This window comes from Promicromonospora sukumoe 327MFSha3.1, assembly GCF_000385135.1.
Classification (GTDB): domain Bacteria; phylum Actinomycetota; class Actinomycetes; order Actinomycetales; family Cellulomonadaceae; genus Promicromonospora; species Promicromonospora sukumoe_B.
On record NZ_ARQM01000011.1, the window covers coordinates 861,207 to 918,024 of the forward strand.

The 56,818-nt window shown below is 73.3% G+C and carries 49 protein-coding genes and 1 tRNA gene (2 of these 50 only partly in view); 27 read left to right on the plus strand and 23 right to left on the minus strand.

Annotation, left to right across the window (positions count from 1 at the left end):
• Nucleotides 1-117 carry the start of an alpha/beta fold hydrolase gene (locus tag H291_RS0117540; RefSeq protein WP_020016314.1) on the minus strand. The gene continues 762 nt to the left of window position 1, outside the view, so only the first 117 of its 879 coding nucleotides appear in the window; the start codon lies at nt 115-117; its stop codon lies beyond the left edge, outside the window.
• 160 nt (nt 118-277) lie between these two features.
• Here H291_RS0117540 and H291_RS0117545 point away from each other — a divergent pair, with 160 nt between their 5' ends.
• Both H291_RS0117545 and H291_RS0117550 read left to right on the plus strand, forming a co-directional pair.
• On the plus strand, nt 278-1,126 hold the full coding sequence (locus H291_RS0117545; RefSeq protein WP_020016315.1) for a PHP domain-containing protein: 849 nt from the start codon (nt 278-280) through the stop codon (nt 1,124-1,126).
• On the plus strand, nt 1,123-1,758 hold the full coding sequence (locus H291_RS0117550; RefSeq protein ID WP_020016316.1) for a MarC family protein: 636 nt from the start codon (nt 1,123-1,125) through the stop codon (nt 1,756-1,758). Before H291_RS0117545 ends, H291_RS0117550 begins: the two co-directional genes overlap by 4 nt.
• A gap of 1 nt (nt 1,759) precedes the next feature.
• On the opposite strand, the gene H291_RS0117555 is transcribed toward H291_RS0117550, so the two are convergent.
• The 3 genes from H291_RS0117555 to H291_RS0117565 form a co-directional block, all read right to left on the minus strand.
• Nucleotides 1,760-2,065, minus strand: a complete 306-nt coding sequence (locus H291_RS0117555) for a DUF1905 domain-containing protein (RefSeq protein WP_020016317.1) — start codon at nt 2,063-2,065, stop codon at nt 1,760-1,762.
• 49 nt (nt 2,066-2,114) lie between these two features.
• Nucleotides 2,115-3,773, minus strand: a complete 1,659-nt coding sequence (locus H291_RS30620; protein ID WP_084468196.1) for a DEAD/DEAH box helicase — start codon at nt 3,771-3,773, stop codon at nt 2,115-2,117.
• A 310-nt stretch (nt 3,774-4,083) separates the two neighbouring features.
• Nucleotides 4,084-4,305 carry a DUF3107 domain-containing protein gene (locus tag H291_RS0117565; RefSeq protein ID WP_020016319.1) on the minus strand — a complete coding sequence of 74 codons (222 nt, stop codon included), beginning with the start codon at nt 4,303-4,305 and terminating at the stop codon, nt 4,084-4,086.
• Between the two features lie 144 nt (nt 4,306-4,449).
• Between H291_RS0117565 and H291_RS0117570 the strand changes: the two genes are divergently transcribed.
• The 3 genes from H291_RS0117570 to H291_RS0117580 all read left to right on the plus strand — a co-directional run bounded on the left by H291_RS0117570 (nt 4,450) and on the right by H291_RS0117580 (nt 12,123).
• Nucleotides 4,450-5,361 carry a DUF3152 domain-containing protein gene (locus H291_RS0117570; RefSeq protein ID WP_198012519.1) on the plus strand — a complete coding sequence of 304 codons (912 nt, stop codon included), beginning with the start codon at nt 4,450-4,452 and terminating at the stop codon, nt 5,359-5,361.
• 163 nt (nt 5,362-5,524) lie between these two features.
• Complete coding sequence (locus H291_RS0117575; protein WP_020016320.1) at nt 5,525-8,740, plus strand: ATP-dependent helicase; 3,216 nt, start codon at nt 5,525-5,527, stop codon at nt 8,738-8,740.
• The gene (locus tag H291_RS0117580) at nt 8,737-12,123 is read left to right on the plus strand and encodes an ATP-dependent DNA helicase (RefSeq protein ID WP_020016321.1); all 3,387 of its coding nucleotides are present in this window, start codon (nt 8,737-8,739) and stop codon (nt 12,121-12,123) included. Before H291_RS0117575 ends, H291_RS0117580 begins: the two co-directional genes overlap by 4 nt.
• Nucleotides 12,124-12,158: 35 nt before the next feature.
• Here the strand turns inward: H291_RS0117580 and nudC are convergent, their stop codons facing one another.
• Nucleotides 12,159-13,052 (minus strand): NAD(+) diphosphatase, encoded by an 894-nt coding sequence (nudC, locus tag H291_RS0117585; protein ID WP_020016322.1) that lies wholly within the window; start codon nt 13,050-13,052, stop codon nt 12,159-12,161.
• A 106-nt stretch (nt 13,053-13,158) separates the two neighbouring features.
• Here nudC and H291_RS0117590 point away from each other — a divergent pair, with 106 nt between their 5' ends.
• Entirely contained in the window at nt 13,159-14,076 is a 918-nt protein-coding gene (locus tag H291_RS0117590) for a macrolide 2'-phosphotransferase (RefSeq protein ID WP_020016323.1), read from the plus strand.
• A gap of 5 nt (nt 14,077-14,081) precedes the next feature.
• Here H291_RS0117590 and H291_RS0117595 read toward each other — a convergent pair whose 3' ends face one another.
• The 3 genes from H291_RS0117595 to H291_RS0117605 form a co-directional block, all read right to left on the minus strand.
• Complete coding sequence (locus tag H291_RS0117595) at nt 14,082-14,987, minus strand: DUF1700 domain-containing protein (protein WP_020016324.1); 906 nt, start codon at nt 14,985-14,987, stop codon at nt 14,082-14,084.
• Entirely contained in the window at nt 14,984-15,316 is a 333-nt protein-coding gene (locus tag H291_RS0117600; protein ID WP_020016325.1) for a PadR family transcriptional regulator, read from the minus strand. The genes H291_RS0117595 and H291_RS0117600 overlap by 4 nt, the downstream gene beginning before the upstream one ends.
• Before the next feature lie 110 nt (nt 15,317-15,426).
• The gene (locus H291_RS0117605) at nt 15,427-15,696 is read right to left on the minus strand and encodes a mycoredoxin (RefSeq protein ID WP_020016326.1); all 270 of its coding nucleotides are present in this window, start codon (nt 15,694-15,696) and stop codon (nt 15,427-15,429) included.
• Between the two features lie 39 nt (nt 15,697-15,735).
• Between H291_RS0117605 and H291_RS0117610 the strand changes: the two genes are divergently transcribed.
• Nucleotides 15,736-17,799, plus strand: a complete 2,064-nt coding sequence (locus tag H291_RS0117610) for an ATP-dependent helicase (RefSeq protein WP_020016327.1) — start codon at nt 15,736-15,738, stop codon at nt 17,797-17,799.
• A 500-nt stretch (nt 17,800-18,299) separates the two neighbouring features.
• Entirely contained in the window at nt 18,300-18,665 is a 366-nt protein-coding gene (locus H291_RS0117615; RefSeq protein ID WP_026365865.1) for a WhiB family transcriptional regulator, read from the plus strand.
• A gap of 11 nt (nt 18,666-18,676) precedes the next feature.
• On the opposite strand, the gene H291_RS0117620 is transcribed toward H291_RS0117615, so the two are convergent.
• On the minus strand, nt 18,677-19,732 hold the full coding sequence (locus tag H291_RS0117620) for a ThiF family adenylyltransferase (RefSeq protein ID WP_020016329.1): 1,056 nt from the start codon (nt 19,730-19,732) through the stop codon (nt 18,677-18,679).
• Nucleotides 19,733-19,882: 150 nt separating this feature from the next.
• On the opposite strand from H291_RS0117620, the gene H291_RS0117625 reads away from it, so the two are divergent.
• Nucleotides 19,883-21,301: a zinc-dependent metalloprotease gene (locus H291_RS0117625; protein WP_020016330.1), complete on the plus strand. Its 1,419-nt coding sequence runs from the start codon at nt 19,883-19,885 to the stop codon at nt 21,299-21,301.
• A gap of 1 nt (nt 21,302) precedes the next feature.
• On the opposite strand, the gene H291_RS0117630 is transcribed toward H291_RS0117625, so the two are convergent.
• A complete protein-coding gene (locus tag H291_RS0117630; RefSeq protein WP_020016331.1) occupies nt 21,303-21,845 on the minus strand; it encodes a SprT-like domain-containing protein in 543 nt (180 codons plus the stop codon).
• Nucleotides 21,846-21,984: 139 nt separating this feature from the next.
• Here H291_RS0117630 and H291_RS0117635 point away from each other — a divergent pair, with 139 nt between their 5' ends.
• Nucleotides 21,985-23,085 carry a YlbL family protein gene (locus tag H291_RS0117635; protein WP_020016332.1) on the plus strand — a complete coding sequence of 367 codons (1,101 nt, stop codon included), beginning with the start codon at nt 21,985-21,987 and terminating at the stop codon, nt 23,083-23,085.
• 144 nt (nt 23,086-23,229) lie between these two features.
• Nucleotides 23,230-26,244, plus strand: a complete 3,015-nt coding sequence (locus tag H291_RS0117640; protein WP_026365866.1) for a UPF0182 family membrane protein — start codon at nt 23,230-23,232, stop codon at nt 26,242-26,244.
• 62 nt (nt 26,245-26,306) lie between these two features.
• Here H291_RS0117640 and H291_RS30625 read toward each other — a convergent pair whose 3' ends face one another.
• Nucleotides 26,307-27,125, minus strand: a complete 819-nt coding sequence (locus H291_RS30625; RefSeq protein WP_020016334.1) for a nicotianamine synthase family protein — start codon at nt 27,123-27,125, stop codon at nt 26,307-26,309.
• A gap of 111 nt (nt 27,126-27,236) precedes the next feature.
• Here H291_RS30625 and H291_RS0117650 point away from each other — a divergent pair.
• A tRNA-Met gene (locus H291_RS0117650) sits at nt 27,237-27,310 on the plus strand.
• 198 nt (nt 27,311-27,508) lie between these two features.
• A complete protein-coding gene (locus tag H291_RS0117655) occupies nt 27,509-28,246 on the plus strand; it encodes an SDR family oxidoreductase (protein ID WP_026365867.1) in 738 nt (245 codons plus the stop codon).
• A gap of 131 nt (nt 28,247-28,377) precedes the next feature.
• On the opposite strand, the gene sigJ is transcribed toward H291_RS0117655, so the two are convergent.
• Nucleotides 28,378-29,322: an RNA polymerase sigma factor SigJ gene (gene sigJ, locus H291_RS0117660; RefSeq protein ID WP_020016336.1), complete on the minus strand. Its 945-nt coding sequence runs from the start codon at nt 29,320-29,322 to the stop codon at nt 28,378-28,380.
• A gap of 229 nt (nt 29,323-29,551) precedes the next feature.
• Between sigJ and H291_RS0117665 the strand changes: the two genes are divergently transcribed.
• Entirely contained in the window at nt 29,552-30,823 is a 1,272-nt protein-coding gene (locus tag H291_RS0117665) for a hemolysin family protein (protein WP_020016337.1), read from the plus strand.
• Nucleotides 30,824-30,889: 66 nt separating this feature from the next.
• Here the strand turns inward: H291_RS0117665 and H291_RS0117670 are convergent, their stop codons facing one another.
• The 4 genes from H291_RS0117670 to H291_RS0117685 all read right to left on the minus strand — a co-directional run bounded on the left by H291_RS0117670 (nt 30,890) and on the right by H291_RS0117685 (nt 34,801).
• Complete coding sequence (locus tag H291_RS0117670) at nt 30,890-31,987, minus strand: Gfo/Idh/MocA family protein (RefSeq protein ID WP_020016338.1); 1,098 nt, start codon at nt 31,985-31,987, stop codon at nt 30,890-30,892.
• On the minus strand, nt 31,987-33,156 hold the full coding sequence (locus tag H291_RS0117675; RefSeq protein WP_020016339.1) for a Gfo/Idh/MocA family protein: 1,170 nt from the start codon (nt 33,154-33,156) through the stop codon (nt 31,987-31,989). The genes H291_RS0117670 and H291_RS0117675 overlap by 1 nt, the downstream gene beginning before the upstream one ends.
• Before the next feature lie 128 nt (nt 33,157-33,284).
• Nucleotides 33,285-34,283 carry a LacI family DNA-binding transcriptional regulator gene (locus H291_RS0117680; RefSeq protein ID WP_020016340.1) on the minus strand — a complete coding sequence of 333 codons (999 nt, stop codon included), beginning with the start codon at nt 34,281-34,283 and terminating at the stop codon, nt 33,285-33,287.
• Between the two features lie 35 nt (nt 34,284-34,318).
• Entirely contained in the window at nt 34,319-34,801 is a 483-nt protein-coding gene (locus H291_RS0117685) for an Lrp/AsnC family transcriptional regulator (protein ID WP_033326992.1), read from the minus strand.
• A gap of 137 nt (nt 34,802-34,938) precedes the next feature.
• Here H291_RS0117685 and H291_RS30630 point away from each other — a divergent pair, with 137 nt between their 5' ends.
• From H291_RS30630 to H291_RS0117700, 3 genes are read left to right on the plus strand one after another with little or no spacing between them, the layout of a single operon-like run.
• The gene (locus H291_RS30630; protein WP_332256932.1) at nt 34,939-36,054 is read left to right on the plus strand and encodes a thiamine pyrophosphate-dependent enzyme; all 1,116 of its coding nucleotides are present in this window, start codon (nt 34,939-34,941) and stop codon (nt 36,052-36,054) included.
• Nucleotides 36,054-37,055 (plus strand): alpha-ketoacid dehydrogenase subunit beta, encoded by a 1,002-nt coding sequence (locus H291_RS0117695; protein WP_020016343.1) that lies wholly within the window; start codon nt 36,054-36,056, stop codon nt 37,053-37,055. Before H291_RS30630 ends, H291_RS0117695 begins: the two co-directional genes overlap by 1 nt.
• Nucleotides 37,052-38,506, plus strand: coding sequence for a dihydrolipoamide acetyltransferase family protein (locus H291_RS0117700; RefSeq protein ID WP_020016344.1), 1,455 nt, complete (start codon nt 37,052-37,054; stop codon nt 38,504-38,506). Before H291_RS0117695 ends, H291_RS0117700 begins: the two co-directional genes overlap by 4 nt.
• A gap of 102 nt (nt 38,507-38,608) precedes the next feature.
• Here the strand turns inward: H291_RS0117700 and H291_RS0117705 are convergent, their stop codons facing one another.
• From H291_RS0117705 to paaA, 6 genes are all read right to left on the minus strand, one after another.
• Nucleotides 38,609-39,379: an enoyl-CoA hydratase/isomerase family protein gene (locus H291_RS0117705; protein ID WP_020016345.1), complete on the minus strand. Its 771-nt coding sequence runs from the start codon at nt 39,377-39,379 to the stop codon at nt 38,609-38,611.
• Nucleotides 39,376-40,515 carry a 1,2-phenylacetyl-CoA epoxidase subunit PaaE gene (gene paaE, locus H291_RS0117710; protein WP_020016346.1) on the minus strand — a complete coding sequence of 380 codons (1,140 nt, stop codon included), beginning with the start codon at nt 40,513-40,515 and terminating at the stop codon, nt 39,376-39,378. Before paaE ends, H291_RS0117705 begins: the two co-directional genes overlap by 4 nt.
• The gene (gene paaD / locus H291_RS0117715; protein WP_269637127.1) at nt 40,515-41,060 is read right to left on the minus strand and encodes a 1,2-phenylacetyl-CoA epoxidase subunit PaaD; all 546 of its coding nucleotides are present in this window, start codon (nt 41,058-41,060) and stop codon (nt 40,515-40,517) included. Before paaD ends, paaE begins: the two co-directional genes overlap by 1 nt.
• Nucleotides 41,057-41,884 (minus strand): 1,2-phenylacetyl-CoA epoxidase subunit PaaC, encoded by an 828-nt coding sequence (gene paaC, locus H291_RS0117720; RefSeq protein ID WP_020016348.1) that lies wholly within the window; start codon nt 41,882-41,884, stop codon nt 41,057-41,059. The genes paaD and paaC overlap by 4 nt, the downstream gene beginning before the upstream one ends.
• 65 nt (nt 41,885-41,949) lie before the next feature.
• Nucleotides 41,950-42,249 carry a 1,2-phenylacetyl-CoA epoxidase subunit PaaB gene (paaB, locus tag H291_RS0117725; protein ID WP_020016349.1) on the minus strand — a complete coding sequence of 100 codons (300 nt, stop codon included), beginning with the start codon at nt 42,247-42,249 and terminating at the stop codon, nt 41,950-41,952.
• Nucleotides 42,246-43,232, minus strand: coding sequence for a 1,2-phenylacetyl-CoA epoxidase subunit PaaA (gene paaA / locus H291_RS0117730; RefSeq protein WP_020016350.1), 987 nt, complete (start codon nt 43,230-43,232; stop codon nt 42,246-42,248). The genes paaB and paaA overlap by 4 nt, the downstream gene beginning before the upstream one ends.
• A 101-nt stretch (nt 43,233-43,333) precedes the next feature.
• Here paaA and H291_RS0117735 point away from each other — a divergent pair, with 101 nt between their 5' ends.
• From H291_RS0117735 to H291_RS0117760, 6 genes are all read left to right on the plus strand, one after another.
• On the plus strand, nt 43,334-43,957 hold the full coding sequence (locus H291_RS0117735; protein ID WP_020016351.1) for a TetR/AcrR family transcriptional regulator: 624 nt from the start codon (nt 43,334-43,336) through the stop codon (nt 43,955-43,957).
• Nucleotides 43,958-44,302: 345 nt separating this feature from the next.
• A complete protein-coding gene (locus tag H291_RS0117740) occupies nt 44,303-45,040 on the plus strand; it encodes an enoyl-CoA hydratase/isomerase family protein (protein WP_026365869.1) in 738 nt (245 codons plus the stop codon).
• Nucleotides 45,037-45,888 (plus strand): 3-hydroxyacyl-CoA dehydrogenase family protein, encoded by an 852-nt coding sequence (locus H291_RS0117745; protein ID WP_020016353.1) that lies wholly within the window; start codon nt 45,037-45,039, stop codon nt 45,886-45,888. Before H291_RS0117740 ends, H291_RS0117745 begins: the two co-directional genes overlap by 4 nt.
• A gap of 46 nt (nt 45,889-45,934) precedes the next feature.
• A complete protein-coding gene (paaZ, locus tag H291_RS0117750) occupies nt 45,935-48,022 on the plus strand; it encodes a phenylacetic acid degradation bifunctional protein PaaZ (RefSeq protein ID WP_020016354.1) in 2,088 nt (695 codons plus the stop codon).
• 83 nt (nt 48,023-48,105) lie between these two features.
• Nucleotides 48,106-50,589 carry a hypothetical protein gene (locus H291_RS0117755; protein ID WP_020016355.1) on the plus strand — a complete coding sequence of 828 codons (2,484 nt, stop codon included), beginning with the start codon at nt 48,106-48,108 and terminating at the stop codon, nt 50,587-50,589.
• A gap of 150 nt (nt 50,590-50,739) precedes the next feature.
• Nucleotides 50,740-52,836: a hypothetical protein gene (locus H291_RS0117760; RefSeq protein WP_020016356.1), complete on the plus strand. Its 2,097-nt coding sequence runs from the start codon at nt 50,740-50,742 to the stop codon at nt 52,834-52,836.
• A 7-nt stretch (nt 52,837-52,843) separates the two neighbouring features.
• Here H291_RS0117760 and H291_RS0117765 read toward each other — a convergent pair whose 3' ends face one another.
• A complete protein-coding gene (locus H291_RS0117765; protein WP_020016357.1) occupies nt 52,844-53,191 on the minus strand; it encodes a DUF192 domain-containing protein in 348 nt (115 codons plus the stop codon).
• A 162-nt stretch (nt 53,192-53,353) separates the two neighbouring features.
• Here H291_RS0117765 and H291_RS34240 point away from each other — a divergent pair, with 162 nt between their 5' ends.
• The 4 genes in view from H291_RS34240 to H291_RS32725 are tightly spaced (at most 2 nt apart) and all read left to right on the plus strand, a layout consistent with a single transcriptional unit that may run on beyond the window.
• Nucleotides 53,354-54,169, plus strand: coding sequence for a hypothetical protein (locus H291_RS34240; protein WP_020016358.1), 816 nt, complete (start codon nt 53,354-53,356; stop codon nt 54,167-54,169).
• On the plus strand, nt 54,166-54,870 hold the full coding sequence (cpaB, locus tag H291_RS34245; RefSeq protein WP_026365871.1) for a Flp pilus assembly protein CpaB: 705 nt from the start codon (nt 54,166-54,168) through the stop codon (nt 54,868-54,870). Before H291_RS34240 ends, cpaB begins: the two co-directional genes overlap by 4 nt.
• Before the next feature lie 2 nt (nt 54,871-54,872).
• Nucleotides 54,873-56,498 (plus strand): MinD/ParA family protein, encoded by a 1,626-nt coding sequence (locus tag H291_RS32720; protein WP_020016360.1) that lies wholly within the window; start codon nt 54,873-54,875, stop codon nt 56,496-56,498.
• Between the two features lies 1 nt (nt 56,499).
• A protein-coding gene (locus H291_RS32725) for a TadE/TadG family type IV pilus assembly protein (RefSeq protein ID WP_020016361.1) crosses the window boundary here: on the plus strand, nt 56,500-56,818 show its 5' portion. Its footprint extends 38 nt past the window's final position; only the first 319 of its 357 coding nucleotides appear in the window; its start codon is at nt 56,500-56,502; the stop codon falls past the right edge of the window.

Below are 56,818 nucleotides of genomic sequence, written 5' to 3' on the forward strand. Positions count from 1 at the left end.
GCCGGCGGCGCGCACGTGCTCGATCTGGTGCTCCCAGATCGCGCCGGAGGCGCGCATGCCGTGGACGAAGACGACGCTCGTGGGGTTGTGGGGCTGGGTCTCGCGGTTGGTGCTCATCTTGCCTTCGATGATGCGTTATCGGCGCGGGCGCGTGGCGTACGACGGCGGCGCATGGCGTGAACGTGCTGTGTGGGCTTGCCGCCGCGCCGTCGCGGGCGTGCTGCACCTCACCACGCCCCGGGCCTCCGGGGGCCCCGGGGATCTCTACCCTTGTGGAGTGATCGACCTCCACACGCACTCCACGGCGTCCGACGGCACCGACTCGCCAGCGCGCCTGGTGGAGGTCGCCGCGCGCGCCGGCATCGCCACGCTCGCCATCACGGACCACGACACGACGTCGGGCTGGGCCGAGGCCGCCGACGCCGCCGGCCGGTTCGGCGTCGGCCTGGTGCGCGGCGCCGAGATCTCCGCGATCGCCCGGACGGCGGGCTGGGGCACCGGCGTGCACCTGCTGGCCTACCTGCACGACCCGGCGCACCCCGACCTGCTCGCCGAGACCGAGCGCACGCGCGCCGACCGCGAGTCGCGGGCCCGGCGCATGGTCGACCTGCTGGCCGAGGACTTCCCGATCACCTGGGACGACCTGCTCGCCCAGACCAAGCCCGGCACCACGCTCGGCCGCCCGCACCTCGCGGACGCGCTGGTGGCGGCCGGCGTCGTCCGGGACCGGGACGAGGCGTTCGCGACCATCCTGCGCCCGGGCACCAAGTACTACGTGGGCCACTACGCGCCCGACGCCGTCGCCGCGGTCCGCGCCGTCCGCGCGGCCGGCGGCGTGCCGGTCTTCGCGCACCCGGGTGCCGACGCCCGCGGCCGGATCGTCCCGGACTCGACGATCGAGGAACTCGCGGCGGCCGGGCTCGCGGGGCTCGAGGTGGACCACCGGGACCACACGCCCGACACGCGCCGCCGGCTGCGCGAGGTCGCCGAGTCGCTGGGCCTGCTGGTCACGGGGTCGAGCGACTTCCACGGGGCGGGCAAGCAGAACCGGATCGGCGAGAACACCACCGCCCCCGGCGTGCTCGAGGCGATCGCCGCGCAGGGAGCCCTGGAGGTGCTCCGTTGAGCTGGTTCGACGTCGCGCTGTTCACCGAGGTGTTCGTGACGCTCTTCGTGATCATGGACCCGCCGGGAACGGTGCCGGTGTTCCTCGCGCTCACGTCGCGCATGACGGCGCAGGACCGCAAGCGGGCCGCGCGCACCGCGATCTTCGTGGCGTTCGGCGTGATCGTCGTCTTCGCGCTGTTCGGCCAGCTCCTGCTGGAGCACATGGGCATCTCGCTGGCGGCGCTGCAGGCGTCCGGCGGGCTGCTCCTGCTGCTGGTGGCGCTCGAGCTGCTGATGGGCAAGATGGACGCGGGCGAGACCGAGTCCGGCGGCTCCACCAAGAACGTGGCGCTGGTGCCGCTGGCCACGCCGCTGCTGGCCGGGCCGGGCACGATCGTCGCGACCATGGTGTTCGTGCAGCAGGGCGTCAGCGCGGGGGAGTCGCCCGTGGGGCACTACGCCTCGATCGGCGTCGGCATCGTGGCGGTCTGCGTGTGCACGTGGGCGGCGATGCGGTTCGCGGGGCTGGTGCACCGCGTGCTCAAGGACTCCGGCGTCACCCTGGTCACCCGCATCGCGGGTGTGCTGCTCGCCGCGATCGCCGTGCAGATGATCGCCAACGGCGTCATCGAGTTCGTGCGGACGGTCTAGCTCAGACGTCGATCGTCTCCAGGGCGACGCGCACCGGCTTCGCCGGGGCGAGGCCCTCGGCCTCCCGCACCTTCTTCTTCATCGGCAGCACGTAGCCGCCGTCGCTGTCGCTCGGGAACACGGACGTGGTCCACGTGGTCTTCCCGACCGTGACGCGCACCCGGATCGACCCGAACCCGCGCGGGGGCAGCGGGAGGTCGGCCAGCTCGTCGGACTGCTCCGGCGGCACGGTCACGAACCACCAGGAGTCGGTCCGGGCCTGCCACTGCCACAGGGGTGCGGCGAACTCGATCTGCACCGTCCCCATACTGTCAGACCCACAGGTCACCGGGGTGACCTGTGGGTCTGACACATCCTTAGGAGTCGGCCTGGGTGCCGTCCGCCGGGCGGCCGCCGCGCGTGCGGCGGCGGTTGCGGCTCCGACGACGGCGCTGGCCGTCCTCGTCGCCGGCCGACGCCGGACGGTCGGCCGCCGGGCCGCTGTCGCCCGCGGCGGCACGGGGCTCGCCGTGCGAGCCGCCCTGGCGCGGTCCGCCGGAGCGGCTGCCACCCGAACGGCCACCGCCGGAGCGGCTGCCGCCCGACCGGCCGCCGCCCGAGCGCGAGCCGCTGTTGCGCTTGCCCGTCTCGCCCAGGTCCTCGAGCTCCTCGGCGTCCAGGCCGGCCAGGTGCTGCGCGGAGCGCGGCAGACGGCCCTTGGTGCCCTCGGGGATGTTCAGGTCGCTGAACAGGTGCGGCGAGGTGGAGTAGGTCTCGACCGGCTCGGGGAAGCCGACGTCCAGCGCCTTGTCGATGAGCGACCAGCGCGGCACGTCGTCCCAGTCGACGAACGTGACGGCGGTGCCCGTGTTGCCGGCGCGGCCGGTGCGGCCCACGCGGTGCAGGTAGGTGCGCTCGTCCTCGGGGCACTGGTAGTTGACCACGTGGGTCACGTCCTCGACGTCGATGCCGCGGGCGGCGACGTCGGTGGCGACCAGCACGTCGATCTTCCCGTTGCGGAACGCGCGCAGCGCCTGCTCGCGGGCGCCCTGGCCCAGGTCGCCGTGGATGGCGCCGGCGGCGAAGCCGCGCGACTGCAGCTCCTCGGCGACCTTGGCGGCCGTGCGCTTGGTCCGCGCGAACACGATGCTGCGGCCGCGGCCCTCGGACTGGAGCAGCCGCGCCAGCACCTCGACCTTGTCCAGCGCGTGGGCGCGGTACACGACCTGCTTGATGTTCTTGACGGTCGCGCCCTCGTCGTCCGGCTCGGCGGCGCGGATGTGCGTGGGCTGCTTCATGTAGCGGCGGGCCATCGAGACGACGGCACCCGGCATGGTCGCGCTGAACAGCATGGTGTGCCGCTGCGCGGGGGTGCGGGCCAGGATCTTCTCGACGTCGGGCAGGAACCCGAGGTCGAGCATCTCGTCGGCCTCGTCGAGCACCACGGTCGCCGCGCGCAGCAGCGTGAGGTGCCCCTGGTTGAGCAGGTCGATCATGCGGCCGGGCGTGCCCACCACGACGTCGACGCCGGACTTCAGCGCCTCGATCTGCGGCTCGTAGGCGCGGCCGCCGTAGACCTGCACGATGCGGACGCTGCGCTTGGCCGACGCGGTGCCCAGGTCGTTCGCGACCTGGACCGCGAGCTCGCGGGTCGGTACCACGACGACCGCCTGCGGCTTGCCGGGGGCGACGAGCTCGTCGTAGCCCGCCTCGCCCGGGGCCACGACACGGTGCAGCAGCGGGACGCCGAAACCGAGCGTCTTGCCGGTACCGGTCTTGGCCTGGCCGATGATGTCGTGCCCGCTCATCGCGACAGGCAGCGTCATGGCCTGGATGGGGAACGGGTGGGTGATGCCCGACTCCTGCAGCGCGGCGACGATCTCGGGGCGGACGCCGAAGTCCGCGAACGTCACGTTCTGCGCCTGGATGGCGGACGGGGTGGAGTAGTCGGGCCCCGAGGCCACGGTGGGCTCGGGGTCGGTCACGGAGGCCGCGCTCGCGGCCGGGGTGTCTGTGGTAGTCACTGGCGCCTTCATCTCTAGCGGCGCGGTGGGCCCTCGTGGCCCGGCGATCGCGCCTTCGTGCGGCAGCCGATCGTGAAAATCATCGCGCGCCGGGCAGGGGGCCCAGGCTGCGCGTCCTGTCGGCGGCCTCGCAGGGAGGCCGGAGAAAGGCTCGGGGGTCGGAACGTGACGACCGGGCAACCGATGTACAGCATTGATGGTACGCGCACGATGTTTCGCGGTGGTTAGCGAAACGCGTCCTGCGCCCTGTTAGTAATGAACGCCACGTGACGGAGGGCCCTCGCGGGCGCCGTCCGCCACGTGGCGTCGGGGTGCTGCGGGCTCAGACGGCGCCGAAGCCGACCTTGCGCTGCTCCTCGGAGCCGATCTCGACGTAGCCGATGGCGCTGCCGGGGATGATCACCCGGCGGCCGCGGGCGTCGGTGAGCTCGAGGGGGCCACCGGTCAGGGCCTTCTTGACGGCCGTCGCGACGGCGTCCGCGCTCTCTTCCGTCTCGACCACGACCTCGCGCGTCAGGTTCTGCACACCGATGGTGACGTCCACGTTTACTCCAGTTCGGTCGGGGATTGCGCCGGGTGCCCGGGGGTCCGGGGACCCGGCCAGTCGATCCTAGCCACGCACCGGCGCGGTCGGCCCGCGGTTTCGCCGTGAGCCGATCCGGGTGCGGTGCGTGGCACGATGGTCGGCGTGAGCAGGTCCACGCAGAACCCGCGGCGCGCCATGGTCGTGCTCGGCGTCTGCCTGGCCGTCGGGCTCGGTGGAGGCATCGCCGCGACCATGGGCGCCGAGCCGGACGCGTCCGCCGCCGCCGTGGCCGGCGCGGTCGAGGACAGCCTGGGCGTCGAGGCGGCCGACGCCGTCCGCGACGCCTACGAGTCCGCCCGGTCGGGCAACCGGTCGGCGCCGCCCGCGCCCGCCGTCCCGCTGGAGGCCGAGGCGGCCGCGGGCGCCTCGCCCGACGCCGACGACGCGACCCGGTCGGTGCCGTCGACGGGCAAGTCGGACCCGCCGGAGCCGGCCGGCCCCGAACCCGGCTCGGGGCTGATCGGTACGCCGGTCGAGGTGGAGCCGAAGCTGTCCGGCGAGCTCGTGGTGGCGGAGGGGTCCCGCAGGGCGCCTGCCGAGGGGAAGGTCTGGCGGGTCCAGGTCGCGGTCGAGAAGGGGCTGCCGGTGGACCCGGAGGTCTTCGCCGAGGCCGTGCTGGCGACGCTGAACGATCCCCGCGGCTGGAACGCCGCGGACGGTTCGACGTTCGCCTGGACCGAGACCGACGACTACGACGCGCGCGTGGTGCTCGCGAGCCCGGGTACCACCGACCGGCTCTGCCTGCCGCTGGACACGATCGGCGAGCTGTCCTGCGGCATCCAGGAGACCGCGGTGCTCAACTTCGGGCGCTGGGCCACGGGGTCCGACGCCTGGACGGACGTCTCGCGCTACCGGCAGTACCTCGTGAACCACGAGGTGGGGCACGTGATCGGGTACCACCACGACCTCTGCAAGGGCAAGGGCGAGCGCGCGACGGTGATGGTGCAGCAGACCAGGACCACGCGCGGCTGCATCCCGGAGCCGTGGCCCGCGCCGGACGTGGGCAAGGAGTGACGTTCCCCGGCGCACCGGGGGATGAATCGGGCATTCGTGACGCACCCGCGCGGGGCGTCGGGGAGTGTCAGTGGCTCGTGGTTCGATCGTCCGCGTGACACCGACCCTCACCCTCGCACCTCGGCTGGCGCCGCCCGGGACCCGTCCCGACAGCGCCACCTCAGTGCCGCTCGACGACAGCCAGGAGGCTGCCGTCGAGTCCGCGCTCAGCCGGCCCGCGACGCTGGTCCTGGGCGCGCCCGGGTCGGGCCGGACCACGGTGACCTGTGAGGTGGCGGTCCGGGCGCTCCGGTCCGGCGTCAAGCCCGAGCGGGTGCTGGTCCTCGCGTCGTCGCGCCGCGCCGCCGCCCGCCTGCGCGACGAGGTCGCGGCCCAGGCCGGGCGCACGGTCGGCGCCCCCATGGTGCGCACGGCGTCGTCGGCCGCGTTCGCGGTGCTCCGCACCCGCGCCGCGGCGCTCGGGCAGCCCACCCCCACCCTGGTCTCCGGCCCGGAGCAGGACCTGGTGCTGGCCGAGCTGCTCGCCGGGCACGTGGCGGGCGAGGGACGGCCGCTCCGGCTGCCGCCCGGCCTGCCCGAGGAGTCGCTGGGTCTGCGCGGCCTGCGCCAGGAGCTGCGCGACCTGCTGATGCGCGCGGCCGAGCGCGGCCTCGGGCCGGTGGAGCTCGACGAGATGGGGCGGGCGAACGACCGTCCCGAGTGGATCATGGCCGCCCAGCTGTACGAGGAGTACCTCGACACCATGACGCTGCGGCTCGCCACGCCCGACGCCGGGCCGCGCTACGACCCCGCCGTCGTGATCGACGAGGCCGCCGAGTCCCTGCGTGCCTGGGAGGCCGAGGTGCCGGGCACCCCGCGCCCCACCTGGGACCTGGTCGTGGTGGACGACTACCAGGAGGCCACCGCGGCGACGGTCCGCCTCCTGCGCGTGCTGCACGACGACGGCGCGCGGCTCGTGCTGCTGTCCGACCCGGACTCGGCCGTCCAGACCTTCCGCGGCGCCGCGCCGGGCCTGACGGGGCGGGCCGCCGCACCCGCGGGCCCGGGCCGGGCCTTCGGCGCGTTCGACGCCGAGACGGTCGTGCTCAGCACGGTCTGGCGGCAGCGGCCGGAGCTGCGCGCGGTGACACGCGCCGTGACCAACCGGATCCCGGTGTCGGCGAGCGCGCTGCACCGTCGCGCCCCGGCGCGGCCGGAGGAGGAGGCCGCCGACGCCGACGCACCCCCGGCCGTCCAGGTGGCCGTGCTCTCGGGCGCCGCCCAGGAGGCGGCATGGATCGCGCGCGAGCTGCGCGCCGAGCACCTGCTGCGGGGCACCCCCTGGGACCGCATGGCGGTGATCGCGCGCAGCGGCTCGCGGTTGGGGGCGCTGCGCCGCGAGCTGGTCTCGGCGTCGGTGCCGGTGGCGCTGCTCGGCTCGGACCTGCCGCTGCGCGACGAGCCCGCCGTGGCGCCCCTGCTGGCCGCCGTGAAGACGTGCGCGGGAGCGCCGCGCGGCAGCCTGGAGGCGCTGATCGCGTCGGAGCTGGACGGCGACGAGCCCGTGCTCGACCCGGAGACGGCGGCGCTGCTGCTCATCTCGCCCATCGGCGGGCTCGACGCGGTGGCCCTGCGGCGGCTGCGCCGCGCGCTGCGGGCGGAGGAGCTGTCGGCGGGCGGCGGCCGCACCTCGGACGCGCTGCTGGTCGAGGTGCTCGCGGACCCGGCGCGCGCGGCCCTGCTGCCTACGCAGGTGCGGCGCGGGCCGCTCGCGGTGGCCCGCGTGCTCGCCGCCGGCCGCGAGGCGGCGGGGGAGCCCGGTGCCACGGCGCAGACGGTGCTCTGGGCGGCCTGGGCCGCCACGGGGCTGGCCGAGCGGTGGAGCGCCGCCGCGCTGACCGGCGGGCCCGCAGGCCTGCGTGCCGACCGGGACCTCGACGCCGTGCTGGCGCTGTTCCGCGCGGCCGAGACCTTCGTCGACCGCATGCCGGGTGCGCCCGTCGGCGCGTTCGTCGACTACCTGGCCTCCCAGGACCTCCCCGCCGACTCCCTGGCGGCCTCCGCGCAGGGCGCGGGCGCCGTCGAGGCGCTGACGCCCCCGGGCGCGGCGGGCCGGGAGTGGGACGTGGTGGTCGTGGCCGGCGTGCAGGACGGCGTGTGGCCCGACCTGCGGCTGCGCGACTCGCTGCTCGGCTCCCAGGCGCTCGTCGAGCTCATCGCCGGCCGCTCCGAGGACGGCCGGGTGGTGGGCGCCGAGGCCAGGCGCCAGGTGCTCACCGACGAGCTGCGTGCCTTCGCGGTCGCGGTCTCCCGGCCCCGGCGCCGGCTGCTCGTCACCGCCGTCGAGGACACCGAGGAGGCACCGAGCGTGTTCTGCGACCTCGTGTCCCCCCGGGACGACGGCGGCGACGGCCCGGACCCGCGGCGGGTCCCGGTGGGCCCGCCGCTCGACCTGCGCGGTGTCGTGGCCGCGGCGCGCTCGGAGCTGGTGCGGGCGTCGGCGGGCGGGGACGGGCCGGCGCCCGGCAACCAGCCCGCGGCCGCGCTGCTGGCCGACCTGGCCGCCGCCGGCGTCGCCGAGGCCGACCCGACCACCTGGTACGGCGTGGCCGGCGTCTCCAGCGAGGTGCCGCTGTGGGGGGCCACCGACACGGTGACCGTGTCGCCGTCCAAGGTCGAGACCGTGACCACGTGCGCCCTGCGCTGGGCCTTCGAGGCGGCGGGCGGCACCAAGCCGGACGCCACCCACCAGACCCTCGGCACGCTGCTGCACTCGATCGCGCAGACGCACCCGAAGGGCTCGCTCACCGACCTGAAGCAGGAGCTGGACCGCCGCTGGCCCGAGCTCGCGCTGCCCGACGGCTGGCCGTCGCTCCAGCTGCGCAAGCGCGCTGAGCGCATGGTGGAGCGGCTCGCGGACTACCTGGGCGACGCGGGCGAGCCGCTGCTCGTCGAGGCCGACTTCGACCTGCGGGTGGGCCGCGCCCGGCTGCGCGGCCAGGTGGACCGCGTCGAGGACGCGGGCGACGGCAGCGTCACCGTGGCCGACCTCAAGACCGGCAAGACCGCCGCCAGCAAGGACAAGGCGGCGGAGAACCCGCAGCTCGGCGCCTACCAGCTCGCCGTCGAGGAGGGCGCGCTCGACCTGCCCGACGGCACGGTCAGCAAGGGCGCGAGCCTGGTCTACGTCGGCACCGAGACGGTCTCGGCGAGCGTGCGCAACCAGCCCGCGCTCGCCCCCGACGAGAACGGCGGGAGCTGGGCCCGCGACACCGTCGAGGGTGCGGCCGACACGATGGCCGCCGCGAGCTTCGCGGCCAGGAACAACGACCTCTGCGAGATGTGCGTGGTGCGCCGGTCCTGCCCGCTGCAGCCCGAAGGACGGAAGGTGGTCGAGTGATCGGGCACGAGCCGGAGATCCGCCTGTCGGCCCGCGCCATCGCGCGGCTGCTCGGCCGGCACGAACCCACCGACGAGCAGGTCCGCGTCATCGAGTCGCCCCTGGAGCCCGCGCTCGTCGTCGCGGGCGCCGGGTCCGGCAAGACCGAGACCATGGCCGCGCGGGTGGTGTGGCTGATCGCCAACAAGCTGGTCCAGCCCGAGCAGGTGCTCGGCCTCACCTTCACGCGCAAGGCCGCGGGCGAGCTCACCCAGCGCGTGCAGACCCGCCTGGCGCAGCTCAACCGGGCGCTCGGCGAGGAATCCGGCGAGGCGCTGGCCGGCCTGGACCTCGACCGGCCCACAGTCGCCACCTACAACGCCTACGCCGCCTCCCTGGTGGCCGACCACGGCCTGCGCCTGGGCGTCGAGCCCAGCGCGCGGCTGCTCGGCCAGGCCGAGCAGTGGCAGCTCGCGTCGCAGGTGGTGGAGTCCTGGGACGAGGACCTCGCCACCGACCGGGCCGTCAGCACCGTGACCGGGGCGGTCGTCGCGCTGTCCGACGCGCTCGGCGAGCACCTCGTCGACCCCGCGGACGCCCGGGCCCGGCTCACCGAGATGGCCGAGCACCTCGAGTCGGTCCCGCTCGGCCCCAAGCAGCGCAAGCGCACCAAGGACGTCGACAAGCTCATCGGCTCGATCGCCGAGCGGGCCCGGTTCGTGGACCTCGTGGTCGAGTACCGGCGCCGCAAGCGGATCGCCGAGGCGCTCGACTTCGGCGACCAGGTCTCGTTCGCCGCCCAGCTCGCCCGCGAGGTCCCGATGGTGGGTGCCGCCGAGCGGGCCCGGTTCGAGGTCGTGCTGCTCGACGAGTACCAGGACACGTCCTACGCCCAGGTCGAGCTGCTGTCCGGCCTGTTCGGCGGCGGGCACCCGGTCACCGCCGTCGGCGACCCGCACCAGTCCATCTACGGCTGGCGCGGCGCCTCCGCGGCGGGCCTGGCCCGCTTCCCCGACCGCTTCCAGCGCGACGACGGCTTCCCCGCCGCCGTGCACTACCTGTCCACCTCCTGGCGCAACGACGCCGCGATCCTCACCGCCGCGAACATCGTCTCGGGCCCGCTGCGCTCGCGGTCCGGCGCGGCCACGAACGTCGAGGTGCCGCCCCTGGACCTGCGGCCCGGGGCCGGCGAGGGTCTGGTGTCGGCGCACGTCGCCGCGACCCTGGACGAGGAGGCCGAGGCCGTCGCCGAGTGGGTCGCGGAACGCTGGCGCTCCGGCGCGCACCCGGACGGCCGGTCCACGGCCGCCGTGCTCTGCCGCGCGCGGGCGCAGTTCCCCGCGATCGAGGTGGCGCTCCGCCGCCGCGGGCTCCCGGTCGAGGTGGTCGGCCTGGGCGGCCTGCTGTCCACGCCCGAGGTGGTCGACGTCGTCGCGCTGCTCCAGGCGGCGCACGACCCGTCGCGCGGCGACTCCCTGCTGCGCCTGCTCACCGGCCCGCGCCTCAACCTCGGCGCGGCCGACCTGCACGCGCTGGGCTCCTGGGCGGCGGACCTGGCCCGCCTGGACGACCCGCGCCGCGCGGCGGCCGCCGCCCCGGTCGAGGAGCTGCCCGACGACGACCTGCGCGTGGTCGAGGGCGACGTCTCCGACCACCGCTCGATCGTCGACGCGCTCGACGACCTCCCGCCGGCCGGCGAGCCGGCGCGCGACGGCCGCGTGCTGTCCCCGGACGCGCACCGCCGCCTCGGGGCGCTCGCCCGGCTGCTGCGCGACCTGCGCGGCCTCACCTATCTCTCCCTGCCCGAGCTCGTGGTCCAGGCAGAGCGGGCGCTCGGCCTGGACGTCGAGGCGGCCACGGCCCTCGCGCTGGCGGGCGCCGGGGTCGGCGGCGCCGTGAGCGACCGCGGGCGCGAGCACCTCGACGCGTTCCGGGACGTCGCGGCGTCGTTCGCGCAGTCCTCGGACACCGCGACGCTCGGCGCGTTCCTGGCCTGGCTGGGCGTCGCGGGCGAGCGGGAGCGCGGGCTCGACATGCCGGTGCACGAGCCCGACCCCGACGCCGTCCAGGTCATCACCGCGCACGCCGCGAAGGGCCTGGAGTGGGACGCCGTGGCGGTGGCCGGCCTGGCCGACGGCGCGTTCCCCACCTGGGACCGCGGCTCGCGCTCGGGGGAGTCGTCGTCGGGCTGGCTGTCCGACCTCGGCGAGCTGCCCTACCACCTGCGCGGCGACGCGGACGACCTGCCGAACTTCGACTGGGAGCACGCCTCCGACACCAAGGACCTGGTCGCGCTGCGCGACGAGTTCAAGGCCGAGTGCGGCGAGCACCGCCTCGCCGAGGAGCGGCGCCTGGCCTACGTGGCGTTCACCCGCGCCCGCCGCGAGCTCTTCCTCACCGCGTCCTGGTGGGGCACGGCGAGCCGCCCGCGCGGCGTCTCCCCGTTCCTCGCCGAGCTGGCCGAGGCCGAGCTGGTCAAGGCCGACCTGTGGGCCCCGATGCCGGAGCCCGACGCCGAGAACCCGCGCAACGCGGAGGAGATCACGGCCGTGTGGCCGGCCCCGGACGGCGGCGCGGACCAGCAGAGCCCGGCCCCGACCGCCCGCGACGTCCTGCGCGCCACGGCCGGCCTGGTGGACGCGGCCGCGGAGGAGCGGCTGGTCGCGCTCGCCGCCATGCGGCTCCCGGCCGACGCGCTGACCGCACCGCAGGGCGTTCTGGCCGACGCCGCCGGCCACGACCTGGTCGACCTCGCCCGCATGCTCCTCGCCGAGCGGAACCGGCGCACGGACCGCGAGGTCGCGTTCCCGGCGCACGTCTCGGCGTCGGGCCTGGTGCGGCTCGCCGCGGACCGCGACGCGTTCGCCCTCCAGCTGCGCCGGCCGGTCCCTGTGCAGCCCACGGTGCACGCCCGCCGCGGCACCCGGTTCCACGAGTGGGTCGAGCAGTTCTTCACGTCGGCCACGCTGCTCGACGTCGACGACCTGCCCAGCGCCGAGGACGACGACCTGCCCGAGGACACCGACCTCGACAAGCTGCGCGACACCTTCCTGGGGTCGGAGTGGTCGGCCCGGATGCCCGTGGCGGTCGAGGTCGACGTCGAGACCCCGGTGGCCGGCGTCATGCTGCGCTGCCGCATGGACGCCGTCTTCAAGGACCCGGCCACCGGCCCGGACGCCGTCGTGGTGGTCGACTGGAAGACAGGCCGCGAGCCGCTCGACGCCTCGGCGCGGGCCGCCCGCGAGGTGCAGCTCGCCGTGTACCGCCTGGCGTGGTCCCGCTGGACGGGGCTGCCGCTGGACCAGGTCAGCGCGGCCTTCTACTACGTGGGCTCGGACACGACCGTGCGCCCGGACCGGCTGCTCGACGAGGCCGAGCTGGAGGCGCTGATCACGGGCGCCTGAGCCGGGCCCGGACCGGGCTCGGACCGGGCCCCGCCTCACGCCCCGATGGGCCCGCCGAACCACTCCTCGATCAGGGAGCGCGCGATCGAGGACCGCCCGGGCAGGCCCAGGTGCCCGTCCGCGACCGCCGTGGCGACCTCGTCGCGGGTGAACCAGTCGGCCTCGGCGATCTCGTCCTCCTGCCGCGTCAGCTCCGTGGTGGTCGCCCGCGCCCGGAAGCCGAGCATGAGCGACGCCGGGAACGGCCACGACTGGCTGCCGCGGTACTCGATGGAGGCGGGGTCGAGCAGCACGCCGACCTCCTCCGACGTCTCGCGCGCCACGGCCTGCTCCAGGCCCTCCCCGGGCTCGACGAACCCGGCCAGCACCGAGCGGCGGCCCAGGTCCCACTGCGGGCCGCGGGCCAGGAGCAGGCGGTCCTCGGGGTCGGTGATCGCCATGATCACGGCGGGGTCGGTCCGCGGGAAGTGGTTGGACTCGTCCGCCGGGCAGTGCCGCACCCAGCCGGCCTGCGTCACCTCGGTCCGGGTACCGCACAGCGGGCAGTGGGTGTGCACCGTGTGCCACTGGGCCAGAGCGACGGCCTCGACCACCAGGCCGACCTCCAGGTCGGGCGCGTCGAGCGTGCGCAGCCCGGTCCACTCGACGTCGAGGTCCGGCTCGGCCTCGGCGTCGGCCAGGACCAGTCCGAGGTGGCTGACGCCGTCGGCCTCCCCGAGGAACAGCAGGGCCCGCGCCGCGAGGTGCGCCACGTCGTCGGGCGCGAGGAACGCGACCCGCCCGTCCACCGTGGCGACCCGGGTGCCGCGCACCACGAGCACCCGCGTGCCCTGCTCCTTGAGCAGGTCGTCGAGGAGGCCGGGCGTCGCGCGCCGGTGGGCGGCCCGGTCGTGGGCGGCGCGGGCGAAGGGGAGGTCGAGAAAACGCACGGGACGACGTTAGTCCTCTCGCGGGCCGGTGCCGCACCCGTGCCGTGGTCGGACACGCCACCGTCCCTGCGCCGTCGGGTGCCCGGCGCTGCTCTAGGGTGAGCACGTGTCCCGCACGCCCCTCGCTCTCGCTGCCCTCTCGACCGCCGCCGTGCCGGGTCTCGACGCCCAGTCGGTCCGCGTCGGGGACCTCGCCGGCGACTACGACGTCGCCGTCGTGACCGGTGCGGACGACCAGGAATGGGTGGTGCGCGCGCCGCGCACCACCGTGGCGGGCGCGGCCCTGGAGGCCGAGATCGAGCTGCTCGACGCGCTCCGGCTGTACATCGACACGGGCGTGCTCCCGTTCGTCGTGCCACAGGTCGCGGGCTACGCGCTCCTGCCGGAGGGCGGCCGCGCCGTCGTGCACCGCCGGATCATCGGCGACAACCTCGACGTCGAGTCCCTGGAGCAGGGCCCCGGGCTGGCCGCCGACCTGGGCCGGGCCATCGCGGCCATCCACGAGCTGCCGACCTCCGTCGTGGAGACGTGCGGCCTGCCCAGCTACACCGCGTCCGAGTACCGGGAACGGCGGCTGACCGAGGTGGACGAGGCGGCCCGGACCGGCCGCATCCCGCCCACCCTGCTGCGCCGGTGGGAGACCGCGCTGGAGGACGTCTCCCTGTGGCGGTTCAAGCCCGTCGTGACGCACGGCGACCTCGCGCCCGACCAGCTGCTCGTGGACAGGCAGCGGGTCGTGGCGGTCTCGGGCTGGTCGGAGGCCCGCGTCGCGGACCCCGCCGACGACCTCGCGTGGCTGATCGCCGCGGCCCCGATGGAGGCCGTGGACTCGATCATGGAGGCCTACCAGCTCCGCCGCACCGAGCTGAGCGACTCGCGCCTCGCGGAGCGCGCCATGCTCGTGGGCGAGCTGGCGCTCGCGCGCTGGCTCCTGCACGGCGTGCGGCACCGCCTGCCCGAGGTCGTCGAGGACGCCACGTCCATGCTCGAGGACCTGGACGAGGCGACCCTCGACGAGGGCTGAGCGCCCTACCCCCGGACCGCCTGCCCGGGCCGGGCGTGCGCGACGGCGTGGCTCACGCCGACGGTCAGCAGCACGCCGCCGGCCCACCAGATGCCGAGGGTGATCATCCCCACGTCGAGGGTGGCCACGATCAGCACCGCCACCCCGGCCACGGCGACGACGGCGCCGGCCCACGCCCGGCCCACCATGATCAGCGCGCCGACGGCGATGAAGCCGCCGGTCAAGAGCCAGCCGTCGGGATCGATCTCGTAGGACCCGACGAGGCCGCCGACGGCGAGCAGGACCGCGGGCAGGATGGCGAGCGCCCCGCCGGCGATGCGCCAGCCGGCCGCGGGGCGACCGTGCCGTGCGATGGCCGGCACGGCCAGCGCGGCCCACGCGAGCATGGCGGGCAGCGAGTAGAAGAGGGTGGCGTTGCCGGTCACGCCCAGCACCGTCAGCACGACGGCGGCCGCCACGGCGGTGACCTTCCGGGCCCGCCCGGGCACGAAGATCGGCAGCGCGGCGACCAGCGCCGGGAGCAGGTTCAGCAGCACGATCCCGAAGCCGTACTGCTCGACCTGTGAGTCCAGGCCCGGGAGGGACTCGTCGGGCCACAGGAACGACACGAACATCGCGGTGAACACCGCCGCGCCGGTCGCCAGCCACTGCAGCACGCGCCACATCCGGTCGGTCCGGCCGGCGTCGTGCCCCAGCTCTGCCCGCACACGCTCGGTGAACTGCGCCGGGTCGCCGAGGCTCTCGGCGGCCTGCTCGGGGGAGCGGCCCGCGTCGGCGGCGTCCGCGAAGTGGGCCCGGACGTCGTCGAGCACCGCGTCCCGCTGCTCGGGGGTGAGCGACCGCAGGCGCTTGCCGACGTCGCGCAGGTAGGTCTCCTCGGCGTTCGCGTTCATCGTGTCCCTCTCGGTCATCGTGATCCCTCCAGAAGGGCGTCGACCTGGGCGCCGAGCGACGTCCAGACCTTCGCGAAGGTGGTGAGCTGTTCGGTGCCGTGATCGGTGATGGCGTAGTAGCGGCGGGGGCGGCCGGTCCCGGACGAGTCCCACCGGGGCTCGACGAGCCCGTTCTCGCGCATGCGGGCCAGCAGGGGGTACAGGCTGCCCTCGCTCGCGATGAGCTCGCGCGACGTCAGGTCGTCGGCCAGCTCGAGGCCGTACTTCTCGCCGTGCGAGAGCAGCGCGAGCACGCAGTACTCGAGCACGCCCTTGCGCAGGTTCGTCGCGATGCGGTCTTCGCTCATGGCAGGAACAGTAACCTTGTATAGCAAGACTTGCAATACAAGACTTGCGTAACAAGGTTCGAGACACGAAGAAGGGGGCCGACGACGACGTCGGCCCCCCGCTGCCCGCCTCAGGCCGCCAGGGCCTGCTTCACCTGGGCGAGGCTCGGGTTGGTCGCGGCCGAGCCGTCCGGGAAGACCACGGTGGGCACGGTCTGGTTGCCGCCGTTGACCTGCTCCACGTACGCGGCGGCCTCCGGCTGCTCCTCGATGTCGATGACGGTGTAGCCGATGCCCTCGGAGTCGAGCTGCGTGCGCAGCCGCCGGCAGTACCCGCACCAGGTGGTCGAGTACATGAGGACGGTGCCGTCCTCGGGGAGCGGCGTGGTCGTCTCGGACATCTGTTCTCCTTGTCGGTGGTTGCTGCGAGAATCGCAGAGATGCTCACCCAGACCAACTCCGCCGGTGGTTCGAATCATCCTGGACCGCTGAGCCCCGACGCGATCCTGACCGCCCTCGACCCCGAGCAGCGCGAGGTCGCCCTCGCGCTCAACGGGCCCGTGGTCGTGCTGGCGGGAGCGGGGACGGGCAAGACCCGCGCCATCACGCACCGCATCGCCTACGGCGTCCGCATCGGGGCGTACAAGCCGACCAGCGTGCTGGCGGTGACGTTCACGGCGCGGGCGGCCGGCGAGATGCGCACCCGGCTCCGGGGTCTCGGCGTCCAGGGCGTGCAGGCCCGCACGTTCCACTCCGCCGCGCTGCGGCAGCTCGGCTACTTCTGGCCCCGGGTCGTGGGCGGCGCCCCGCCGCGCCTGCAGGAGTACAAGGCGCAGATCGTGGCCGAGGCCGCGCGCCGCGTGGGCCTGAGCGTGGACCGCGTGGCGGTCCGCGACCTGAGCAGCGAGGTCGAGTGGGCCAAGGTCTCGCTCGTCACCGCCGACGACTACGAGAAGGCGGCGTACGCGACCGGCCGCGAGGCGCCGTCGGGCTACGACGCGCAGACGGTGGCCCGGCTGATCACGGCCTACGAGGACGTGAAGACGGAGCGCGAGGTCATCGACTTCGAGGACGTCCTGCTCATGCTCGCGGACATGCTGAACAGCCACAAGATCGTGGCCGACGAGGTCCGCTCGCAGTACCGGCACTTCGTCGTCGACGAGTACCAGGACGTCTCACCGCTGCAGCAGTTCCTGCTGGACCAGTGGCTGGGCGGGCGCAAGGAGCTGTGCGTCGTCGGCGACCCGTCACAGACCATCTACTCCTTCACCGGCGCCACCCCGCGCCACCTCCTGGAGTTCCGGCGCACCTACCCGGAGGCGCAGGAGATCCGCCTCGTGCGCGACTACCGGTCCACGCCCCAGGTGGTGAACCTCGCCAACGACGTGCTCAAGCGCGCCGGCCGGGCGGGCGGGGCGCACCAGGCCCTGGAGCTCATCGCGCAGCGCGAGCCCGGCCCGGCGGTCGCCTTCACGGCGTACGACGACGACGAGGCCGAGGCGAAGGGCATCGCGACCCGCGCCGCCCGGCTGATCGGCTCTGGGGTCAAGCCGAGCGAGATCGCCGTGCTGTACCGCACCAACGCCCAGTCCGAGGCGTTCGAGTCCGCCTTCGCCGACGCCGGTGTGGGCTACCTGGTGCGCGGCGGCCAGCGGTTCTTCCAGCGCAAGGAGGTCCGCGACGCCCTGGTGCTGCTCCGTGGGGCCGCCCGCTCCGCCGACCCGGCGCTGTCCATGCCGGACCAGGTGCGCGACGTGCTGTCCGCCGCCGGCTGGGCCGACCGGGCACCCGCGGGCCGCGGCGCCGCCCGGGAGCGCTGGGACGCGATGCAGGCGCTCGTCGCCCTGGCCGACGACCTGGCCGCCGCCGCGACACCCGAGGAGCCCGCCACGGTGTCCGGGCTGGTCGCGGAGCTCGACGAGCGCGCCTCCGCCCAGCACGCGCCCACGGTCGAGGGCGTCACGCTCGCCTCCCTGCACGCGGCCAAGGGCCTGGAGTGGGACGCAGTGTTCCTCGCCGGGATGAGCGAGGGCCTCATGCCCATCTCCCTGGCCGAGACCGACGACGCCGTGCACGAGGAGCGCCGCCTGCTCTACGTGGGGATCACCCGCGCGCGCGAGCACCTGGACATCTCGTTCGGGCGCTCGCGGAACCCGGGCGGCCGCGCCACGCGCAAGCGCACCCGGTTCCTGGACGGGCTCTGGCCGGAGGAGCACCGCGCCCCGCGGGCGCGGACGGCGCCCAAGGGGCAGGCCCGCGCGCTGCTGACCGGCGAGCACGACGCCGCGCTCTTCGACGCCCTGCGCGAGTGGCGACGCCAGGTGGCCCAGGAGACCGACAAGCCCGCGTACACGGTGCTCACCGACGCGACCCTGGCGGCCATCGCGGAGATCCGACCTTCGGGCACGACCGAACTTGCTCGCGTGAACGGGATCGGTCCTGCGAAGATCGACCGGTACGGCGCCACGATCCTCGCGATCGTGGCCAGTTCTCCGGCTTCTTGAGCCGTTTCCGGGGCCTCCCGAGGCAGTCCGAAAAACTTCTCAAGAAAGTTTGGAAAAAGAGTTGGCTCGCCACGGCGGCCCGGCATAGTGTTCAGATGTCCCTGACAGCAGTGGGCGAGATCGAGAGATCTGGCCCGGATTCGAGTGAGGAGGTGGGTGCATTGGAGATGAACATGATTCCGCAGACGGATCTGCAGGTGTGCAAGCACGTGCTCGGCTACGAGCCCGTCCCGGCCACTGGCGCAGCTCTGCCTTTCCGCGCGCGCACTCACCGCGGAGGCGTCAAGCCGTCCGCTCTCGCACCCGACTCCGCATCTCCAGGAGACTCGCCGGTCTAACGACCGAAGAGTTCCAGGCCGCGGAGTCCACCTAGGACCCGCGGCCTTAATTCTTGCCCGGAGATCCGGCCCCACCTCGGCCGGCCCGGCAAGGATCTAGCCCCTGGGTCCTGCACCACCAACGTTCATCGACGACGTTCCTTCAGGACACAGGAGACAACCGTGCGCCTCACTGCGCTCCTCGACACTCTTCCCCAGGGCGGCTCGGGCCCCTGGGACCCGCCTCAACACCCCGCCACGAGCGGGACCGGTTCGGACTCGGCGGAGTTCAACCGGATCATGGACACACTGCTGCCGTGCCGTACCAACGACCCGGAGCTGTGGTTCGCCGAGCACAGCACGCAGGTGGAGCAGGCCAAGGCCCTCTGCCGTACGTGCCCCCTCATCGAGGGCTGCCTCGCGGGCGCCCTCGAGCGCAACGAGCCGTGGGGCGTCTGGGGCGGTGAGGTCTTCGTGGACGGCGCCGTCGTCGCCCGCAAGCGTGGCCGTGGCCGGCCGCGCAAGTCGGAGAGCGTCGCTGCCGCATGATCCGCCGTCGGTCAGGCCGCCCGTACCGGGAGGACCACGCACCCGCACCGCGGGTGCGGCTCCACCGGCCGGGCTCGGGGGAGCCCGGCCGGCAGGGAGATCTCCAGGCACGCACCGACGGCCGTGGGCCGGTGCCCGTCCAGCTGGGCGAGCACCTGGCCCGCGGCCGTCGCCGCAGCCACGGCGGCGAGCGTGGCCTCGTGGGTCGGCTCCGCCGTCTCGCGGAGCTGCGCCGCCAGTGCCGGCCACTCCCGGTCGGCGTCCGCGCGGGCCAGGTCCACGCAGCTCACGCACGCGGACCGGCCCGGGCGCACCAGCGGGCCCACCACGACGTCGGCCTCGCGCACCACGACCGGTAGGTGCGGCACACCGAGCCCGAGCAGCCGCTGGTACCGCGCCGGGTGCGCGGCGTGCGGCTCGGTGACCACCACGGCGTCGAGCGCCTCGGGGTCCAGCCCCGCGCCGCCGTCGTCCACCCGGACCGCGACCCGCGGGGAACGTTCTGCGAGCAGGGCCCGCACCGCGGCGTCGCGGGCCTGCCCGACGTCGGCGGTCCGCAGGCCGCCCAGCCCCACGTCCGTGGTCTGCACCGGCAGGGGATCGTGCAGCACCAGGCCGCCCACCCCCGCCGTCGCGAGGTGCAGGGCGACCGCCGTACCCAGGCGGCCCAGGCCCGCCAGGCCCACGACCCGCTCGGCGCGGGCGGCGAGCGTGGCCAGCCCGGCGCCGTCGGGTCGCAGCATCCCGAGCACGGTCGCGTCCGCCGCGCCGTCCGCCGGGGCCGTCACCGCGCCGACCACGCCCGGGACGGGCACCAGCACACCCGCCCGGAACAGGACGCCCATGATCTCGTCGCGCCGCTCGACGCCCACCCCACACCGCGCCGCCGACTGCTCGACGCTCACGTGCCTGCGCTCGGCGATCTCCTCCAGCCAGGACTCCTCGGACGGTGAGAGCCCGGACAGCACGAACGACCACCGCGGGTCGGAACCGCACTGGACCTGGCCGCCGCCGCGGCTGAGCACGGGCGTACCGGGCCGCAGCCGGAGGGCGGGAGTGCTCGTCATGCCCGCAACGATGCCCGACGGCGGCGCCCCCGGGGCGTTGTCCACAGGCCCGGGAGGATATTCAAAGCATCCGGCGGGCCGGAAGTTCCCGGCTGCGCCCAGAGCCAAATGGACGGCGCCACGCTTGCCGACCCGGTTACGGTGAACACTATGAGCGACCAGCACCAGCCCGGCGAGTCTCCCCAGTCGTGGGAGGAGATGCTGCGCTCCATGCTCGGCGAAGGCGCAGACGAAGTGATGGCCGAGATGCGCGAGCGGGGCATCGACCCGACCGCGCTCGGTGGCGCGCCCGACCCCGTGATGATGCAGTACGCCCTGGCCCAGGTGCAGAAGATGCTCTCGGCCGAGGGCACCGGCCCCGTCAACGCCGACGTCGCGCACGACGTCGCGCGGCAGGTCGCCGTCAGCGAGGGCGACCCGTCCCTGACGGGCAAGCAGGCCAAGGACGCCACCGACGCGCTGGGGGTGGCCGAGCTCTGGCTCGACGCCGTCACCGACCTCCCGCCCGCCGGCGGGACCAGGCGCGCCTGGAACCGGTCCGAGTGGGTCGAGGCCACGCTCCCCGTGTGGAACGAGCTCGCGGCGCCCGTCGCGGCCTCGGTCGCGGACGCGCTGGCCACGGTGCTGCGCGACCAGCTCCCCGAGGGCGTCGACGACGGCGAGGCCGTGCCCGGCATGCCCGCCGGCGTGCTGCACGGTCTGGGCGGCTCGATCGACCCGGCCCAGATGATGCGCCGGCTCGGCTCCGCCGTCTTCGGCATGCAGGTCGGCCAGGCGGCCGGCACGCTCTCGCGCGAGGTGTTCGGCGCCACCGACGTCGGCCTGCCGCTGCTCGACAGCCCCGACACCGTGCTGCTGCCGACCAACGTGGCGGCGTTCGCCGACGGCCTGGACGCCCCGCTGGAGGAGGTCCGGCAGTTCCTCGCAGTCCGCGAGGCGGCGCACGCGCGCCTGTTCACCCACGTCCCGTGGCTCCGGTCGCACCTGCTGTCGATCGTGGAGCGGTACGCCCGCGGCATCACCATCGACCTCGACGCGCTCGAGGCCCAGGTGCGCGACATCGACCTCGCCGACTCGGACGCGCTGCGCAGCGCCCTGTCCGGCGGCGTCTTCGGCCTGCAGAACACGGACGAGCAGAAGGCCGTGCTCCTGAACCTGGAGACCACGCTCGCGCTGGTGGAGGGCTGGGTGGACGAGGTCAGCGCCATGGCCGCGCTGCCGCACCTGCCGCACGCCATCCCGCTGCGCGAGATGATCCGCCGCCGCCGGGCCGCGGGCGGTCCCGCGGAGCAGACGTTCTCGACCCTGGTCGGGCTGGAGCTGCGGCCGCGTCGCTCGCGCGACGCGGCGACCCTGTTCTCGATCGTGGCCCGCGCCCAGGGCACCGAGGGGCGCGACGCGGTGTGGGACCACCCGGACCTGCTGCCCGGCACCCAGGACCTGGACGACCCGTCCGGCTACCTGGTGCGCCGCGAGGCGGCGGAGAACGAGCACGCCGACATCGACGCCGCGCTCAAGGAGATCTTCGGCGAGGGCGACCCGGACGACGCGGCGGACCCGGAGAAGTAGGTCAGTCCCGCTCGTCGTCCGGGGTGGCGGTCCCCGGGTCGTCCTGCGTGAACGACGCGCCCTCCAGGAAGCCGCGCGCCCGGTCCGTGCGGGGGTAGACCTCGAGGATCTTCCAGAACTCCGGTCCGTGGCCGGCGTGCAGCAGGTGCGCCAGCTCGTGCAGCAGCACGTAGTCGAGCACCCACCCGGGCATGCCCTGCAGCCGGGTCGAGATGCGGATCGAGCCGTCCAGCAGCGTGCACGACCCCCAGCGCCGGCCCTGGTTGTTCGACCAGCGGACGCTGGAGGGGCGGGCGCGGCCGCCGAGGTACTTGGCGGAGAGCTCGGCGGCGCGGTCGGCGAGCTCCTGGTCGGACGGGCGGCGGCGCCGCTCCTTGTCCTCGAGCCGGGCTACCATCTTCGCCACCCACTCCCGTTCCTGCGCCCGAGAGAAGCGCGCAGGAATGGCGACGATGGTCCGTCCACCGTCGCGGTATGCGCTCACCGTGGCGGTCCGCCGGAGGCTCCGGCGGACCTCCACGGACGTCAGGGCGTCGTGGGCCACGGAACGACCGTACCGGTTATCGGCGTCAAGGTGGGGTATAACACACCGTTCAAGTGGAAAAACTTTGCCTTAGGGGCCGTCGCGGGGTGCGATTCACCGAACCCTCAGCCAAGTGAGGAATGATGGGCCGGTGACTGACATGCGCGACCTCCAGCACTCCCCGCAACCCGAGCCGTCGCCGTTCGACGACTCCGGCACCGCGGCTGCGCCGATCTCCCGCCGCACGGTCACGCTGGGGGTGTCCTTGCTGCTCACCGCAGTCCTGTCCGCGCTGGCGCTGGTCGTGCCCACGCCGTACGCGATGCGCTCGCCGGGGCCCACGGAGGACACGCTGGAGCGCAACCTGATCCAGATCGAGGGCGCCCGCACCTACGAGTCCACGGGCGAGCTGCGCCTGACCACCGTCTCCGTGCTGGGCGGGCCGGGCTATCCGATGCTGGCCGGCCAGGTGATCCAGGGCTGGCTGGACCCGCGGCGCTCCGTGCTCCCCGTGGAGGCGATCTTCCCCGAGGCGACCACCAAGGAGGAGCAGCAGGAGGTCAGCCAGGCGGAGATGGTGTCCTCCCAGGAGTCGGCCACCGCCGCCGCCCTGACCGAGCTCGGCTACGACGTGCCCGCCGTGCTCGACGTCGCCGGCACGGAGCCCGGGTCCGGCGCCGAGGGCAAGCTGGAGGAGGGCGACGTCATCACCGAGTTCCAGGGTGAACCCGTGGGCACCTACGCCGACCTCATCGACGGGCTGGCCGGCACGACGCCGGGCGACGACGTGACGCTCGGCGTGAAGCGCGGCGACAGCACCGAGGACGTCACCGTCACGACCGCCGACAACGGCCAGCGCGCCGTGCTCGGCGTCTTCATCGACCCGCACTACGACTTCCCGGTCGACGTCTCCATCGAGATCGAGAACATCGGCGGCCCCAGCGCGGGCACCATGTTCGCGCTCGGCATCATCGACAAGCTCACGCCGGAGGACGAGGCGAACGGCAAGGTCATCGCGGGCACCGGGACCATGAGCCCCGAGGGCACCGTGGGCCCGATCGGCGGCATCGAGCAGAAGCTGTACGGCGCGCAGCGCGACGGCGCCGACTGGTTCCTGGCGCCGGCGGACAACTGCGAGCAGGTGGTGGGCAACGTGCCCGACGGGCTGCACGTGGTGCGGGTGGCCACGCTGGCCGAGGCGCGGGACGCCGTCGAGCAGATCGGGCGCGGCGAGGGGGCCGACCTCCCGACGTGCTCCTGACGCATCCGTGACGCATCTGCCGAGTCGTTGACCACGTGTTGCACATCTGGAGGATGTGGGAACCTTGTGTTGGGAACCTTGAGCAGAGCCTGGCCGTTCCACCTGGGTACGGCCCAACCATTGATGACGTGAGGTAACGCAGTCGTGTCCTTCGCCGCAGCACCCCGTCGCCCATCCGGCGGCGCACCCCGAGCCCGACGACGCAGTCCCCTGGGGGTGGCGGTCGTCGCGGTCGCCGTCGTCATCGCGGCCCTGCTCCTCCTAGCGCAGTTCTGGACCGAGGTGATGTGGTTCGGGCAGCTCGGGTTCTCCCGGGTGATCTGGACCGAGTGGGGCATGCGCGCCGCCCTGTTCGCCGGTGGCTTCGTGATCATGGCGGGCGCCGTGTTCTGGTCGTTCACCGCGGCCTACCGCTCGCGCCCCGTGTACGCCCCGAGCACCCCCGAGCAGGCCACGCTCGACCAGTACCGCGAGGCCGTCGAGCCGCTGCGCCGGGTCGTGATGATCGCGGCCCCCGTGCTCGTCGGCTTCTTCGCCGGCGTCGCGGCCTCCGCGCAGTGGCGCACCGTGCTCCTGGCCTTCAACAGCGAGCCCTTCGGCGAGTCCGACCCGCAGTTCGGCATGGACCTCGGGTTCTTCGTCTTCATGCTCCCGGCGCTGCGGTTCACCGTCGGGTTCCTCATCTCGGTCGTGGTGATCGCCGGCATCGCCGGAGTGATCACGCACTACCTGTACGGCGGCCTCCGGGTTGGCCCGGCCGCGGCCGGCGGCCCCCGCACCACGCCCGCCGCGCGCATCCACCTGGCCGTCATCGGCGCGGCGCTGCTGCTCCTGATCGCCGGGAACTACTGGCTGGACCGGTACTCGATCCTGACCAACGCCGGTGACCGGTTCGACGGCGCCTCCTACTCCGACGTGCACGCCGTGATCCCCGCCAAGGGCATCCTCGCGGTGGTCGCGATCTTCGTGGCCGCGCTGTTCATCGTCACCGCCTTCCGGGGCGACTGGCGCCTGCCGGCGATCGGCGTCGGGCTCATGGTGGTCTCGGCCATCGCGATCGGCGGCATCTACCCCGCCGTCGTCCAGCGCTTCCAGGTGAACCCGAACGCGCAGGAGCTGGAGAGCGAGTACATCCAGCGCAACATCGACGCGACGCTGTCGGCCTTCGGCATCGACGACATCGAGAAGGAACCGTACGACGCCACGACCCAGGCCGAGGAGGGCGCGCTGCGCTCCGACGCCGACACGGCGGCCTCCATCCGCCTGCTGGACCCGCAGATCGTGTCGCCGTCGTTCCGCCAGCTGCAGCAGAACAAGCAGTACTACAACTTCAACGACTCCCTCTCGGTCGACAAGTACGAGATCGACGGCGAGTCGCGCGACACCGTGATCGCGGTGCGCGAGCTGAACCTCGACGGCCTGGGCCAGGACCAGCGCAACTGGGTCAACGACCACACCGTGTACACGCACGGCTACGGCGTCGTCGCCGCGTACGGCAACCAGCCGGGCCCGGACGGACGGCCGGCGTTCTTCGAGGGCGGCATCCCGTCGCAGGGTGCGATCACCGACCTCGAGGGCGAGTACGAGCCGCGCATCTACTTCAGCCCGAGCACCACCACGTACTCGATCGTCGGCGCGCCCGAGGGCACCGAGGCCTGGGAGCTCGACTACCAGGCCGACGACGCCGACGACGGCGGGCAGGTCAACACGACGTTCAGCGGCGACGCCGGCCCCGACGTCGGCGCGTTCGGCAGCAAGCTGCTCTACGCGCTGAAGTTCGGCGAGGAGCAGATCCTGTTCTCCGACCGCGTGACCAGCGAGTCGCAGATCCTGTACGACCGGGACCCGCAGCAGCGCGTCAGCAAGGTCGCCCCGTGGCTCACCCTCGACAACCGGGTCTACCCGGCGGTCGTGGACGGCCGCGTGAAGTGGATCGTCGACGCGTACACCACGAGCGACGCCGTCCCGTACTCGACCTCGACCCCGCTCGACGAGGCCGTGGCGGACACCCTCACCCAGCAGGCCGGCGGTCCGGTCGAGCTGCCGGAGGAGGTCAACTACATCCGTAACTCGGTGAAGGCCACGGTCGACGCCTACGACGGTTCGGTCGACCTGTACGCGTGGGACGACCAGGACCCGATCCTGAAGGCCTGGGGCAACGTCTTCCCGAACTCGATCAAGCCGATGTCGGAGATCTCCGGCGACCTGATGAGCCACCTGCGGTACCCGGAGGACCTGTTCAAGGTGCAGCGCACCCTGCTCAGCCAGTACCACGTGACGGACTCCGCGGAGTTCTTCTCGGGCCAGGACTTCTGGAACAACCCGACCGACCCGACGTCGGACGCGACCGCCGCGCCGCTGCAGCCGCCGTACTACCTGACGCTGCAGATGCCGGGCCAGGAGGAGTCCACGTTCTCGCTGACCTCGACGTTCATCCCGGGCGGTAACACCGACCGAGAGGTGCTGACCGGGTTCCTCGCGGTGGACGCGGACGCGGGCAACGAGGCGGGCAAGAAGGGCGAGGACTACGGCAAGCTACGCCTGCTCGAGCTCCCACGGGACACGACCGTCCCCGGACCGGGCCAGGTGCAGAACAACTTCGACTCGAACCCGACGATCTCCGAGCAGCTGAACATCCTGCAGATCGGCGCGTCCACGGTGCGGCGCGGCAACCAGCTCACGCTCCCCGTGGGTGGCGGCCTGCTGTACGTGCAGCCGGTGTACATCCAGTCGACCGGTGGCACGCAGTTCCCGCTGCTGCGCAAGGTGCTGGTGGCGTTCGGTGACGACATCGGCTTCGCCGACACGCTCGACGAGGCGCTGGACCAGGTGTTCGGCGGTGACTCGGGCGCCCAGGCGGGTGACGCCGGTGCGGCGGCCGAGGACGAGGCCCCGACCGCCCCGCCCACGGGCGAGGGCGAGACGGGTACGGAGCCCACGCAGGAGCCGACCGAGGAGCCGTCCGGCGAGTCCACGCCGGACAGCACCGAGGCGCCGTCGTCCGAGCTGGACGCCGCGCTGCAGGACGCCCGCCAGGCCCTGGAGGACTCCAACACCGCCCAGCGGGCCGGTGACTGGGCCGCCTACGGCGAGGCGCAGGACCGGCTGCAGAAGGCCCTGGAGGAGGCGATCGCCGCCGAGGAGGGCCAGCAGGGCTGATCCTCCGGCACGCTCCCCGTCAGGCCCGCAGGTCACCCCGGTGACCTGCGGGCCTGACCGCGTTACGGGAGCCTGCGGGCCACCACCACCGAGTTGATGACGTCGTCGGTGGGGTGCACCACCTCCAGCACCTCGAACCCCGGCATGGCGTTCAGGTCGACCGGCGGGTACAGCAGGGTGCGCATCCCGCGCGCGCTGCGCGCGAGCAGCAGCGCCCCCGGCCGCATCGCCTGGCCCACCGTCCGCAGGATCGCGGCCTTGGCCGACGGCGTCTCGCCGACCAGGGCGGCGAGCACCACGACGTCGTGGTCCGTGAGGCCGACGTCGGCGGCGTCGGCCTGCTCGAACCGGACCGCCTGTGACCCGAGCCGCGCGCCGACCCGCCGGGCCAGCTCCACTGCCGTGGCGTCCCGGTCGACGCCGACGACGGGGGCGTCCAGCGCGGCGGCGTAGCCGAGGGTGCTCAGGGGGAGCGGCCCGCAGCCGAGCACCGCGACCGACGTCGCGGTGCCGCCGCTCGCGTGCAGCACGAGCCCGGCCTCCAGGGCCGTGAGCCGGCGGTAGTTGTCGAGGTACGGAAAGGCGTCGAGCGCGGCCCGGGCGTCGGGCGCGGAGGCGACGTGCTCCGCCCAGGCCCGCTCGAGCTCCGTCTCGCCGCGCGCCGAGAGGTCGCGGATGGCGTCCTTCCGGCGCCGGACCTCCGGGTGGTCCAGGAGGTCCCTGGCCTGGCGTTCCGGTGTCGCGAGGACGGTGTGCACCAGGTCGCCGAACAGGGCGTTGGTGCCGGGTTCGGGGCGCAGGTGGGGCAGTGCGGCAAGCTGGTCGGTGAGGTGGACGATCCGGTCGGCGGACAGGGTGGTATCGCTCAGCTCCGTCGTCATGGGGACGATGGTTCCACGGCCGGATCGGTTCGACCGGCTGTGACCTGCGTCTCGACCGGCCGACCCGGTTTGCACATCGTCGCTCGGGGTGCGTAAAGTAGGGATCACCGACGCGGGGTGGAGCAGCTCGGTAGCTCGCTGGGCTCATAACCCAGAGGTCGCAGGTTCAAATCCTGCCCCCGCTACAGATGCGATGTCGCAGGACATCGCGAACAGCCGGACCTACGAATCGTAGGTCCGGCTGTTTTTTGCTTTCGTGCGGGTCCTGGCTCGCGCCGCAAGGACGCGCACGGCGCCCGATTCCCTGCCGTGCCTCACATCGTGACGAGCAGACTCGTCAGGAACGTGAGAGGCGGACCTACCGCCTCGGAAGGAGCGGTGCCGTGAAGGTGCTGATCGCGGGTGGACGAGGTCGAGTGGGCTCGAAGGTCGCCGACCTCTTGGAGTCGAACCAGGTGGAGGTCGTCGCAGGTGGGCTGGCCGACGGAGTGGACTACATCGCGGGAACCAGGGTCGCGGAAGTGCTCGACGGCGTCGACACGATCATCAATGTGCTGAACACAGGGCGCTTCGACGAAGAGGGCGCAGTCAGCTTCTTCGAGGAGTCGACCCGAACGCTCACGGCCGAGGGTGAACGGGCGGGTGTGAAGCATCACGTCCTGTTGTCCATCGTGGGCGTCGGCGAGGGCGACGCGTCCGAGATCGGTTACTACCTCGGCAAGGTCGCACAGGAACGGGCGCTCAAGGAGGGTTCGTTGCCGTTCACCATCGTGCGGTCGACTCAGTTCCAGGGATACATTCCGGTGCTCGCTGACCAGCATGCGGTAGAGGACAAGGTCCTGGCACCCCGCGACCTCATCCAACCGGTCGAGCTCGATGAGGTCGTCGCACTCCTGGCGGAGATCGCCCTGGCGGGAGCACCACGTGGAGAGGTGGAGATCGCGGGGCCGGAGCGATTCCACATGGACGACCTTCTGCGCGCGACCCTTGCGGCGTCCGGCGACGCTCGCGAGGTCGTGACCGTGGACGGCGAAGGGAAGATCGATGCGATGGTTCCACGCGGTGAGTACCGCGCGGGCAAGACGCTCTACCCCCTTCGTGGCATCCCGCTTGCCGGCTGAGCCACCCGGATGACATCAACGGCCCGCCCACCTCGGCAACGTGGTGGGCGGGCCGTCTTGTGCGGGACCGCTCCCGCCCGGGCGGGCGATGCTGTCGCTGGCATGACGCTGCCGGCCGGAGAATTGTGAGCTCATTCCCTGCTGGTCGCGGGCGGCAGCCACGCCCCCAGCTTGTGAGGGTCGAGGACGAGCCAGATGTCGCTGATTCCTTCTCTCTCGACACGGAAGCCCATGATGCCGAAGAACTGCCCCGCCAGTGTGAGGGCGTAGCCGAGACCATCAGCTGTGTACCGTTCCTCGAACGCCAGCTCGGGCTGCTTCTGCCTCACTCCGAGCAGGAACCTGGCCACGCGGTCGGCACCAGCGACGACGTTGGGCGCCACGCGGACGACCCCGCCGCCGTCTGCCCGCAGCTCGACCTCCGGGGCCAGGGTCTGCATGAGCAGGCGCAGGTCTCCTCCACGAGTCGCGGCGAGGAACGTGCGGACCACCTCATCATGTTGCTCCGCAGGGACTGCCACGGCCCGGTGCTCACGAACGCGCCGTCGGGCGGAGGCAGCCAGCTGGCGGGTGGCCGCCGCCGAGCGTCCGACAAGCTCCGCGATCTCGTCGAACGGCGCCCCGAAGACGTCGTGGAGCACGAACGCCACCCGCTCGGGCGGGGTCATGGACTCCAGTACGACCAGCAGCGCTGTGCTGACGGCGTCGTCGAGCGTCACGCGGTCGAGCGGATCCTCGGTTCCCTGGGCGGTACCTTTCGACGTGACGGCGGTTCCGACGAAGAGATCGGCAGGAACCGGCTCCGGCAGCCACTGGCCGGCCTGCCGCTCACGTCGCGCTCGGGCCGACTTGAGGACGTCCAGGGCGACGCGGCCGGCCACGCGGGTCAGCCAGGCCGCGGGCACTCTGATCGCGTCCCGCTCCTGCTCGGGCATCCGGTACCACCGGATGTACGTCTCCTGCACGATGTCCTCGGCGTCCGCGAGGGTGCCGGTCATTCTGTACGCCAACGACATCAGGCGACGTCGCTCGCGGATCACCTCGTCGTGTTCGTGCGGACCGTCGTCGTTCACCATGCGAAGCTCCTCGTCTGTGCGGTCGGATGAGGCAGCCGCCCGGAAGGCGGATCACTCTGTCAAGCATGACGAGACCCGCTGCGCCGATGTGAGGGCACGACGCACGAGGGCGTCCGTCGGGTTGTGTCGGTTTGACACAGGATCACGCGCCCCATCTACTCGTCGCCATGGATGACGCACACAGTCCCCGCGCCCACCGACCGCGCCGGACGGGGGAGGTGGGCGCCTGATGGATCAGGACACGTGGGTCAACGCCGCGCTGGTGCTGGTGTTCATCCTGGTCGGCGGCGTCTTCGCCGGCACGGAGATCGCCCTGGTCTCGCTGCGGGAGAGCCAGATCGGCCGCCTGGAGGCCAAGGGCGGTCGCGGTGCCCGGGTCGCCGCCGTGGCCAGGGACCCCAACCGGTTCCTCGCCGCCGTCCAGATCGGCGTGACCGTCGCCGGCTTCTTCTCCGCCGCCTACGGCGCCTCGACGCTGGCCCCGGACTTCGTGCCCGTGCTGGAGGGCATCGGCCTGCCGTCCGACGTCGCCGGCACCGTCTCGCTGATCTTCCTCACGCTCGTGATCGCCTACCTGTCCCTGGTGCTGGGCGAGCTGGTGCCGAAGCGGTTCGCGCTCCAGCGCTCCCAGAGCGTCGCGCTGATCGTCGGGCCGCCGCTGGACCGGTTCGCGAGCCTGATGCGCCCGGTCGTGTGGCTGCTGTCGGTGTCCACCAACGCGGTGGTGCGCCTGCTCGGCGGCGACCCGCGGGCGACGTCCGAGGGGATGAGCGAGGAGGAGCTGCGGGACGTCGTCGTGGCCCACGAGGGCCTGCCCGCCGAGGAGCGCCGCATCCTGAGCGACGTGTTCGACGCCGCGGACCGGTCCATCAGCGAGGTGATGCGGCCGCGCGGCGAGGTGACCTTCGTCGCGGGCGACCTGCCGGTGTCCGAGGTCCTGGAGATCGTGCAGCGCAGCCCCTACTCGCGCTACCCGGTCACCGGCACGGACTTCGACGACGTCATCGGCGTGCTGCACGTGCGGGACCTGTTCGGGGCGCCGGCCACGACGCCCGTGCGCGAGCTGGCCCGCACCATGCTGTTCCTGCCGACCACGGCGCACCTCATCCCGGCGCTGTCGCAGATGCGGCGGGAGCGTCGTCACCTGGCCGTGGTGGTCGACGAGTACGGCGGCACCTACGGCATCGTCACCCTGGAGGACCTCGTCGAGGAGATGGTCGGCGACATCCGGGACGAGCACGACCCGGCCCCGGGCGGCGTGCGCCCGTCGGACGACGGCACGATCGTCGTCGAGGCGGGCATGACGATCGAGGAGTTCGACGAGCTGACGGGCGTGACGCTGCCCGACGGGCCGTACGAGACCGTGGCCGGATACGTCGTCAGCCGGCTGGGCCGGGTCGCCGAGGTCGGGGACACCGTGCAGGTCGAGGGCCTCGACCTGGCCGTGACCGAGGTGCAGGGCCGTCGTCTGACCTACCTGGAGGCCGTCCGCCGCGACTGAGGTCGAGCCGCACCATCGTCGGCCGGGTCGTCGTCCACGACGACCCGGCCGACGACGTGTGAGCCGTCAGGCGATACCGGCGCCCTCGCCCGTGGGCGTGAGCACCCGGGCCAGCTGCTGCGCCTGGACGCTCAGCTCCGCGGCCTTGAACGCGTGCTCCTGGGTCATCGCGGTCTCGGTGCGCTCCAGGCAGTCGAGGATGAGCCGGCCGAAGTACGGGTAGCCCACGTTGCCCTTGGCGACGAGGTGGTGCTCGCCCTCGCCGTTGACCAGGAACACGTGCCCGGGGCCCTCGTCCGTGGCGACGTTCGTGTACTTGCGCAGCTCGATGTAGCCCTCGGTGCCCAGGATGAACGTGCGGCCGTCGCCCCAGGTCCGCAGGCCGTCCGGCGTGAACCAGTCGACGCGGCAGTAGCCGGCGGCGCCGTTGTCCATCGCGATGTTGGCCTCGCCGAAGTCGTCCAGCTCCGGGTGCTCCGGGTGGTTGTAGTTGGCGATGGCCGCGTGCGTCACGGTCGCGTCCTTGGCGCCCGCGTAGTGCAGCATCTGCTCGAAGTTGTGGCTGCCGATGTCGCACAGGATGCCGCCGTACTTGTCCTTCTCGAAGAACCAGTCCGGGCGCCCGGTGCCGAGGCGGTGCGGGCCCAGGCCCATGACCTGCAGCACGCGGCCGATCGACCCGCGCTCGACGAGCTGGTCGGCCAGGACCGCCGCCTCGACGTGGATGCGCTCGGAGTAGTAGACGGCGTACTTGCGCCCCGTCCGCGCGGTGGCCTCACGTGCCGCGGCGAGCTGCTCGAGCGTGGTCAGCGGGGCCTTGTCCGTGAAGTAGTCCTTGCCCGCCTCGATCGCGCGCAGGCCGAGGGCGGCGCGCTCGGAGGTGACCGCGGCGCCGGCGACCAGGCGCACCTCGTCGTCGTCGAACACCTCGTCCTCGCTGCGCGCGACACGCACGTCCGGGAACTTGGCGCGGAACGCCTCCACCTTCGCCGGGTCCGGGTCGTACACCCACTTCACGGTGCCGCCCGCGGCCTGGAGGCCCTCGGCCATGCCGTAGATGTGGCCGTGGTCGAGCCGCACCGCCGCGAACGGGAAGTCGCCCGCGCCCACCACGGGGTCCGGCACCGGCTCCGGCGCGTAGTTGGCGCCGCTGGTCGCGTTCATCAGTTTGCCTCCTGGTTGCTGCTGCCGACCGTGATCGCGCCGGGCAGGTCGCCCACCGACGCGGTCTTCTCGAAGAAGTGGGGCGCCCGTGCCACCAGCGTCCCCGTGCGGTAGTAGGGGTCGTCGGGCTGCAGCGGCAGGTCGACGGTGCGGCGCTCGATGCCCGCCTGGTAGATCGCGGTGACCAGCTCGACGGCGCGGCGGCCGTCGGCGCCCGTGACGGCGGGGACGCGGCGGTCCCGCACGGCCTCGAGCGTGTCCCCGATCTGGCCGTTGTGCCCCAGGTGGGCCAGCGGCTGCCGGGCCGCGGCCAGCGCCTCGATCTTCGCCACGCGCTCGGGGTTGCCGTCGGGGGAGGGGAAGCCGTTCGGCGAGGCCGCGGAGGCCACCACCTTCCACGGCTGCGAGACGCGGGCGTCGCGGCCCTGCACCACGATCGCCTGCTCCTCGCCGTGGTGCACCACCGAGCTGGTCACCTCGGCCAGGGCGCGGTCGTACTGCAGCACGGCCACGGAGAGGTCCTCGACCTCGGCGTTCTCGTGCGCGGCGTTGGTCAGCACGGCGGTGACGGCGCGCGGGGCGCCGAGCATCCACTGCGTCAGGTCGAGGTGGTGGATCGCGTGGTTCAGCGTGCAGCCGCCGCCCTCCGACTCCCACGTACCGCGCCACCACAGGTCGTAGTACGCCGTGCCGCGCCACCACGCCGAGTTCACCTGGACGTGCGAGACCGGCCCGGCCAGGCCCGAGTCCAGCACCTCCTTGAGCGTGGCCATGTCGTCGCGGAACCGGTTCTGCGCCACCACGGACAGCACGCGGTCGTGCTCGGCGGCGGCCGCGATCATCGCGTCGCACTCCTCCAGCGAGGGCGCCATCGGCTTCTCGACCAGCACGTCGACGCCGGCGCGCAGCGCCGTGATCGTCAGCTCCGCGTGGGACGACGGCGGCGTCGTGATGCTCACCAGGTCGAGGTCCGGCTCGGCGGCCAGCAGCTCCTCGATGCTCTCGTAGGCCCGCGCCTCGGGCACCTGGAGCCGGGCCCGCTGCTCCGCGGCCTTGCCCGGGACGATGTCGCAGACCGCGACCACCTCGCACTCCTGCGCGAAGCGACGGTATCCCTCGGCGTGCGCACCGGCGATACCGCCGGTCCCGACGATGCCGATCTTGAGCATGCTTCCTCCGGTTGGCGTCCTGGACGACGACGGCAGCGGCGCCGGTCGCGGGAGGCGGTGCGGCGTCGCACATCGCATCATACGTATGATGCGACGGTTCATCATCGTCATGTCCGGTGCGCGGGATGTCAAGGCCGGGTCAGGTTTCCCGTCGACTCGCGCCACACCACCCGCTGCAGCGGCGCGGTCGGCGGAGGCGTCTCCTCGTCGCGGACGGCGGCGACCAGCCGGCGCATCGCGCGCCGCCCCGCCTCGACGAAGTCCACGGGGATCGTGGTGAGCGACGGCATCGTGTACGCGCTGAAGTCGGCGTCGTCCCAGCCGGTGACCACCAGGTCGCCGGGCACGGACCAGCCGCGCTCCGCCGCCCCGCGCAGCACCCCGAGCGCCACGTAGTCGTTGGCGGCGATCACGGCGAGCGGCGGCGCGTCGTCGGGCAGGGCGAGCACGGCGTCGCGGCCGGCCTCCGGGGACCAGACGCCGCCCACCACCCCGAGCGACTCGACGCCGTGCCGCTCGACCTCGGCGAGGTAGACGTCGCGGCGCGAGCGCGCCGACGCGAAGCGCTCGGGCCCGGCCACGTGCAGGAACCGCCGGTGGCCCGCCTCGACGAGGGCCGAGATCACGGTCCCGAGCAGGCCGGCGTCGGCCAGCTCGCCCGTGGTGCGCAGCTGCTCGTCGAGGGCGGGCTCGGCCACGACCGGCGCGGCGTCGTCGTCGAGGTGGAGCGCCTCGGGGACCACGGGGAGGAACGTCAGCACGCCCTCGACCTGGCCACCCCGGGCCAGGTCGACGACGCGTTCGGTGCGGGCCTCGGCGGTCCCGTCCACGCTGTGGGTGTCCACGGCGTAGCCCGCCTCGGCCGCGACCTCGGCCGCGCCGGTGAGCATGCGCAACCGGTTGTCGACGGTCACGCCGGTGACGACGGCCAGCCGGCCCGAGCGCTGGGTGCGCATCGACCGTGCGGCGAGGTTCGGCCGGTAGCCCATCGACGCGGCGACGGCCAGCACGTGCTCGCGGGTGCGGGGCGCGATCGTGCCCTTGCCGGACAGGGCGTAGGAGACCGTCGACTGCGACACCCCGGCGGCGCGCGCGACGTCGTGGCTGGTGGGCTGGCGGGCTGACATCGACACAGTGTCCCCTCTGGCCGCCGCCCGCCGCATCAGCTTGCCGGTGCGGCCGGCGGCGGACCGGCCGGGACCGGCTCCTCGAACACCAGCAGCGTGTGGGTGTTCACGATGCCGTGCATGCCCTGGATCTGGTCCAGGATCAGGTGCCGCAGGTCGGCGTTGTCGCGGGCGCGGACGAGCAGGACGAGGTCGAACTCCCCGCCGACCAGGCCGATGTGCTCGACGCCGCGCAGCGTGCGCAGCTCCTCGCGGACCGAGCGCCACTGCGCCTGGTCCAGGTTGACCGTCACGTAGGCCGACGTGCCCAGCCCGGCCAGCACCGGGTCGATGTCCGCGCGGTAGCCGCGGATCACCCCGGTGGACTCCAGGCGCTGCACCCGGGCATAGGCGTTCGCGCGCGAGATGTGCAGCTTCTCGGCCAGTGCGCGCATGGACATCCGGCCATCCGTGCGCAGCTCGTCGACGATGCGCTGGTCGACGTCGTCGAGGCCTCCTGCCACTTGTCTCGCTGCCACGCCCTCAGCCCCTTCTGCGCTGGACATTTGGATCGCGTTACCCAGCCATGACTGGACGAGTTCTCGGATTCTCGCCGTTGATGGAATCCGAATGGAAGTTTGACCAGTATATCTACATGGTGATCAACGAAGATCTCATGCTCCCCACAAGGGAGCCGGTCATGCTGCTCGATCCGGAGGGGCGGCCGACCGCCGGCGACGGGGCGGCGCTGCCCGCGCCCGACGACCTGGTTCGCGGCCTCGCGGGCATGGTCGCCGCCCGCCGGTTCAACGAGCAGTCCTCGGTGCTGGTGCGGCAGGGCAGGCTGGCGGTGTACCCCTCCTCCTACGGGCAGGAGGCGTGCCAGGTCGCCGCCGCGCAGGTGCTCGACGACGGGGACTGGCTCTTCCCGACCTACCGGGACACCGCGGCCGCCGTCGCCCGCGGCGTCGACCCGGTCGAGGTGCTCGGGCTGCTCAAGGGCGACTGGCACTCGGGGTACGACCCGTACGAGCGCCGCGTGGCGCCCCTGGCGACGCCGCTGGCCACGCAGCTCCCGCACGCCGTGGGGGTGGCGCACGCCGGGCGGCTGCGCGGGGAGCCCACCGTGGTGCTCGCGATGTGCGGCGACGGTGCCACGAGCGAGGGCGACTTCCACGAGGCGCTGAACTTCGCCGCCGTCTTCCGGGCGCCGGTCGTGTTCTTCGTGCAGAACAACCAGTACGCCATCTCGGTGCCGCTGTCCCGGCAGAGCGCCGCGCCCTCGCTCGCGCACAAGGGCGTGGGTTACGGCGTGCCCGGCGAGCTCGTGGACGGCAACGACCTCGCCGCGCTGCTGGCCGTGCTGTCCGCGGCGGTCGGGCGCGCGCGGTCCGGGGCGGGACCGCAGCTCGTCGAGGGCCGCACCTACCGCATGCAGGCCCACACCAACGCCGACGACGCGACCCGCTACCGCACCGACGCCGAGGTCGCGGCCTGGGCGGACCGAGACCCGCTGCGGCGGCTGGACGCCTACCTGCGCACGCAGGGCCTGCTCGACGACGCACGCGCCGCCGCGCACGCCGACGCGGCCGAGCGGCTGGCTCGGCACACCCGGGACGGCATCAACGTCGACGTCGTGCCCGACCCCGCGGACCTGTTCGCCCACGTCTACTCCCGCCCGACGCCGCAGCTCGTCGAGCAGCTCGCGCAGGTCAGGGACGAGCTGAGCCGGGACGAGCCGAGCCCGGACGCGACCGGCGCGGACGCGCCGAACCGAGCGGAGGCCCGCTGATGACCAGCACCGCGGTGGAGCACGAGACGCTCAGCACGGCCCAGGCGATCAACCGCGCCCTGCGCGACGCCCTGACCGAGGACCCGACGGTGCTCGTCTTCGGCGAGGACGTCGGCGCGCTCGGCGGGGTCTTCCGGGTCACCGACGGGCTCACCGCCGAGTTCGGGGAGGACCGCTGCTTCGACACCCCGCTGGCCGAGGCCGGGATCGCGGGGTTCGCCGTAGGGCTCGCGATGAACGGCATGCGGCCGGTGATCGAGATGCAGTTCGACGCGTTCGCGTACCCCGCGTTCGAGCAGGTCGTGAGCCACATCGCCAAGATGCGGAACCGGACCCGCGGCCGCGTCGAGCTGCCCCTGGTCATCCGGGTCCCGTACGCCGGTGGCGTGGGCGGCGTTGAGCACCACAGCGACTCGTCGGAGTCGTACTACGCGCACACGCCCGGGCTGCACGTGGTGGCGCCGTCGAACCCCGCGGACGCCTACCGGCTGCTGCGCGAGGCGATCGCCTCGCCGGACCCGGTGGTCTTCCTCGAACCCAAGAAGCTCTACTGGGCCAAGGGTGAGGTCTCCTTCGGGGGCGGCGAGCCGGGCATCGGCACGGCCGTGGTGCGCCGCGAGGGCACCGACGCCACCCTGATCGCGTACGGCCCGTCCGTCCCCGTGGCGCTCGACGCCGCCGAGGCCGCCGCGCGCGACGGCCGCAGCCTCCAGGTGGTGGACCTGCGCTCGATCGTGCCGTTCGACGACGCCACGGTCTGCGCGGCCGTCGAGTCGACCGGGCGCGCCGTGGTGATCGCCGAGGCCGCCGGGTTCGCCAGCGTCGCCTCCGAGATCGCGGCCCGGGTGAGCGAGCGCTGCTTCCACTCGCTGGCCGCGCCGGTGCGCCGCGTCACCGGGTTCGACATCCCGTACCCGCCGCCCAAGCTGGAGCACCTCCAGCTCCCGTCCGTGGACCGGATCCTCGACGCCGTCGACGACCTGCAGTGGGAGGACGCATGAGGGCCACCGCGACCGAGCAGACGTTCCTGCTGCCCGACCTCGGCGAGGGGCTCACCGAGGCCGAGGTGGTGCAGTGGCTGGTCGCCGCGGGCGACGTCGTCGCCGTCGACCAGCCGGTGGTCGAGGTCGAGACGGCCAAGTCCGTGGTGGAGGTGCCGTGCCCGTACGCCGGGCGCGTGGGCGTGCTGCACGCCGCCGAGGGGGAGTGCGTCGAGGTGGGGCGGCCGCTGATCACGATCGCGGCGGAGGGCGAGGCGACGCCGGAGCCCGAACCCCAGGCGACGCCGGAGCCCGACCCCGCCGCCGAGGCGTACCGCACCGAGGAGCAGGCCGGGTCCGGCAACGTGCTGGTCGGGTACGGGACGTCGGCGCATCCGGGCGCGGGGCGACGGCGCCGGCCGCGGGGGGCGCGGCCGACGGCGCCCGCCGCGCCGGCGCTCGCGGTTCCCGCTCCGGCCGCGCCGCTCGCCGCGGCCCCGGCCGCGCCGCCCTCGGCAACGGCCGTGCTCGCCGCCGGCGACGGGCGCGCCGCCCCCGGCAACGGCCGTGCCGCCTCCGGCGAGGCCCACGACAGCCGTCCCGTCCGCGTGATCTCGCCGATCGTCCGGCGGCTGGCCCGCGAGGCGGGACTGGACCTGCGCGCCGTCCCGCCGACGGGTGCGGGCGGCACCGTGACCCGGTCGGACGTGCGCGCCGCGATCGAGCGCGCCCGGGCGACGTCGGCCCCGGTCGGACTCCCGACAGAGACCCCCGAGACCCCCGGCGAGCACCGCATCCCGCTCGGCGGCTTCCGGCGCGCGGCGTCCCGGGTGCTCTCGCGCAGCCGCGCGGAGATCCCCGAGGCGACGGTCTGGGTCGACGTCGACGCGACCGCCCTCTGGGACCTGCGCGAGGCGACCCGCCGGCCCGACGACCCCGGCCCGGGCCTGCTGGCCCACATCGCCCGGTTCGTCGTCTCCGCCCTGGCCGACCACCCCGTGCTCAACGCGCGGTTCGACGCCGAGCGCGACGAGATCGTCGTGTCCGACACGGTCAACCTGGGCATCGCCGTCCAGGGGGAGAACGGGCTGGTCGCCCCTGCCGTGCTCGGCGCCGACGCGCTGACCACGCGCGAGCTCGACGTGGCCCTGCGCGACCTCACCACGCGCGCCCGCGCGGGCCGGGCCACGCCCGAGGAGCTGACCGCCGGCACGTTCACGCTGAACAACTACGGCAGCCTCGGCGTCGACGGCAGTGCGGCGATCATCAACCACCCGCAGGTCGCGATCCTGGGGTTCGGCCGGGTCATCGACCGGCCGTGGGTCGTCGACGGCCAGATCGTGCCGCGCAAGATCACGCAGATGTCCTTCGTCTTCGACCACCGGGTGTGCGACGGCGCGACGGCGGCGGGCTTCATGCGCCAGGTGGCGGACGCGATCGAGAACCCGCTCCCGGCACTGGTCCGCCTGTGACGCCGTCCTGAGTCGGATTCAGCAGGCCGCCGGCGGCCGTTACCCGGGGGACAACGGCCGCCCGCGGCCTGCTGAACCTGAGTCAGTCGGACCGGCCCCGGCTCAGTGCCCCGTGAACCGGGGCGGGCGCTTCTCCTGGAAGGCCGCGAAGCCCTCCCGGTAATCGCCCGTCTCGCTCAGGGCGCCCTGGGCCTCGTTCTCGTGCGCGACCGCCGCCCAGAACGCCACGCGCTCGTCGCGCAGCTCCGTGACCAGGCGCTTCGACGCCAGGAAGGCGCTCGTCGGACCCTGCGCCACCCGCTCCACCCGGGTCCGCGTGAAGTCGAGCAGCTCCGCCCCGGGCACCGCGCGGGAGAACAGCCCGGCGGCCACCGCCTCGGCGCCGCTCATCAGCTCGCCCGTGTAGACCAGGTCGAGCGTCCGGTGCGCGCCCAGCCGGTCGAAGAACAGCGCGTGCCCACCCGAGTCGAGCGTGGCCCCGAGGTTCGCGAACGGCGAGCCGATCTTCGCGTCGTCGGCCACATAGACGACGTCGGTGGCGATCAGGAGGCCCAGGCCGACGCCCAGGCACGCGCCGTGCGCTGCCGCGAACGTCGGCGCCGGGAACGCGGCCATGCGCCAGAGCAGCGGCGTCACCCGGTTGCGCAGGTAGCCCAGGGCGTCGTCCGTGCCGGGGTCGACGCCGGAGATGTCCCGGCCCGCGCAGAACGCCCGGCCCTCGCCGCGCAACAGCAGCGCCCGCACCCCGGCCGCCTCGGCCTCGCGGTAGGCGTCGTCCAGGTCGGCCAGCGCGGTCTCGTCCAGGGCGTTCAGCCTGCCGGGGGCGTCGAGCACCACCTCCGCGACGTCGTCCTTGACGGTCAGCGTGATCATGAGTCGTAGTCCACGGAGATCTCCTTGCTGGTGGGGATCGCTTGACAGGTCAGCACGTACCCGCGGGCCAGCTCCTCGGGTTCGAGGGCGTAGTTCTCCGCCATCTCGACCGTGCCCGAGACCAGTTTGGCCCGGCAGGTGCCGCAGACGCCGCCCGCACACGCGAACGGCACGTCGCCGCGTACCCGGAGTGCCGCGTTCAGCACGCTCTCGCGCGCGCCGGCCGGGGTGGTCACCGTCGCCGTCGTGCTGTCGAGGCGGAACGAGATCGAGTGCGACTCCTCGTCCGGCGCGCCCCCGGCCGGCGGGACACCCCGGGGCGCCGTCGGCCGGTCGGGGCGGCCCGTGGTGAACAGCTCGTGCCGCACGCGCTCCGGCGGCACCCCCAGGTCCGTCAGCACCGCGCGGCAGGCCTGCACCACCTCGAACGGCCCGCACAGGAACCACTCGTCCACGTCGTCCGGCCCGATCAGCGACGTCATGATGCGGCGCAGCCGCTCGGCGTCGAGCCGGCCCGACAGCAGCTCGGCGCCCCGGCGCTCGCGGGTGAGCACGTGGTGCAGGGCCAGCCGGGCGGGGTAGCGGTCCTTGAGGTCGGCGAGCTCGTCCACGAACATCGTGTCCGTGGTGGTCCGGTTGGAGTAGACCAGGTCGAACGTGCTGTCCGGCGCGGAGCCCAGCGTGTGCTCCACGAGCGACATCATCGGCGTGATGCCGGAGCCTGCCGCGATGCCGACCACGCGCCCGCCCTGACCCGGCGGCCGGTGGGAGACGAACAGGCCCTCGGGGCTCATCACGTCCAGCGTCATCCCGGGCGTGAGGTGGTCGATCGCCCACGGCGAGAACAGCCCGCCCATGTCGCGCTTGATGCCCACCTTGAGCGACCCGGCCACCGGAGCCTGGCAGATCGAGTAGGTGCGGCGCACCTCCTCGCCCCCCACCCGGGCGCGGACGGCGATGTACTGCCCCGGCGCGTAGGTGTACGCCTCGGCCAGCTCGTCGGGGATCTCGAACGTCACCTCGATCGCGTCCGCCGTCAGCGGCCGCACAGCGGCCACGGTGAGCGGGTGGAACCGGGCCCGGCGCCGCGCGGGCGCTCCGGACACAGCCGGCACGGGCGCGTCGGCGAGCGGCATCAGTGCTCCTTGAAGTGGTCGAAGGGCTCCCCGCAGCGCCGGCACACCCACAGCGCCTTGCACGACGTCGACCCGAACCGCGTCAGCTCGCGCGTGTGCAACGACCCGCACCGCGGGCACCGGATGCCGAGGTCCAGCGAGACGACGCCGCCCGCGCGCCGTGCCGGGGGCGCGATCCCGAACTCGGCGAGCTTGCGCCGCCCGGCGTCGCTCATCCAGTCGGTGGTCCACGCGGGGGAGAGCACCACGTTCACGCGGGCGCCCGGGAACCCGTGCTCGGCGAGCGCGACCACGACGTCGTCCCGGATCGCGTCGACGGCGGGGCAGCCCGAGTAGGTGGGCGTGATGTCCACGACCGGCGCGCCGTCCACGAACCGCACGCCGCGCAGCACGCCCAGGTCCTCGATGGACAGCACCGGGACCTCGGGGTCGGTCACGGCCGCGGCGGCGTCCCACGCCGCGCGCTCCGGACCCGCCGCGGGGCGGGGCCGGGCGACCTGCTCGACGGGAGCGCCGACGGCGCCCTTCACCGCTCCGCCCGTCACCACACTGCCCCCGGATGCCGGCGGGCCAGCACCTGCATCTCCGCGAGCAGGGGGCCCAGCGCCTCGGAGTGCACGCCGAGGCGGCCACCCCCGCGCAGCGCGGGCGCGGCCGGCACCTCCAGCTCGGCGCGCGCGAGCACCGGGAGCACCAGGGCGTCGAACGGCTCGCGCAGCCCGGCCGGCGCCACGGCGGCGTCGGGCACCGCGTCGGCGGCCGGGTCGGCCGCGAACAGCTCGTCCACGAAGGGCCAGACCGCCTCCAGCCCGGTCAGCGTCCGGCGGCGCGACTCCTCGGTGCCCAGCGCGAGGCGGACCGTCCACAGCGAGGCGTGGTCCAGGTGGTACGCCACCTCCTTGACGGCCTTGGCCGCGATCGCCGCCAGCGTCGCGTCCGTGCTTTCGGCCAGGCCCCGGTACAGCGCCGTGAAGTACGCGGACACCACGAGCTGGCGCACGATCGTGCACGCGAAGTCGCCGTTCGGCCGCTCGAAGATCTGCCGGCACCGGAAGTCGGCCTCGTCCCGGAAGTACGCCAGGTCGTCCTCCGTCTGGTCCCACGCCGAGCCGGCGTAGGTCAGCAGGCTCCGTGCGTGCCCGAGGGTGTCGAGCGCGATGTTCCCGAGCGCCACGTCCTCCTCCAGCTCGGGGGCGCTCGCGATCCACGAGCCCAGGCGCTGCGCGAGCACCAGGGCGTCGTCGCCCAGGCCGAGCGCGTACCGCGCGACGTCGTCGGCGGCGCGGACGGTGGCGTCCTGTCCGGTCACCGAGGCGGCGATCGCCTCGGGCGTGAGGACCGCGGACGAGGGCTGGGGCGGGTTCGGCATCGGCTCTCCATCGAGCGTCGGGCGGGTGCTGGACCGGCGGGGTGCCGGATCAGCGAGCACTGGGGTCAGAGGTGCGGCACGGCCTGGGAGGCCGTGTAGTAGGTCGCGTGCCGGAAGTCCTTCCCGCGCGGCGACTCGAACCAGGCGTCCTTCGCGTCGGGGTCGGACGCCGTGATCGCGGCGGCGGGCACGACCCAGATCGAGACGCCCTCGCTGCGGCGGGTGTAGAGGTCGCGGGCGTTGCGCACGGCCAGCTCGGCGTCCGGCGCGTGCAGCGACCCGGCGTGCACGTGGGACAGGCCGCGCGACGAGCGCACGAACACCTCCCACAGGGGCCAGGTCTCCCGGCGGGGCTCTGCGGTCATGACGCCATCCGTTCGCTCGTCGCGGTCCGCTCGGCGTACGCCCGGGCGGCCTCCCGGACCCACTCGCCCTCGGCGTGCGCGGCCCGGCGCTTGGCCAGGCGCAGCGAGTTGGCCTGCCCGTTCCCGTGCAGCACGTCCTGGAACTCGGCCCAGTCGAGCTCGCCGAAGTCGTGGTGCCCGCGCTCGGAGTTCCAGCGCAGGTCCGGGTCGGGCAGCGTGATCCCGAGGATCTCGGCCTGGGGCACGATCATGTCGACGAACCGCTGGCGCAGCTCGTCGTTCGAGAACCGCTTGATCTTCCACGCCATGCTCTGCCGCGAGTTGGGCGACTCGGCGTCGGGCGGGCCGAACATCATCAGCGCCGGCGCGTACCAGCGGTTCACCGACTCCTGCGCCATGGCCCGCTGCTCGTCGGTGCCGTTCATCAGCGCCAGCAGGATCTCGAAGCCCTGCCGCTGGTGGAACGACTCCTCCTTGCAGATGCGCACCATCGCCCGCCCGTAGGGGCCGTAGGACGCGCGGCACAGCGGCACCTGGTTCGCGATGGCGGCGCCGTCCACGAGCCACCCGATCGAGCCCATGTCGGCCCAGGACGGCGCCAGGTAGTTGAAGATCGAGGAGTACTTGGCCTTGCCGGAGTGCAGCGCGTCGAGCATCTCGTCGCGGGTGGTGCCGAGCGTCTCGGCCGCCGAGTAGAGGTAGAGCCCGTGCCCGGCCTCGTCCTGCACCTTGGCCATGAGGATCGCCTTGCGCTTGAGGCTGGGCGCGCGCGTGATCCAGTTGCCCTCGGGCTGCATGCCGATGATCTCGGAGTGCGCGTGCTGCGACATCTGCCGCACCAGTGCCTTGCGGTACGCCGGGGGCATCCAGTCGGTGGGCTCGATGCGCTTGTCGTCGGCGATGAGGGCGTCGAAGGCCGCGAGCCGCGCCGCCTCGGCTGCGGCGGCCGCGGGATCAGCCGTGGGCGGGTCTTCTGCGGGCATGCCGCCTCCTGCGCTGGAGTCCTACTTACCGATCGTTCAGTCAGGCTAGCACCGGCGGCGACGCGGCGGCAATGCCCGCCGGGTCGGTTAGGTTGGCTCGCATGGACGAACCGGCGCATGCCCCCGCACCCGCCCGACGCGGCGGCAACGGGCGCGCCGGGCGCGTGGCCTACGACCTGGACGCGGTCCTGTCGGTCGCCGTCCAGGCGTTCAACGAGCGCGGCTACGACGCGACCTCGATGGGCACGCTCGCCGAGCGCCTCGGCACCAGCAAGTCCGCGATCTACTACCACGTGAGTGGCAAGGAGGAGCTGCTGCGGCTCGCGCTGGAGCGCGCCCTCGGCAACCTCGAGCGGCTCCTCGACGAGCCCGACCCGGCGGCGAGCGCGCTGGACCGGCTGGAGCGCGTGCTCCGCGGCGCGGTGCGGGTGCTCGTGGCCGAGCTGCCCTTCGTCACGCTCCTGCTGCGGCTGCGCGGCAACACCGAGGTCGAGCGCGAGGCGCTGGCGCGCCGCCGCGAGTTCGACCACGCGGTGGCGCGGCTGGTCGAGGAGGCCGTGGCCGACGGCGCCCTACGCTCCGACGTCGACGCGCGCACGGCCACGCGGCTGTTGTTCGGCATGGTCAACTCCCTGGTCGAGTGGTACCGCCCCGGCGGCGGGCTCAGCGCCGACCAGCTCGCCGACGCCGTCGTCGCGATGGCCTTCGAGGGCCTGCGCGCCTAGGCCCTTGCCGCGGCTGGATGTCCGGCACGTGGCGCGCACCGTCGCCGGCCCCGGTCGACTCCTGAGGTTCTGTTCGGGCCACGAGGTTGCGACGTTTCAACGCCGTTCCCGCGGGCAGGAGCTCGTGGTCCGAACAGAACCTCAGGTGGGAACGGCGATGCCCGCGCCAGGTGCGAGTCGCGAACCAGGCGGGGACGTCCAGGTCAGACATTCCGCCGCGGCGGAGCCGCTCCTCCAGCAGAACCGGTCTTGTCCCCGGCCCCCGCACATGCGATGCTGCTACAGAACGAACGGTCAGTAAGTAGCGACGACGCTACGCCCGGCGCGACCCGAGGTGATGAGGCCATGCCAGCACTGCGGCGCGTGGAGGACCGCGCGGACCGCCTGCACGTACGTCTGGACAGGTCGGAGGTGCGCAACGCGATCGACCGGGCGATGGTCGACGAGCTGCACGCGGTCTGCGCCGAGCTGGAAGAGCGTCCGCGCCTGCTGCTGCTGTCCGGGACCGAGAAGGTCTTCGCCTCCGGCGCCGACATCGCGGAGCTGCGCGAGCGCGGCCGCGAGGACGCGCTGGCCGGCATCAACTCCCGGCTGTTCGTGCGCATCGCGCGGCTGCCCATGCCGGTGATCGCCGCCGTCGACGGCTGGGCGCTGGGCGGCGGCGCCGAGCTGGCCTACGCGGCCGACTTCCGGCTGGCGGGCGCGAGCGCCCGGTTCGGCAACCCCGAGGTGGGCCTCGGCATCATCGCGGCCGCGGGCGCGACCTGGCGGCTCAGGGAGCTCGTGGGCGAGGCCCTCGCGCTGGAGATGCTGCTCGCCGGCCGCGTGCTCGACGCCGGAGAGGCCCTGGCGGCGGGGCTGGTCAGCGCGGTGCACCCGTCGGCCGACCTGGTCGCCGCGGCCCACGCGCTCGCCGACCGCATTTCCGAGCAGGACCCCCTCGCGGTCCGGTACACCAAGCGGGTCTTCCGGGCGCCGCGGGACGCCCACCCCGACGTCGACGACGTCGCGCAGTCCGTGCTGTTCGAGTCGCCGGCCAAGCGCGAGCGGATGACCGCCTTCCTGGAACGGAAGAGGTCATGACGCTGCCGCGGACCGTCGGCGTGGTGGGCGGCGGCCGCATGGGCGTCGGGATCGCGCACGCGTTCCTCCTCGCGGGGGCCACCGCCGTCGTCGTCGAGCGGGACCAGCAGGCGGCCGCCCGCGCCCGGGCCGGGCTGGAGCGCGCCGTGGCGGCCAGCGTGGAGCGGGGGAGCACCCCGCGCACCGCGGCGGAGCTGCTGGGCCGGGCGCGCGTGACCACCACCGTGGCCGACGTCGCCGGCGCGGGCCTCGTGGTCGAGGCGGTGCCCGAGGACCTCGCGACCAAGGTCGACGTCCTGGGCCGCGTCGAGGCGGTGCTGCCGCCGACGGCCTGGCTGGCGACCAACACCTCGTCGCTGTCGGTAGACGCCCTGGCCGGCCACCTGGACCGCGCCGAGCGGTTCGTCGGGCTGCACTTCTTCAACCCCGTGCCCGCCTCGGCCCTGGTCGAGATCGTGCGCGGCGCCGCGACCGTGCCGGTCCTGGTCGAGGAGGCGGCCGCCTGGGTGGCCGCGCTCGGCAAGGCCTCGATCGTCGTGACCGACTCGCCGGGCTTCGCGAGCTCGCGGCTGGGCGTCGCGATCGGCCTGGAGGCGATCCGCATGGTCGAGGAGGGCGTCGCCTCGCCCGCCGACATCGACACCGCGATGGTGCGCGGCTACAAGTTCCCCGTCGGCCCGCTGCGGCTGACCGACCTGGTCGGGCTGGACGTGCGGCTCGGCATCGCCGAGCACCTGGAACGCGAGCTGGGGCCGCGGTTCGCCGTGCCGCCGCTGCTGCGGGAGATGGTCGCCGCGGGCCTGCTGGGGCGCAAGACCGGCGAGGGGTTCTTCCGGTGGGACGAGTGACATCGCCTGAGCACGAGACACGTTCGGACAGTGGAGAGGAAGCGTCATGACCGCGACGGAGACCCCGGTTCGCCAGCTCGACAGCTACGTCCTCGGGGCGTGGCAGCGCCCGCCGTCGGACGGCGACGGGCAGGTGGTGCGCGACGCCGCGACGGGCGAGCCGATCGTGTCGGTCGCGGCAGGCGGCGTCGACCTCGGGGCCGTGGTCGAGTACGGCCGGACGGTGGGCCAGGCGGCGCTCGGCGCGCTGACGTTCCACCAGCGGGCGCTCCTGCTCAAGCGGCTGGCGCAGCACCTGACCGGCGTCAAGGACGGCCTGTACGAGGTGAGCCTGCGCACGGGCGCGACCCGGCGGGACAGCGCGGTCGACATCGACGGCGGCATCGGCGTGCTGTTCACCTACGGGTCCAAGGGGCGCCGGGAGCTGCCCAACGCCCAGGTGCTGGTGGACGGCCCGCCGGAGAACCTGTCGCGTGACGGCTCGTTCGGCGGCCAGCACGTGCGGCTGCGGCGCCCGGGCGTCGCCTTCCAGGTCAACGCCTTCAACTTCCCCGTCTGGGGCATGCTGGAGAAGTTCGCGCCGGCCTTCCTCGCGGGGGTGCCGACGATCGTCAAGCCGGCGTCGGCCACGGCGTACCTCGCCGAGGCCGCGGTGCGCGCGATCGTCGAGGCGGACCTCCTCCCGGAGGGGTCGCTCCAGCTCGTCAGCGGCCCGGCCCGCGGTTTCCTGGACTTCCTCGACGTGCGCGACGCCGTGGGCTTCACCGGCTCGGCCTCCACGGCGCGCGTGCTCGCGGTCGACGACGCCGTGATCCGCCGGGGCGTGCACCTCACCGCCGAGACCGACTCGCTGAACGCCGCCCTGCTCGGCCCCGACGCCGAGCCCGGGAGCCCGGAGTTCACGGCGTTCGTCGCCTCCGTGGTCACCGAGATGACCGTGAAGGCGGGGCAGAAGTGCACCGCGATCCGCAGGGTGATCGTCCCGGCGGACCGGCAGGACGCCGTGGTCGACGCCGTGCGCGAGCGGATCGCGCAGCGCGTCGTCGTGGGCGACCCGCGGGCCGAGGGCGTCACGATGGGCGCCCTGGCGAGCGCCGCGCAGAAGGAGGAGGTGCTGCGCAGCGTCCGCGAGCTCGTCGCGGGCGGCGGCCGGATCGTGGTCGGCGACCTCGCCGAGCCCGAGGTGGTGCACGCCGACGGCACCCGGGCGCCCGCGCCCGACGGCGCGTTCGTCGCGCCCCTCCTGCTGCGGTTCGACGACGCCGACGCGCCCGCCGTGCACGACGTCGAGGCCTTCGGCCCGGTAGCCTCCGTGCTCGGCTACCGCGACCTGGACGACGCCGTCCGGCTGGCGAACCTGGGCGGCGGCTCGCTCGTGGCGACCGTCGCGTCCGCCGACCCCGACGTGGTGCGGCACCTCGTGACGGGTATCGCGCCGCTGCACGGCCGCGTGCTGGTGCTCGACCGCGACGACGCGCGGTCCTCCACCGGCCACGGCTCGCCCGTGCCGCACCTGGTGCACGGCGGCCCGGGCCGAGCGGGCGGGGGCGAGGAGCTGGGCGGCGTCCGCGCCGTCGAGCACTACATGCAGCGCACCGCCGTGCAGGGCACGCCCGCCGCCTTGACCGGGCTGACCGGCCGCTGGCGGGCGGGTGCGCCGTCGCGCACCGACGCGGGGCACCCCTTCCGCCGGTCGCTCGCGGAGCTGCGGATCGGCGACGCCGTCGAGTCGGAGCCGCGCGAGGTCTCGCTCGACGACATCACGCACTTCGCCGACTTCACGGGTGACACGTTCTACGCGCACACCGACGAGGAGGAGGCCGCGGCCAACCCGTTCTTCCCGGGGCGGGTGGCCCACGGGTACCTGCTCGTGTCCTTCGCGGCGGGCCTGTTCGTGGACCCGGCGCCGGGCCCGGTGCTGGCGAACTACGGCCTGGAGAACCTGCGGTTCCTCACGCCGGTCTCGCCCGGGGACACGATCCGGGTGCGGCTGACGGCCGCCCAGATCACGCCGCGCGAGGACGAGGAGTACGGCGAGGTGCGCTGGGACGCCGTGCTCACCAACCAGCGTGACGAGCAGGTGGCGACCTACGACGTGCTGACGCTGGTGGCCAAGGAGATCGCCGAGCAATAGGCCCCCGGGCCCAGAGGTTTTTGGGCGCACGGTTGGGCCGCCGGGCCGTCGTCCTCTACCCGGCTGGTCCATACCGTGAATGAATGACCAGCGACGTCGAGGTGAACACCAGCCGTCGCGCCGGGGTGCCCCGCACCCGGCGTCCGGACCGCGAGGCCGGGCAGGCGCTCACCGAGTACGTCGCGGTCATCGGCCTGCTCCTGCTGATCGTCGGCATGGTGTTCGCCGCGGCCACCCCGGTGGCCGCGGACATCGGCGAGCAGTGGTTGTGCGCCGTCGACCCCATCGTCAAGGAGGAGGGCGCGGACAACTGCGTCGACGACGACGGCGGTCCGGGGGAGCCCGGCGACTCCCCGAGCCCCGGGGACGACTACAGCCCGCCGTCGGGCGACTGCGAGGAGGACGTCACCTTCGACTTCGTGGACAAGCCCGACTCCCAGTGGGACACCGCCGTCGTGCAGATCGACTGCGTCTGGTACCCGGGCCCGACCATCTGCTTCTCGGCGAACATGCCGGACGGGCACCTGGACCGCGACACCGATGACCAGGTGTACCTGGAGAGCGAGATCCAGGACTTCGTCGACTGCGTGCTCGACGGCCGGGGCGAGCCGAAGGACGACCCGAACGACGAGTCGTGCGTCAACACGATGCCGACCAGCGAGGAGTTCGACGAGGACGCCCCGCCGAAGGTGCAGGTGGGCTGCCGCGAGTACCCGGTGCCGAAGGGCTGCGAGGCCGAGTGGGCGGCGTACGAGGACGCCGAGCCCGGCAAGGAGCGGGCCGCGCGGTCGGGAGAGCTGGCCAACTGCATCACCGAGAAGTACAAGTCGATGGAGCCGACCTGCGTGGTCCAGGCCACCGGGCACGTGGACAGCTCGGAGATCCAGTTCCTGTTCTTCCGCTGGGGCGACAGCAACGGCACGCTCATCGAGAAGCTGGGCGACGGGCGCATCCGCATCCACATCCTGACCGGGGTCGAGATGGGCGCCGGCGTGAGCGGCAGCGACGTGGGCGGCTCGCCGGTCAGCTTCGACATCGCCGGCATCACCGGGTACGGGACCGACAAGACGTACGAGTTCACGGACATGCAGAAGGCCCAGGACTGGATCAACTGGTACAAGAGGTACGACCTGGCCAAGTCCATCGTCTACAGCGGTGGCGGCCGCAACTGCCCGCCGAACATGAGCTACTGCCCGCCGCCGCCCGACCACATGCCTGACGTCGGCGACGTGCAGGACCTCCAGGACGAGGAGCCCGAGCACCACGAGCTGGCCGAGGCCGACAGCGACATCAAGAAGGTGAAGCTCAAGGGCGGGCTCAGCCTGACCGGCAAGAACGGGCCGTTCTCCCTGACGGGCAGCGTCGAGGGCGGCTACGAGGGCGAGGTCCAGGTCGAGGACCGGCGCTGGTCCGACGGCAGCCGCACGGCCACGTACACGTCGTCCGACATCGGCGGGTTCCTGATCGGGGCCTCGCTGGGCGGCAAGAAGCCGTTCACCAAGGACAAGGACGGCAAGGAGACCAGCTCCGGCTCGGGCGCCGGCTCGGGCTCGGTGGGCATGGAGTGGAAGGGCACCACCAGCACCACGGCGGCCTGGGACAAGGAGGGCAAGCTCTCCAAGCTGATCATCTCGATGGACGAGCAGGTGATGCGCACCCTGGCCAAGGCCGGCATCGACCTGTCCGTGGCGCTGCCGTACGGCTTCGCGGTGAACGGCGGCTACAGCAGCTCCGAGGAGGAGGGCACCATCTCCAAGCGCGAGCTGATCATCGACTTCAACCAGTACCCGGAGCTGCGCGAGAAGCTCGGGCCCAAGATCGACGAGGCCTTCCCCCGCGACAAGGAGGGCAACCTCATCAAGGACGACGTCGAGATCGACGGGCAGGACGAGGAGGGCGGCGAGCTGTTCGAGGCCGCCGAGGACTACGCCAACGTGCGCGAGCTGACCTACGACGCGACCCGCTCGACCGAGGGCGGCAGCGGCGGCCTGACGTGGCAGGGGCTCGACCTGTTCAAGGTGTCGTTCACCTCGGTGGACGAGGAGCAGATCCTGTCGGAGTCGTCGTTCGAGGTGACCGACGTGGACGGCAACAAGCAGAAGGTCTCGCCGGCCCCGCAGTGCAAGGCCAAGGACTTCGAGCAGCCGCCCGCCTACTACAGCGACGACTTCTCGGACCCGCCCACACAGATCGGGCAGCAGAGCCACGACATCGGCACCGAGTACGTGGACAACAAGTCGCCCAAGTTCACCGAGGGCACCTACCCGGGCACGGACTACGACGGCGACGTGCCCGGCGACCGGGCCGAGCGGGTGCACTCGCTGCTGGACGAGTACTCCGCGGCCTTCCCGGACAAGAACATCCTGGTGGTCAAGGACTTCGGCAACTTCAACTTCAGCGGCCTGTTCGGGTTCGTGCACCTGGCCACCGTCGACGGGATGGACGTCATCGGGATCAACCAGGGCACGGTGAAGAACAAGGGCGACGGCGGCTGGATCAACTGGGGGTTCACGGGCAACTACGACTACGACCCGGACACCAAGACCGTGAAGTTCAAGCAGCCGTGAGCGCGCGGGTGAAACCTTCCCGGGCTCTGGGCCCGTGGCCCCACCGCGTGGTGCCGCGGGCCCATGACCTGCGGTTTCGGCGCGGATCTGTACGCCGACGGGACGTTTCCCGGACAGTTCGAGTTCACGCTCCCGTCCTAGTTTTCGAGCATGACCAGACGAGATCGCGAGGCGGGACAGGCGCTCACCGAGTACGTCGCGGTCATCGGTCTGCTGTTGCTGGTGGTCGGCATCGTGTTCGCCGCGGCGACGCCGGTGGCGGCCGACGTGAGCGAGCAGTGGCTGTGCGCCGTCGACCCGATCGTCAAGGAGGAGGGCGTCGACAGCTGCGGCGACCCCGGCTCCCCGGGGGACCCCGGTGACCCCGGCGACGACGAGTCCCCGGGGGACGAGTACAGCCCGCCCACGGGCGACTGCGAGGACGACGTGACGTTCGACTTCGTGGACAAGCCCGACTCCCAGTGGGACACCGCCGTCGTGCAGATCGACTGCGTCTGGTACCCCGGCCCGACCATCTGCTTCTCCGTCAACATGCCCGAGGGGCACCTGGACCGCCCCCGGGACGAGCGGGTCTACCGCGAGGACGAGATCCAGGACTTCGTGGACTGCGTGCTCGACGGCCGGGGCGAGCCGAAGGACGACCCGAACGACGAGTCGTGCGTCGCCACGCTGCCCACGAGCGAGGAGTTCGACGAGGACGCCCCGCCGAAGGTGCAGGTGGGCTGCCGCGAGCTGCCGGTGCCCAAGGGGTGCGAGGCCGAGTGGGCGGCCTACGAGGACGCCGAGCCCGGCAAGGAGCGCGCCGCACGGGCGGGCGAACTGGCCAACTGCGTCACCGAGAAGTACACCTCCATGGAGCCGCCGTGCGTCGTGGAGGCCACGGGGCACGTGGACAGCACCAACATCCAGTTCCTGTTCTTCCGCTGGGGCGACAGCAACGGCACGCTCATCGAGAAGCTGGGCGACGGGCGCATCCGCATCCACATCCTCAAGGGCGTGGAGTTCGGCGTGGGTGCCAGCGGCAGCGACGTGGGCGGTACGCCCATCGCCTTCGACATCGCGGGCATCACCGGCTACGCCGAGGACTACACCTACGAGTTCACGGACATGCAGAAGGCCCAGGACTGGATCAACTGGTACAAGAAGTACTCCCTGTCCGCGGAGATCGTGGCCTCCCCGCCGACGCACTGCCCGCCGCCGCACCTGAGCTCCTACTGCCCGCCGCCCCCGGACCACATGCCCGACGTCGGCGACGTGATGGACCTCCAGGACGAGGAGCCCGACCACCACCTGGTCGCCACCTCCACGAGCGACGTCAAGAAGGTCAAGCTCAAGGGCGGCCTGAAGTGGGGCAAGGGCGTGGGCCCCGTCGAGCTCAAGGGCATCGTCGAGGGCGGCTACGAGGGCGAGATCCAGGTCGAGGACCGGCAGTGGTCGGACGGCTCGATGACGGCCACCTACACGTCGTCCGACATCGGTGGGTTCCTCATCGGGGCCGAGCTGTCCGGCAAGCAGCCCTTCACCAAGAAGAACGACAAGGAGACCAGCTCCGGCAAGGGCAAGGGCAAGGGGCAGGTCGGCATGGAGTGGAAGGGCACCACCAGCACCTCGGTGGTCTGGAACAAGGACGGCGAGCTCTCCCGGCTCACGATCGCCATGGACGACCAGGTGATGAAGACGCTGTACAAGGCCGGCATCGACCTCGACGTGGTGCTGCCGTACGGCTTCAAGGTGACGGGCGGGTACAGCAAGTCGGAGGAGGAGGGCACGCTCTCCAGGACCGAGCTCATCATCGACTTCAACCAGTACCCGGAGCTGCGCGAGAAGCTCGGCCCGAAGATCGACGAGATCTTCCCGCGCAACGACGACGGCACCCTGAAGAAGGGCGACGTCGAGATCAACGGCGAGGACGAGGAGGGCGGCGAGCTCTACGAGGCCGCCGAGGACTACGCCAACGTGCGCGAGCTCAAGTACGACATGGACAAGGTCACCGAGGGCGGCGGGTACGGCCTGAAGTGGGAGGGCCTGGACCTGTTCAAGGTCGACTTCACCTCGGTCGACGAGAACCGCACCCTGTCCGAGTCGTCCTTCGAGGTGACCGACGTGGACGGCAACAAGCAGACGACGTCGCCGGCGCCGCAGTGCCGGGCCAAGGACTTCGAGGCGCCCGACGACTACTACACGACCGAGTTCTCCGCCCCGCCGACCCCGACGTTCAGCGGCGGCAAGAGCTTCGGCAACCCATGAGCACCCGCTACGCCTGCGCCCGGGCCGCCAGGGCGACCCGGCTGCCCGGCCGCAGGCCCCAGCGCTCGAAGCTCCCGGTGGGCGCCTCGAGCACCTGGGTCACGCCCTTGCGGGGGCGGGTCACGGCCCACGGGCGCAGCACCTGGGCGTGCACCACCTCGCCGTCCGCCGAGAGCAGGGCGACGTCGAGCGGCACGCGCATCCACGCCCCGTGCACCGACGAGCACGGGGAGAGCAGCAGGGCCTCGGGCAGCACGCGCCGGAACAGCAGGCCGCGGGCGCGGGTCAGGGCGGTGTCGGCGACCTCGACGGCGGCCACGGGCCGGTCGTCCACCAGGAGCTGGATCGAGTTCACGAGCAGGAGCGTAGCGCGCTCATATGAGCGTCCACATACGGGAAAACGCTCAGAAGTGAAATTCATCCGTCCCAGATATATACGTATATGAGCAAAATCAGTACAGTCCGTGATGCACCCGTGGTTGTCAGCGGGTGCTTGTGTCGATGGTGAGGGGGCACCGTGCAGGTCATCGCGATCGGCGGTCCGGGGGGAACGCACCGGGGGGTCGGCCGGGCGGAGCGCACGCTGGGGGACGTCGTGGAGGCCGTCGCCCGGCTCTCCGCGGACGACGTGGTGCTGGCCACCCGTGACGACGCCGCCCGGCGGGTGGCCCGCTCCGCCCGCCTGGTGCTCGGCCCCGAACGGCTCGGCGTGCTGCACGTCGAGGCTCCCGTCACCGCGTGGGCGGTCATGCTGGCGGGGCTCGCCTCGCCGGGGCTGACGGCGTCGTCCGCCAGGGTGGTGGCCGACGAGGTGCTCTCGCGGACCAGCACGCGGGTGCTGCTGTCCAGCGTGGCCGCGCTGCACCGCCCCACACCGACGTTCCGCCAGCACGCGGGCAGCTACCTGCCGCGCACGGCGTTCGTGGTGGACCCGGGGCGCGGCTCGGAGCCCGGCTCCGTGCGCCGCTTCCGGGGCAACCTCGGGGTGCCCGACGGCGGTGCGCTGCTCGTCGCGGCGCGGTCCGCGCGGCCCGTCGTGCCGGACGAGGCCGGCGACCTGCTGCCCCGGGAGCCCGACACCGAGCTGACCGGCGCCGAGGCGGGCTGGTCCGCCAGGCGGTGGCTGGAGGTGTCGACCATCGCCGGCTCGCTGGAGACGGCCGTCGCGAGCGCGCTCGCCCGGTCCTATCTCTGGGGCGCCTGCGACACGTGCGGCCGGGCCGTGGCCCAGAGCTGCATCTTCTGCGACATCGCGGAGCGTCGTGCCCGCGCCGAGACCAGGGCCGGCGCGCAGACCGGCCCGCAGACCGAGACACAGGGAGTGATCAGTTGAACCCGCGTCAGCGCCGGGGAGTGTTCTTCCTCGTCGTCACCTCGATCCTGGCGGTCGCCGTGTTCGTCGGCGTCCTCTACTACGTGCGCACCGTGAGCTCGCAGGTGGGGCCCATGGTCACCGTGCTCCAGCTCAACCGGTCGGTCGACGCCCTGGAGCCCGTCGACGAGGACATGCTGGACCGCGTCCGGGTGCCGGAGCGCTGGGTACCGGACACCGCGGTGCGCAGCGCCGACGACGCCGACGGCCTCGTGGCGGCCACCTCGTTCGAGGCGGGCTCGCTGCTGCAGTCCGGGATGCTCGTCGAGCGGCCGGGCGTGCAGCCGGGGTTCCGCGAGGTCGCGATCATCGTGGACGCCGAGACCGGCGTGGCCGGCAAGGTCGAGCCCGGCGACCACGTGGACATCATCGCCACGATGGAGGGCGCCAAGGACGAGAAGCCGGTCTCGCGGGTCTGGGTGTCCAACGTGCTGGTCCTGGAGGTCGGCATCCCGCGCACCGTCGAGGCCTCGGACAGCCTGGAGATGCGCAGCGGGCTGCCGGTGACGTTCGCGCTGAGCACCGAGGACGCGCTGACCCTGGCCTACGTCGAGTCCTTCTCCGTGAAGATGCGCCTGGCCCTGCGCGGCGCGGGCGACGAGGACATGCTCCCCGAGCAGCAGCGCGTGTACGACGGCGCGATCCCGAAGTCGGAGGGCTGAGCATGGTCACCAAGGTGCTGCTCGCCACGCCGGCGCACGAGGTCCGGGACCACCTGGGCCACATCTTCGCGGAGTCCGACGGGTTCGAGCTCGCGGCCGCGGTGTCCGACGGCGCGGGCGTGCTCACGGCGCTCGACCGGCAGCCGGACATCGAGATCGTGGTGGTGGACGAGGCCGCCGACGACGGGCACGGGCACGCCGTTGCCCGCAGCGTCGGCCTGGCCACCCCGCTGACCGGCATCGTCATGGTCGTCGACGCGCACGGACCCGCCGAGATGAGCCGGGCGATGGGCGCCGCGATGGAGGTCGGCGCGCGGTCGGTGATCGCCCGGAACGCGGGCCTGGAGGAGGTGCTGACCCGGCTGGAGGCGGTGGCCTCCTGGTCGGCGATGGCGCGGGCCTCGATCGCCGCGGAGCGCAACGGCGGCCGCAGCGGCCAGGTCGTCGCGATCGCCGGGGCCAAGGGCGGCGTCGGGACCTCGGTGCTGTCCCTGCTCCTGGCGCGCGCCGGGCGCACGAACGACACCCTCCTGGTCGACCTGGACCTCGGGGCCGGTGACCTCACCGCCTACACCGGGGTGCGCACCCGCCGCTCGGTGGTGGACCTGGCCGCGGTCGAGGGCGAGGTCACCGGGCGGATGCTGCGCGAGACCACCTACGAGGTGCCCGGCGGCCTGCGGCTGCTGCCCGCCCCCGCCGAGGGCGAGCGGGCCGAGGCGATGACGCCGGCCGCCGTCCGGTCGATCGTGAGCGCCCTGCGGTTCGAGTCCGGCCTGGCCGTGATCGACGTCGGCGCCCACCTGGACGAGCCACGGGCCACGGCCCTGGAGTTCGCGGACCGCGTGCTGCTGGTGACCACCCCGGACCTGCCGTCCCTGCGCGCCGCGCGCCGCAGCCTGGCGCAGTGGGACCGGCTGGCCGTGCGGCGCCCGGCGACGGTCGAGCTGGTGCTCAACCGGCGCACCCCGCGCGACGAGGTGACGCCCGCCCTGGTGGAGCGCATCGTGGAGCGGCCCATCGCCTTCACGGTGCCCGACGGCGGCACCGCGTTCGCCGGCGCGGTCAACACGGCCACGCTCCTGGAGACGCCCACGCCGGTGCACACCGCCGTGGCGGAGGTCGGCGTCGCGGCGATCCAGCCCCAGGCGGCCGCCGCGCGCGAGGGCACGCCCGACGGGCCCACCGAGGTCGAGTCGCTGGTCGCGGGCACGGGGCGGCGGGCGGGCAGGCGGCCGGGGCGGCGCAAGGGCGCCGACCCCGAGGCCGGCCAGGCCACCGCCGAGCTGCCCGTGGTCATCCTCATGGTGCTCATGGTGGTGCTGCTGTGCGTGCAGGGCATCGGGTGGGCCTCCGGCCTGCTCGCGGCGCGGGCCGCCGCGCAGGAGGGGGCCCGCACGGTCGGCGTCCTCGGGTACTACGACGCGCTGGGCCAGCCCCGCGACGACGTCGTCGACCAGGTGCGCGACGACGTGCGCGAGCAGCTCCCGGGCCCGTACCGCGCCGCCGTCGGCGACTCCGACATCGAGGTGTCGCCGCAGGAGGTCAGCGTGCGCGTGACCGTCTCGACGATCCTGCCGGGCGTGGACCTGTCCGCGTCGTCGTCGGCCGCCGTCTACCGGGAGGGCTGAGATGGCCTCGGGCACGCGGCGCGAGCGGGGCCAGGCGACCGTCGAGCTCGTCGGCGTCGTGTTCGCCATGGTGCTGGTCGCGCTGCTGGCGATCCAGGGGATCACCGTGGCGCAGACGGCGTCGATCGCGCAGGAGGCCGCCCGCAACGGCGCCCGGGCCCTGAGCATCGGCGGCGACGCGCACGGCGAGGCGCAGCGGGCGGTCCCGGACGGGCTGACCGTCCGGGACATCCAGGTGGCGGTCGACGACGGCACGGCGCGCGTGCGGGTCACGGTCACGGCGCCGCTGGGGCTGGCGGGCATGAAGGTGGTCGACGTCG

Excerpts from the sequence above, each read along its gene's own strand:
- H291_RS0117555 (WP_020016317.1), bottom strand. The coding sequence starts at position 2,065 with ATGGGGACGGTGCAGATCGAGTTCGCCGCACCCCTGTGGCAGTGGCAG.
- H291_RS30620 (WP_084468196.1), bottom strand. The coding sequence starts at position 3,773 with ATGAAGGCGCCAGTGACTACCACAGACACCCCGGCCGCGAGCGCGGCC.
- H291_RS0117595 (WP_020016324.1), bottom strand. The coding sequence starts at position 14,987 with ATGACCGAGAGGGACACGATGAACGCGAACGCCGAGGAGACCTACCTG.
- H291_RS0117600 (WP_020016325.1), bottom strand. The coding sequence starts at position 15,316 with ATGAGCGAAGACCGCATCGCGACGAACCTGCGCAAGGGCGTGCTCGAG.
- H291_RS0117605 (WP_020016326.1), bottom strand. The coding sequence starts at position 15,696 with ATGTCCGAGACGACCACGCCGCTCCCCGAGGACGGCACCGTCCTCATG.
- H291_RS0117610 (WP_020016327.1), top strand. The coding sequence starts at position 15,736 with ATGCTCACCCAGACCAACTCCGCCGGTGGTTCGAATCATCCTGGACCG.
- H291_RS0117620 (WP_020016329.1), bottom strand. The coding sequence starts at position 19,732 with ATGACGAGCACTCCCGCCCTCCGGCTGCGGCCCGGTACGCCCGTGCTC.
- H291_RS0117625 (WP_020016330.1), top strand. The coding sequence starts at position 19,883 with ATGAGCGACCAGCACCAGCCCGGCGAGTCTCCCCAGTCGTGGGAGGAG.
- H291_RS0117635 (WP_020016332.1), top strand. The coding sequence starts at position 21,985 with ATGCGCGACCTCCAGCACTCCCCGCAACCCGAGCCGTCGCCGTTCGAC.
- H291_RS30625 (WP_020016334.1), bottom strand. The coding sequence starts at position 27,125 with ATGACGACGGAGCTGAGCGATACCACCCTGTCCGCCGACCGGATCGTC.
- sigJ (WP_020016336.1), bottom strand. The coding sequence starts at position 29,322 with ATGGTGAACGACGACGGTCCGCACGAACACGACGAGGTGATCCGCGAG.
- H291_RS0117665 (WP_020016337.1), top strand. The coding sequence starts at position 29,552 with ATGGATCAGGACACGTGGGTCAACGCCGCGCTGGTGCTGGTGTTCATC.
- H291_RS0117670 (WP_020016338.1), bottom strand. The coding sequence starts at position 31,987 with ATGAACGCGACCAGCGGCGCCAACTACGCGCCGGAGCCGGTGCCGGAC.
- H291_RS0117675 (WP_020016339.1), bottom strand. The coding sequence starts at position 33,156 with ATGCTCAAGATCGGCATCGTCGGGACCGGCGGTATCGCCGGTGCGCAC.
- H291_RS0117680 (WP_020016340.1), bottom strand. The coding sequence starts at position 34,283 with ATGTCAGCCCGCCAGCCCACCAGCCACGACGTCGCGCGCGCCGCCGGG.
- H291_RS30630 (WP_332256932.1), top strand. The coding sequence starts at position 34,939 with ATGCTCCCCACAAGGGAGCCGGTCATGCTGCTCGATCCGGAGGGGCGG.
- H291_RS0117695 (WP_020016343.1), top strand. The coding sequence starts at position 36,054 with ATGACCAGCACCGCGGTGGAGCACGAGACGCTCAGCACGGCCCAGGCG.
- H291_RS0117700 (WP_020016344.1), top strand. The coding sequence starts at position 37,052 with ATGAGGGCCACCGCGACCGAGCAGACGTTCCTGCTGCCCGACCTCGGC.
- H291_RS0117705 (WP_020016345.1), bottom strand. The coding sequence starts at position 39,379 with ATGATCACGCTGACCGTCAAGGACGACGTCGCGGAGGTGGTGCTCGAC.
- paaE (WP_020016346.1), bottom strand. The coding sequence starts at position 40,515 with ATGCCGCTCGCCGACGCGCCCGTGCCGGCTGTGTCCGGAGCGCCCGCG.
- paaC (WP_020016348.1), bottom strand. The coding sequence starts at position 41,884 with ATGCCGAACCCGCCCCAGCCCTCGTCCGCGGTCCTCACGCCCGAGGCG.
- paaB (WP_020016349.1), bottom strand. The coding sequence starts at position 42,249 with ATGACCGCAGAGCCCCGCCGGGAGACCTGGCCCCTGTGGGAGGTGTTC.
- paaA (WP_020016350.1), bottom strand. The coding sequence starts at position 43,232 with ATGCCCGCAGAAGACCCGCCCACGGCTGATCCCGCGGCCGCCGCAGCC.
- H291_RS0117735 (WP_020016351.1), top strand. The coding sequence starts at position 43,334 with ATGGACGAACCGGCGCATGCCCCCGCACCCGCCCGACGCGGCGGCAAC.
- H291_RS0117740 (WP_026365869.1), top strand. The coding sequence starts at position 44,303 with ATGCCAGCACTGCGGCGCGTGGAGGACCGCGCGGACCGCCTGCACGTA.
- H291_RS0117745 (WP_020016353.1), top strand. The coding sequence starts at position 45,037 with ATGACGCTGCCGCGGACCGTCGGCGTGGTGGGCGGCGGCCGCATGGGC.
- paaZ (WP_020016354.1), top strand. The coding sequence starts at position 45,935 with ATGACCGCGACGGAGACCCCGGTTCGCCAGCTCGACAGCTACGTCCTC.
- H291_RS0117755 (WP_020016355.1), top strand. The coding sequence starts at position 48,106 with ATGACCAGCGACGTCGAGGTGAACACCAGCCGTCGCGCCGGGGTGCCC.
- H291_RS0117760 (WP_020016356.1), top strand. The coding sequence starts at position 50,740 with ATGACCAGACGAGATCGCGAGGCGGGACAGGCGCTCACCGAGTACGTC.
- H291_RS32720 (WP_020016360.1), top strand. The coding sequence starts at position 54,873 with ATGGTCACCAAGGTGCTGCTCGCCACGCCGGCGCACGAGGTCCGGGAC.